The 57,027-nt window shown below is 72.5% G+C and carries 51 protein-coding genes, 2 tRNA genes and 1 riboswitch (1 of these 54 only partly in view); of the genes, 37 read left to right on the forward strand and 16 right to left on the reverse strand.

Going from position 1 to position 57,027, the window contains the following annotated elements:
• Both ACFVVO_RS12110 and ACFVVO_RS12115 read right to left on the reverse strand, forming a co-directional pair.
• The coding region (locus ACFVVO_RS12110) for a hypothetical protein (RefSeq protein WP_390054019.1) at positions 1–328 on the reverse strand (328 nt) is incomplete at its 3' end.
• Positions 329–544: 216 nt separating this feature from the next.
• Positions 545–2,461, reverse strand: coding sequence for a helix-turn-helix domain-containing protein (locus tag ACFVVO_RS12115; RefSeq protein WP_390054021.1), 1,917 nt, complete (start codon positions 2,459–2,461; stop codon positions 545–547).
• A 312-nt stretch (positions 2,462–2,773) separates the two neighbouring features.
• On the opposite strand from ACFVVO_RS12115, the gene ACFVVO_RS12120 reads away from it, so the two are divergent.
• Both ACFVVO_RS12120 and ACFVVO_RS12125 read left to right on the forward strand, forming a co-directional pair.
• Positions 2,774–3,502, forward strand: a complete 729-nt coding sequence (locus tag ACFVVO_RS12120) for a methyltransferase (RefSeq protein ID WP_390054023.1) — start codon at positions 2,774–2,776, stop codon at positions 3,500–3,502.
• A 146-nt stretch (positions 3,503–3,648) separates the two neighbouring features.
• Positions 3,649–4,476: a hypothetical protein gene (locus tag ACFVVO_RS12125; RefSeq protein ID WP_390054025.1), complete on the forward strand. Its 828-nt coding sequence runs from the start codon at positions 3,649–3,651 to the stop codon at positions 4,474–4,476.
• A 219-nt stretch (positions 4,477–4,695) separates the two neighbouring features.
• Here the strand turns inward: ACFVVO_RS12125 and ACFVVO_RS12130 are convergent, their stop codons facing one another.
• Positions 4,696–5,541 (reverse strand): LuxR C-terminal-related transcriptional regulator, encoded by an 846-nt coding sequence (locus tag ACFVVO_RS12130; RefSeq protein ID WP_390054027.1) that lies wholly within the window; start codon positions 5,539–5,541, stop codon positions 4,696–4,698.
• A 269-nt stretch (positions 5,542–5,810) separates the two neighbouring features.
• Here ACFVVO_RS12130 and ACFVVO_RS12135 point away from each other — a divergent pair, with 269 nt between their 5' ends.
• The 17 genes from ACFVVO_RS12135 to ACFVVO_RS12215 all read left to right on the forward strand — a co-directional run bounded on the left by ACFVVO_RS12135 (position 5,811) and on the right by ACFVVO_RS12215 (position 24,711).
• Complete coding sequence (locus tag ACFVVO_RS12135; protein WP_390054029.1) at positions 5,811–5,966, forward strand: hypothetical protein; 156 nt, start codon at positions 5,811–5,813, stop codon at positions 5,964–5,966.
• A gap of 45 nt (positions 5,967–6,011) precedes the next feature.
• Positions 6,012–7,358 (forward strand): sugar phosphate nucleotidyltransferase, encoded by a 1,347-nt coding sequence (locus ACFVVO_RS12140; RefSeq protein ID WP_390054031.1) that lies wholly within the window; start codon positions 6,012–6,014, stop codon positions 7,356–7,358.
• Between the two features lie 46 nt (positions 7,359–7,404).
• Entirely contained in the window at positions 7,405–8,100 is a 696-nt protein-coding gene (locus tag ACFVVO_RS12145) for an SDR family oxidoreductase (RefSeq protein ID WP_390054032.1), read from the forward strand.
• A 215-nt stretch (positions 8,101–8,315) separates the two neighbouring features.
• The gene (locus ACFVVO_RS12150) at positions 8,316–9,626 is read left to right on the forward strand and encodes an IS701 family transposase (RefSeq protein ID WP_390054034.1); all 1,311 of its coding nucleotides are present in this window, start codon (positions 8,316–8,318) and stop codon (positions 9,624–9,626) included.
• 328 nt (positions 9,627–9,954) lie between these two features.
• Positions 9,955–11,403 (forward strand): maltokinase, encoded by a 1,449-nt coding sequence (locus ACFVVO_RS12155; RefSeq protein ID WP_390054036.1) that lies wholly within the window; start codon positions 9,955–9,957, stop codon positions 11,401–11,403.
• A 145-nt stretch (positions 11,404–11,548) separates the two neighbouring features.
• A complete protein-coding gene (locus tag ACFVVO_RS12160; RefSeq protein ID WP_390054037.1) occupies positions 11,549–13,387 on the forward strand; it encodes an AGE family epimerase/isomerase in 1,839 nt (612 codons plus the stop codon).
• Positions 13,384–13,725 carry an STAS domain-containing protein gene (locus tag ACFVVO_RS12165; protein ID WP_390054039.1) on the forward strand — a complete coding sequence of 114 codons (342 nt, stop codon included), beginning with the start codon at positions 13,384–13,386 and terminating at the stop codon, positions 13,723–13,725. Before ACFVVO_RS12160 ends, ACFVVO_RS12165 begins: the two co-directional genes overlap by 4 nt.
• A complete protein-coding gene (gene glgX, locus ACFVVO_RS12170; RefSeq protein ID WP_390054041.1) occupies positions 13,722–15,866 on the forward strand; it encodes a glycogen debranching protein GlgX in 2,145 nt (714 codons plus the stop codon). Before ACFVVO_RS12165 ends, glgX begins: the two co-directional genes overlap by 4 nt.
• 26 nt (positions 15,867–15,892) lie before the next feature.
• Complete coding sequence (locus tag ACFVVO_RS12175; RefSeq protein WP_390054043.1) at positions 15,893–16,204, forward strand: STAS domain-containing protein; 312 nt, start codon at positions 15,893–15,895, stop codon at positions 16,202–16,204.
• 14 nt (positions 16,205–16,218) lie between these two features.
• Positions 16,219–16,719: an ATP-binding protein gene (locus ACFVVO_RS12180; RefSeq protein ID WP_390054045.1), complete on the forward strand. Its 501-nt coding sequence runs from the start codon at positions 16,219–16,221 to the stop codon at positions 16,717–16,719.
• Positions 16,720–16,725: 6 nt separating this feature from the next.
• Entirely contained in the window at positions 16,726–17,961 is a 1,236-nt protein-coding gene (locus tag ACFVVO_RS12185) for a PP2C family protein-serine/threonine phosphatase (protein WP_390054047.1), read from the forward strand.
• A gap of 22 nt (positions 17,962–17,983) precedes the next feature.
• Positions 17,984–18,778, forward strand: a complete 795-nt coding sequence (locus ACFVVO_RS12190; RefSeq protein WP_390054049.1) for a MinD/ParA family protein — start codon at positions 17,984–17,986, stop codon at positions 18,776–18,778.
• Between the two features lie 274 nt (positions 18,779–19,052).
• On the forward strand, positions 19,053–21,101 hold the full coding sequence (locus ACFVVO_RS12195; protein ID WP_390054051.1) for a maltotransferase domain-containing protein: 2,049 nt from the start codon (positions 19,053–19,055) through the stop codon (positions 21,099–21,101).
• Complete coding sequence (glgB, locus tag ACFVVO_RS12200; protein ID WP_390054141.1) at positions 21,020–23,341, forward strand: 1,4-alpha-glucan branching protein GlgB; 2,322 nt, start codon at positions 21,020–21,022, stop codon at positions 23,339–23,341. Before ACFVVO_RS12195 ends, glgB begins: the two co-directional genes overlap by 82 nt.
• Positions 23,338–23,778, forward strand: coding sequence for a CoA-binding protein (locus ACFVVO_RS12205; protein WP_390054052.1), 441 nt, complete (start codon positions 23,338–23,340; stop codon positions 23,776–23,778). Before glgB ends, ACFVVO_RS12205 begins: the two co-directional genes overlap by 4 nt.
• Before the next feature lie 16 nt (positions 23,779–23,794).
• Positions 23,795–24,034: an FAD-dependent oxidoreductase gene (locus ACFVVO_RS12210; protein ID WP_390054054.1), complete on the forward strand. Its 240-nt coding sequence runs from the start codon at positions 23,795–23,797 to the stop codon at positions 24,032–24,034.
• Positions 24,034–24,711 (forward strand): NAD(P)/FAD-dependent oxidoreductase, encoded by a 678-nt coding sequence (locus ACFVVO_RS12215; protein ID WP_390054143.1) that lies wholly within the window; start codon positions 24,034–24,036, stop codon positions 24,709–24,711. Before ACFVVO_RS12210 ends, ACFVVO_RS12215 begins: the two co-directional genes overlap by 1 nt.
• Positions 24,712–24,726: 15 nt before the next feature.
• Here the strand turns inward: ACFVVO_RS12215 and ACFVVO_RS12220 are convergent, their stop codons facing one another.
• The 5 genes from ACFVVO_RS12220 to ACFVVO_RS12240 all read right to left on the reverse strand — a co-directional run bounded on the left by ACFVVO_RS12220 (position 24,727) and on the right by ACFVVO_RS12240 (position 30,689).
• A complete protein-coding gene (locus ACFVVO_RS12220) occupies positions 24,727–25,698 on the reverse strand; it encodes an aldo/keto reductase (protein WP_390054056.1) in 972 nt (323 codons plus the stop codon).
• A complete protein-coding gene (locus ACFVVO_RS12225) occupies positions 25,698–27,368 on the reverse strand; it encodes an MFS transporter (protein WP_390054058.1) in 1,671 nt (556 codons plus the stop codon). Before ACFVVO_RS12225 ends, ACFVVO_RS12220 begins: the two co-directional genes overlap by 1 nt.
• Entirely contained in the window at positions 27,365–28,048 is a 684-nt protein-coding gene (locus tag ACFVVO_RS12230; RefSeq protein WP_390054059.1) for a type 1 glutamine amidotransferase domain-containing protein, read from the reverse strand. Before ACFVVO_RS12230 ends, ACFVVO_RS12225 begins: the two co-directional genes overlap by 4 nt.
• A 24-nt stretch (positions 28,049–28,072) precedes the next feature.
• A complete protein-coding gene (locus ACFVVO_RS12235) occupies positions 28,073–29,236 on the reverse strand; it encodes a ferritin-like protein (protein ID WP_390054060.1) in 1,164 nt (387 codons plus the stop codon).
• A 61-nt stretch (positions 29,237–29,297) separates the two neighbouring features.
• Positions 29,298–30,689: an MFS transporter gene (locus tag ACFVVO_RS12240; RefSeq protein ID WP_390054062.1), complete on the reverse strand. Its 1,392-nt coding sequence runs from the start codon at positions 30,687–30,689 to the stop codon at positions 29,298–29,300.
• A 422-nt stretch (positions 30,690–31,111) separates the two neighbouring features.
• Here ACFVVO_RS12240 and ACFVVO_RS12245 point away from each other — a divergent pair, with 422 nt between their 5' ends.
• The 8 genes from ACFVVO_RS12245 (at position 31,112) to ACFVVO_RS12280 (ending at position 36,971) form a co-directional block, all read left to right on the forward strand.
• On the forward strand, positions 31,112–31,819 hold the full coding sequence (locus tag ACFVVO_RS12245; protein ID WP_390054063.1) for a DJ-1/PfpI family protein: 708 nt from the start codon (positions 31,112–31,114) through the stop codon (positions 31,817–31,819).
• Positions 31,820–31,850: 31 nt separating this feature from the next.
• Positions 31,851–32,144: a putative quinol monooxygenase gene (locus tag ACFVVO_RS12250; RefSeq protein ID WP_390054065.1), complete on the forward strand. Its 294-nt coding sequence runs from the start codon at positions 31,851–31,853 to the stop codon at positions 32,142–32,144.
• Between the two features lie 22 nt (positions 32,145–32,166).
• Positions 32,167–32,640, forward strand: a complete 474-nt coding sequence (locus tag ACFVVO_RS12255) for a VOC family protein (RefSeq protein WP_390054067.1) — start codon at positions 32,167–32,169, stop codon at positions 32,638–32,640.
• A 37-nt stretch (positions 32,641–32,677) separates the two neighbouring features.
• The gene (locus ACFVVO_RS12260) at positions 32,678–34,186 is read left to right on the forward strand and encodes a GMC family oxidoreductase (protein ID WP_390054069.1); all 1,509 of its coding nucleotides are present in this window, start codon (positions 32,678–32,680) and stop codon (positions 34,184–34,186) included.
• A gap of 88 nt (positions 34,187–34,274) precedes the next feature.
• Positions 34,275–34,700, forward strand: coding sequence for an ester cyclase (locus tag ACFVVO_RS12265; protein ID WP_351661333.1), 426 nt, complete (start codon positions 34,275–34,277; stop codon positions 34,698–34,700).
• A 4-nt stretch (positions 34,701–34,704) separates the two neighbouring features.
• Positions 34,705–35,310: a DJ-1/PfpI family protein gene (locus ACFVVO_RS12270; protein ID WP_390054071.1), complete on the forward strand. Its 606-nt coding sequence runs from the start codon at positions 34,705–34,707 to the stop codon at positions 35,308–35,310.
• 39 nt (positions 35,311–35,349) lie between these two features.
• Positions 35,350–35,736: a nuclear transport factor 2 family protein gene (locus ACFVVO_RS12275; protein ID WP_390054073.1), complete on the forward strand. Its 387-nt coding sequence runs from the start codon at positions 35,350–35,352 to the stop codon at positions 35,734–35,736.
• 5 nt (positions 35,737–35,741) lie between these two features.
• A complete protein-coding gene (locus tag ACFVVO_RS12280) occupies positions 35,742–36,971 on the forward strand; it encodes a low temperature requirement protein A (RefSeq protein ID WP_390054075.1) in 1,230 nt (409 codons plus the stop codon).
• A 274-nt stretch (positions 36,972–37,245) separates the two neighbouring features.
• Here ACFVVO_RS12280 and glgA read toward each other — a convergent pair whose 3' ends face one another.
• A complete protein-coding gene (glgA, locus tag ACFVVO_RS12285) occupies positions 37,246–38,436 on the reverse strand; it encodes a glycogen synthase (protein WP_390054076.1) in 1,191 nt (396 codons plus the stop codon).
• Positions 38,437–38,672: 236 nt separating this feature from the next.
• Between glgA and ACFVVO_RS12290 the strand changes: the two genes are divergently transcribed.
• The 4 genes from ACFVVO_RS12290 (at position 38,673) to ACFVVO_RS12305 (ending at position 41,764) form a co-directional block, all read left to right on the forward strand.
• On the forward strand, positions 38,673–40,199 hold the full coding sequence (locus tag ACFVVO_RS12290; RefSeq protein WP_390054078.1) for an amino acid permease: 1,527 nt from the start codon (positions 38,673–38,675) through the stop codon (positions 40,197–40,199).
• Positions 40,200–40,288: 89 nt separating this feature from the next.
• Positions 40,289–40,361: transfer RNA gene (locus tag ACFVVO_RS12295), tRNA-Lys, on the forward strand.
• A gap of 108 nt (positions 40,362–40,469) precedes the next feature.
• Positions 40,470–40,988 carry an NUDIX domain-containing protein gene (locus ACFVVO_RS12300; protein WP_390054080.1) on the forward strand — a complete coding sequence of 173 codons (519 nt, stop codon included), beginning with the start codon at positions 40,470–40,472 and terminating at the stop codon, positions 40,986–40,988.
• The gene (locus ACFVVO_RS12305) at positions 40,985–41,764 is read left to right on the forward strand and encodes an SDR family NAD(P)-dependent oxidoreductase (protein WP_390054081.1); all 780 of its coding nucleotides are present in this window, start codon (positions 40,985–40,987) and stop codon (positions 41,762–41,764) included. The genes ACFVVO_RS12300 and ACFVVO_RS12305 overlap by 4 nt, the downstream gene beginning before the upstream one ends.
• Positions 41,765–41,806: 42 nt before the next feature.
• Here ACFVVO_RS12305 and ribA read toward each other — a convergent pair whose 3' ends face one another.
• Positions 41,807–42,451, reverse strand: a complete 645-nt coding sequence (ribA, locus tag ACFVVO_RS12310; RefSeq protein WP_390054082.1) for a GTP cyclohydrolase II — start codon at positions 42,449–42,451, stop codon at positions 41,807–41,809.
• A 138-nt stretch (positions 42,452–42,589) separates the two neighbouring features.
• Positions 42,590–43,129, reverse strand: coding sequence for a MarR family winged helix-turn-helix transcriptional regulator (locus ACFVVO_RS12315; RefSeq protein WP_390054084.1), 540 nt, complete (start codon positions 43,127–43,129; stop codon positions 42,590–42,592).
• Positions 43,130–43,198: 69 nt separating this feature from the next.
• Between ACFVVO_RS12315 and ACFVVO_RS12320 the strand changes: the two genes are divergently transcribed.
• The 5 genes from ACFVVO_RS12320 (at position 43,199) to ACFVVO_RS12340 (ending at position 48,455) form a co-directional block, all read left to right on the forward strand.
• Positions 43,199–44,332: a dihydrofolate reductase family protein gene (locus ACFVVO_RS12320; RefSeq protein WP_390054086.1), complete on the forward strand. Its 1,134-nt coding sequence runs from the start codon at positions 43,199–43,201 to the stop codon at positions 44,330–44,332.
• 65 nt (positions 44,333–44,397) lie between these two features.
• A tRNA-Met gene (locus ACFVVO_RS12325) sits at positions 44,398–44,471 on the forward strand.
• Between the two features lie 200 nt (positions 44,472–44,671).
• Entirely contained in the window at positions 44,672–45,910 is a 1,239-nt protein-coding gene (locus ACFVVO_RS12330) for a PP2C family protein-serine/threonine phosphatase (RefSeq protein WP_390054088.1), read from the forward strand.
• Positions 45,911–46,134: 224 nt separating this feature from the next.
• Positions 46,135–46,303, forward strand: a riboswitch (cyclic di-AMP (ydaO/yuaA leader).
• 7 nt (positions 46,304–46,310) lie between these two features.
• The gene (locus ACFVVO_RS12335) at positions 46,311–47,357 is read left to right on the forward strand and encodes a M23 family metallopeptidase (protein ID WP_390054089.1); all 1,047 of its coding nucleotides are present in this window, start codon (positions 46,311–46,313) and stop codon (positions 47,355–47,357) included.
• 150 nt (positions 47,358–47,507) lie between these two features.
• Complete coding sequence (locus ACFVVO_RS12340; protein WP_390054090.1) at positions 47,508–48,455, forward strand: aldo/keto reductase; 948 nt, start codon at positions 47,508–47,510, stop codon at positions 48,453–48,455.
• 25 nt (positions 48,456–48,480) lie between these two features.
• Here the strand turns inward: ACFVVO_RS12340 and ACFVVO_RS12345 are convergent, their stop codons facing one another.
• From ACFVVO_RS12345 to ACFVVO_RS12360, 4 genes are all read right to left on the reverse strand, one after another.
• Positions 48,481–49,905, reverse strand: a complete 1,425-nt coding sequence (locus ACFVVO_RS12345; protein WP_390054092.1) for a PrsW family intramembrane metalloprotease — start codon at positions 49,903–49,905, stop codon at positions 48,481–48,483.
• Positions 49,906–49,963: 58 nt separating this feature from the next.
• Positions 49,964–50,809: a tRNA (guanosine(46)-N7)-methyltransferase TrmB gene (gene trmB, locus ACFVVO_RS12350; RefSeq protein ID WP_390054094.1), complete on the reverse strand. Its 846-nt coding sequence runs from the start codon at positions 50,807–50,809 to the stop codon at positions 49,964–49,966.
• Positions 50,810–50,889: 80 nt separating this feature from the next.
• Positions 50,890–52,107, reverse strand: coding sequence for an L-2-hydroxyglutarate oxidase (lhgO, locus tag ACFVVO_RS12355; protein WP_390054145.1), 1,218 nt, complete (start codon positions 52,105–52,107; stop codon positions 50,890–50,892).
• A 60-nt stretch (positions 52,108–52,167) separates the two neighbouring features.
• Positions 52,168–53,592 (reverse strand): MFS transporter, encoded by a 1,425-nt coding sequence (locus ACFVVO_RS12360; RefSeq protein ID WP_390054095.1) that lies wholly within the window; start codon positions 53,590–53,592, stop codon positions 52,168–52,170.
• Positions 53,593–54,337: 745 nt separating this feature from the next.
• On the opposite strand from ACFVVO_RS12360, the gene ACFVVO_RS12365 reads away from it, so the two are divergent.
• The gene (locus ACFVVO_RS12365) at positions 54,338–56,416 is read left to right on the forward strand and encodes an asparagine synthase-related protein (protein WP_390054097.1); all 2,079 of its coding nucleotides are present in this window, start codon (positions 54,338–54,340) and stop codon (positions 56,414–56,416) included.
• A gap of 201 nt (positions 56,417–56,617) precedes the next feature.
• Here the strand turns inward: ACFVVO_RS12365 and ACFVVO_RS12370 are convergent, their stop codons facing one another.
• Positions 56,618–57,027, reverse strand: the 3' portion of a protein-coding gene (locus ACFVVO_RS12370) for a sigma-70 family RNA polymerase sigma factor (protein WP_390054099.1). 1,477 nt of this gene lie beyond the right edge of the window; only the last 410 of its 1,887 coding nucleotides appear in the window; its start codon lies off the right edge, out of view; its stop codon occupies positions 56,618–56,620.

Here is a 57,027-nt window from a genome sequence, read left to right on the forward strand (position 1 = left end):
GCGTCGTGACGACCGCCGTCCGTTCGACCGGGACCGTGACCGCGACCGTGGCTTCGAGCGTCGTGACGACCGCGGCGACCGTGGCGGTCGTGGGTTCGAGCGTCGTGACGACCGCGGCGACCGTGGTGGCCGTGGGTTCGAGCGTCGTGACGACCGCCGTCCCTCCGAGGGCGACCGTCGTCCCTCCGACGGCGACCGTGGTGGCCGTTCCTTCGAGCGCCGTGACGAGCGGGGCGGCTTCCGCCGCGACGACCGCGGTGGTCACCGGGGCAGCGACCGCCCGTTCAACCGCGACCGCCGTGACGACCGTCCGGGCTTCCTCCCCCACTCTCGACGTCCCTCGAGCGGGGGGACCCCCACGGCCGGTCACGACCGCCCCTACGGCCGTCGTGACGACCACCGTGGCACCGGCTCCTTCGGCCGCCGCGACGACAAGCCGCGCTGGAAGCGCAACGGCTGACATCGGATGACCGGCTGACCGCCGGTCTCCACCGCCAACGGCCGCGGGCCCCGGGATCTCCGGGGCCCGCGGCTGTTTTCGGCTTCAGCAGGTGGACAGCGGGGAGCGGATCGCGTGCCGGGTGCGCTGCAGCCGAAGGGCGAGCTGGACTTCCAGGGCGCGCATGGGCTCCTGCCAGGCGGGCTCGAGTAGTTCGGTGATCCGTTCCAGGCGCCGGGAGACGGTGTTGGGGTGGACGTGCAGTATCTCGGCGGCCCGGCGGGGGCTGCCGCCGGAGGCGTAGTACGCCTCCAGGGTGTGGACCAGATCGGTGCAGTGCTGGTCGTCGTAGGCGATGACCGGGCCGATGGTGGTCTGCACGAAGGCCGGGATGTCGGGGCTGTCGGCGAGCAGCAGTCCGAGGAAGCCCAGTTCCTGCGCCGAGGCGCTGCCCCCGTCGGTGCCGAGCGCGGTGAGCGCCTCCAGGCACCGCCTGGCCTCCTGGTAGGTGCCGTGCAGCGGGCCGGGGTGTGCGACGGGGCCGGCGGAGCCGACGGTCACCCGGCGGCCGGTGACCGAGGCCAGTTCGGCGGTGACGGCCCGGCCGGCCGCCGAGGGGTCGGTGCCCGGGACGAGCAGGACCAGGCAGTCGTCCACGGTGGTCTGCAGGCCGGCCATGCGGTGCGCGTACGAGGAGGCCCACACCAGGGCGCGTCCGCCGGCCCCGCCGTCCGGCCGGGCGATCAGCACCACGTGCGGGTCGTCGAGGGCGACGCCGAGGCGCCGGGCGTGCACGGCGAGTTGTTCGGGCGCGCGCGGGGAGTCGCCGATCAGGTCCTGCAGGAGCTGGCCGCGGCCGCCGTCGGCGGAGGTGTCGGCGCCGGTCTGGATGCGCAGCAGGACCGCGGTGGACTGCGCGGTGGCCTGCAGCAGCCGGAGTTGGTAGTCGATGGCCGGGCCGTCGGGGGCCAGGATCACGGTGCCGAGCACCTCGCGGCCGGCGGTGGCCGGGCACAGCCACAGCCCGTCGGCGGAGCGGATGGGGGCGAGTTCGGTGTGGGCGTCCAGGGTCCGCTGGAACAGCTCCGCCTCGTCGACGTCCGGGAAGCCGGTCGTGACCGCCAGGGTCCGGCCGGTGGCGTCGCGGACCATCAGGGCGCCGCCCAGTTCGACGGCGGCGCGCGCGGCGACCTCGCCGAGGCCTCGGCCGCTCAGCACCATGTCGATGAGCCGGGTGTGGACGCCGCCGACCAGGCGCTCGGCGGTGGAGGAGTCCAGCGCCCGGGAGACGTCCAGTTCCAGTTCGCTGAGCTCGGAGCGGGTCCGGGCGAGCAGCCGGGCCTTCTTGATGGCGAGGGAGGCGAGGTCGCCCAGCGAGGAGACGAGGGTGATCTCGTCAGGCGTGAGGTGGCGCACCGAGCGGTTGGCGCCGTAGAGCGCGCCGAAGGTGCTGCTGCCTTCCTTGAGGGGCACCGCCATGAGGCCGTGCAGGCCCTCGGCGGTGACCACCTCGTCGGTGGCCGCCGAGTGCGGGAACCGGTCGTCGGTGAGGTAGTCGGAGGTCCAGTAGGGCGCGGAGCGCTCGGCGGCCGCGTTGCCTACGCCGCCCTGCGCGGGGATGACGAAGCCCGGGGTGATCGTGGAGGCGTGTCCGTCGGAGACGCGCACGTAGGAGCGGCCGTCGGCGGCGTCCCTCAGGGCGATCCAGGCCATGTCGAAGTTGAGCAGCAGCCGGGTCCTGCGGGCGATCACCTGGAGCAGCGCGTCCACGTCGTACGGGAGGGTCAGTTCCCGCGCGGTGTCCACGAGCGCCGCGAGGGCGGCCTCGCGCTGCTGGTGCCGGGTGAGCAGGCCGTGTACGTCGAGGGCCATGGTCCGGGCCCGGTTCAGCAGGGCCACGGACTCGGCCGGCACCGGTTCGGCGGCGGCGGCGGCCGGGGGTGGCTCGAATCGGTGGGGCGGGGCCTCGGTGGCGAGCAGTTCGAGCAGTCTGAGCAGTTCGTCCTGTACGAAGTCGTCCATGGGCCGCACCGACCTCACCCCCTGTTTGATCCGCGGCGCCTGCAGTGTCCGGCTCTGCCGGACTTTCGTGAACCTAGATTGCGTGCGCGACGGGCGTCAACGATGGCCAGAACCAATACGGTTGGCCCGATTAATGGCCGAATTCCCTTCCCCGTGGGGGCTCCGCGGTGGCCCGGGCACCGTCGGGCCGGTGCGCGGCGGTTACCGCTGCACATTCCGCCATGGTGTCCGGCTGTCCGACAATAAGCCCTGACACCGCGCCAGGTGAGCAGTCTGACGCCGCCGCGAAGCGTCCAACGGGGGGACGAGAGTATGTCGGGAACACAGAGTTATGCGCGCTCGCTGGAGCGCAGCCGGTTGTCGTTGACGCGGGCCGACCGGCCTTCCGAATTCGAACTCATGGGCTTGCGATGGGATCTTCTTGACGAAGTGTTTGCTCCCGTCTTCTCGCCCTCGACCGCGGTCGCGCTCGAGATGCTCGGCCTCGATCGGGCGGCCCCGGGTGAATGGAGTGGTTCATTCCTGGAAATGGGCTGCGGAACGGGGGTCATCGCGGTGCGCGCGGCGCTGGCCGGGTGCGAACGGGTGGTGGCCGCCGACGTCAATCCGCGGGCGGTGGAGAACGCCGAACGCAATGCCGTGCGGCACCGGGTGGCGGACCGGGTGCGGGCGGTGCGGAGCGATCTGTTCGCGGAACTCCGGCAGGAACGTTTCGACACCATCTTCTGGAGTTCCAACTATGTGCGGGCGCCGGAGGACTACACGTACCGGTCCATGCACGAGCGGGCCTACGTCGACCCCGGCTACCGCGCGCACCGGCGCTATCTGGCCGAGGCCCCGCTGATGCTCGGCCCGGGCGGCCGCGCGCTGCTGCACTTCAGCAGCCGGGGCGTGCTCGGGGAGCTGCACCGGATCGCCCGGGAGTGCGGACTGGTGCTGCGGGTGGCGCGGTCCGTGGAACTGGTCGAGGAGGCGTACGGCGACGATGTCGTCGAGCACCTGCTGCTGGAGATCGGTGTCGACGAGGGCGCGCGCGGCTGACCACCCGCGCGCCGGAGCCGGGCGGCCGGCCGGGCCGTCGGTACGGGGCGGGAACGCCGCGGCCGGGGCCGTTCAGGGAGCAGTTGGACTCGGACACGGCGCGCCGGTGAGCGGCCGCCGGTCCGCCGACGGGGGAAGTGGTGGGTGTGAGCCTCTCCGCGCGGGACGCCTTCCGGGCCGAGCTCACGGCGGTCGCCGGGCGCGACGGCCGGGTCGTCTGCCTGGAGACGCTGCCCCGGGACAAGGACCATCCGTTCGCCGCGGCCCACCCGGACCGCTTCTTCTCGCTGCCCAACGTGGGCTCGGTACTGACCCAGATGGTGACGGGCCTGGGCGCGGCCGGGTTCCGGCCGTTCGTGGTCGTCACCTCGGGCGCGGAGGTTCGTACGACGGCACCGCGGTCGCTGTGGCGGGACTGCCTGGAGGCCGGCGCCACCGTGGTGGTGCCGCCCGAGAACTTCCCGGACGGGTACGACGAGGTGCGGCGGATGCCCGGCATCCCGCTCGCCATGCCCTGCGGTGAGCAGGAGACCCGGGCGGTGGTGCGGCAGGCCGCGCGCTCCGCACGGCCGCACTGCCTGGTGCTGGGGGAACGGGCGGGGGCGGGCCGGGGGGACGGGGTGGAGATCGGGGCTCCGCTGTCCTCGCTGGCGCTGGGCGATCCGGAGGCCGCCTGCGCCCGGCTGATCTCCGTCGGCGAGGCGGGGACCCGGCTCGCGGTGGCCGCCCGCGCCGCCTCGCCCGGGCTCGGGCACGCCCACCTCGTCTACCTGGACGACGCCGGGCTCTCCGCCGCGGCCGTCGAACTCGCCCGGTGGCCGGGGACGTCGGTGGTCACGGCGGCTCCGCGCATGCTGGATCCGGTACTGCGGGAGCTGCGCTCGCGGATGCCGGGGCGGGCGGTGCTGGGGGTGCCGGCGGGGGCGGGGCGGGGGGATGTGGCCCAGGTGCTGGCGGCTGCCGCGGGGGTTTAGGGGGTCCCTCCCGCCTCGGCTCCCCTTCGCCGGCCTTCCCTTCGCCGGCCCGACTCGGCTTCGCCTTCGGCGGGATCGGGTGCGCACCCGCACCGCCCGTGCGGCCATCGTGGTCGGGTGCGGGTGGCCCCTGTGGGGTGGGGCGCCGTCGGCGGCTGTCGGGTCCGTGGGTGGGGGCCCTGGGGGGCGTCCTCGGTGGCTTTCAGGGGCGGGGGTGGGTCAGGTGGAGTCGTCTTCCAGGAGTTTCGACTCGGCCAGGGCGTAGGCGAGTTGGGCCCGGCTCTTGCTGTTGAGGGCCTCCGCCGCGCGGCCGATGTGGGTGGAGACGGTGCGGGCGCTGATGCCGAGGCGCTTGGCGATCGCCGCGTCGGTGTGGCCCTCGATCATCAGTCGCAGGACGGTGCGCCGGGTCTCGTCGGTCATCAGCGGGGGACGCGCCCGCTCCTGGGTGATGCTGAGCGGCTCCGCGCGCCGCCAGGCGTGGTCGAAGACCGTGGCCAGGTAGTGGACGATCGCCGGGTGCTCGATGGCCAGGGCGGTGGTCCTCAGGTCGTGCCGGGGGTCGGGGATGAAGGCGATCTTGCGGTCGAAGATGATGAGCCGGTCGAACAGCTCGTTCAGGGTGCGCACTTCCACACCGACCGCGGTCACCTGCTCGATGTAGGAGAGCGTGGGGCCGTGCGTGCGCACGGAGTGCTGGTAGAGCGTGCGCTGGCGGATGTCGCGCTCGGCCAGCTCCAGGGTCCGGCGCAGCGCCTTGCTGAGCAGCGCGGTGGCCCGTCCCCCGCCGGGCTGTGCGGTCAGCAGTTCCGCCCGGCAGGCGTCGGCGGACTTCTGGAGCGCGGCGCTGATCACGTCCTCGCCGTGCAGCAGACGGATGTCGGCGGAGGCGGTGCCCTGCTCCTCGCGGTAGACGTCCTCGGCGGCGCTCAGCGCCTCCCGTACGGCCGCGACGGCCTGCTGCTGGACGAGGATGGCGCGCTCGATCGGCCGGCAGAACTCGCTCACCGCGATGTCCGGCGGCACCACGCCCATGATCCGCGGGTTTTCGGCCAACGGCCGCATCAGACCCAACTCTACGAGGCAGTCGGGGACTTCCCCATCAATCGGACCTTTCGTAAGCGCTTCCCGGTAGCGGGCCAGTCCGTCGTCGCACAGCCTGACAACATGAGAATGGGAGGGATTGTCCGACTTCCTGCACATTCGTTCCCCCTTCAGAAATGCGCAATGCGCGATCACGAGGCTACCAAGCGAAGAAAATCGGCCCCTGGCTGCGGCATGCTTCTCGCGGCGGAGGCGACAGCGCCTAATCAGCCACCTGGGAGGGAATCCACATGAATTCCAAGGGAACGAACGCCAATCGATTCAGCGCGATATTCGCCCTCATGCTCCTCCTCGGACTCGGCGTCCAGTCGGCAGACCGGGCCGCGCACGTCCAGTCGGCCACTCAGACGGCCAACACTCCCGAACACGACCCGGAATGGGGCTGACCGAAGGTCCGGGCGGACGTCCGACGCATTCATAGGGGGGAAGAGATGGTCCCTCGTCGGAATCCGGAGACCGTCGGAATCATACTCGCGGGCGGCCGGGGGGAACGAGCGAAACCCATCACCCTGGAATCGGCCGACTACATTCGCAGCAAGGCGCTTATTCCGTTCGTCGGCAGGCGGCTCATCGAATGGGTCGTCGAAGCCTGCCGGGACCAGGGCATCCGCCGATTCCACGTGGTCGCCCACGGCCTGGAGAACCGCAACCAGATCAAACTGCTCCTCGGGCACGGCGAGCGGCACGGCGTGGACATCCGGTACTCGCGGTCGCGCCTGGACCGCTACAACGTCGGCTCGGCCGGTGCCACGCTGCACAACCTCGAACAGTGGGACCTGCAGGGTCAGGCCCTGGTGCTGCCGGTCGACTCGCTCTTCGACTTCGATCTGCCCGCCCTGCGGGCGGCGCACGACCGGCGCGGCGCCGTGGTGACGGTGGCCGCGGTGGAACGCACGGCCCGGGAGATCGCCGGCAAGTACGGGGTGATGCGCACCGATGCGGCGGGACTGGTGACGGGCTTCGTCGAGAAGCCGGCCGCCGGACGGCTGCGCGAGCTCTTCCCGGACACGGTCGCCGACGAGCGGGCAACCCTGCCCACCAACGCCGGGATGTACCTGGTCGACTGCGCGCGGCTGCGGCTGCTGGCCCGGGAGCCGGAACTGTTCCGGCGCTCCCACCAGCGGCTGGACTGGGGCGGTGACCTGCTGCCCTGGCTGGCCGGCAACGGGCACCCGGTGGCCGTGCACGCCATCGGCGGACTCGGCGACCTGGGCAACGTACCGGACTATCTGGACACGCTGCGGCTCGTACTCGACGGGGGGTACGAGCAGATGAACCGGCTCATGGAGCGGACCGGGCAGGCCGGGCCGCACGGCTGGATCCACGACAGCAGCCTGCAGACGAAGGACGACCTGACCGGCACCACCCTCGCCCAGAAGATCGAGGAGGGCTCGGTGCTGATCGGTCCCGGTGTGCGCATCGGCCGCGAGGTCGAGATCGGACCGGGGGTACGGCTGGAGCACGCGGACATCGGCGACGGGGCCGAGATCCGTGAAGGCAGCACGCTCGCGCACTCGGCCGTCGGCGAGTCGGCGGTGATCGGCGCCCACGCGGACGTCTCGGACAGCTACGTCGGTCCGATGGCCGTCATTCACTCGGAACGCGGCCGTCCGACACGGCTGGAGGGCTACACCGCGATCGGCGACGGTGCCGTGCTGCGGCCCGGGTCCAGGTTCCGCGGGGTCACGGTCTATCCGCGGCTCAGGGTGCCCACGCTGACCGGGGTGCCGGCCGCGACCGAGCTGACGAACGCCGACGACGTCCTGCGCTGGGTGTGAACCGCCGGGGACGGCGGACGGCAGACACATAGGGGGAATCATGCACATGCACGGTCCCATAGCGGTGATCGGCGGGGCGGGCCGGCTCGGCGCCCTCGTGACCAGGAGACTGGCCGAGGCGGGCGAGCGGGTCCGCGTGGTGAGCCGGCACCCGGAGCGGGGAACGCCCCCGCCGCCCGGCACCGAGCTGTGGCAGGCGGACGTACGGTACGCGGACACGCTGGCACCCGCGCTGCGCGGCTGCGCCGCCGTGGTGTTCAGCGTGGAGCCGGGCACCGCCGACTCCGGTCCCCACAGCCCGGAGACCACCGTGTACAGCGGTGTGCGCAATGTGCTGGCGGCGGCCGCCGAGTACGCGGAGCGGCCCCGGTTCGTGCTGGTCAGCCAGATATTCGTGACCCGGCGCGAGCACCCGATGAACGCCTACGGGCGGCTGCTCGACTGGCGGCTGCGCGGCGAGGACGCGGTGCGCGACTCCGGGTTCGCCTACACGGTCGTGCGGCCCGGCTGGCTGGCCGACGACGGCAGCGCGGGCGCGGGTGTCCGGCTGGAGCAGGACGACCGCGGTGACGGCTGGGTCTCCCGCGCCTCGGTGGCGGAGGCCTGCGTGCGGGCGCTCGGCTCACCGGCGGCCACGCGCCGCACCTTCGAGGTCTACAACGAGCCGGGCCCGGCGCCCGCGGACTGGGAGCCGCTGTTCCGCGGGCTGGCCCCGGACCCGCTGCTCGCCCTGCGGCCGTAGGGCCCGCCCGGCCACGGCGCCACGGCCCCGTCCCGGGGCCGTACGGAGGACGAGGGCGGGTCCCCCCCCGACCGCCCGTCCCCGTCCCGCACCCGTCCGCCCAATCCCCCCGGGCCGACGGGCTCCTGCCGGGGCCGGCGCGCAGGCGGACGCCCCAACGCGTCCGCCGCGCCGGCCCCGGGTGAATCCTCACGCATTCCAGAGAGGGCCGAGTCATGCCCGGCGAACGTCAGACAGTGGGGCCCGCCGACATTGCCGCCGCGGTTTCCGCACAGATTTCCACGGTCTCCGAGAATTCGATTTCCGAGATCCTTTCCCGCACCTTCCGTTCCATTCCGCGCAGCGACCAGCGACGCTGGGGCGAGCTGTACGTGAGAGGCCTGCTGTCGGTGCCCGGCCGCAAGACGATGCGGGCGATCGCCGACGGCGCGGGCGGCGGGGTGGAGCAGAGCCTCTACCAGTTCATCACCAAGTCCCCGTGGGCCGCCGAGCCGGTCCGCCGGGAGCTGGCGGAGCTGCTGCTGCGGATCGAGCCGCGCGCCTGGGTGGTGCAACCCCTGGTGATCGCGAAGGTGGGGCAGCACTCGGTGGGCGTGGAGCGGCGCTGGGTGTCGCAGTACGGGCGGGTCGTCAACTGCCAGCAGGCGGTAGGCGTGTGGCTGGCCTCGGACCGGGCGTCGTGCCCCGTCGACTGGCGCCTGGCCCTGCCGGAGAGCTGGGCCGGCGAGGCGGCGCTGCGCCGCCGCGCCTGCATCCCGGAGGACGTCGGCTCCTGCCCGCCCGAGCAGTGCGCGGTCCAGGCCGTGTCCGCGATGGCCGGGGACTGGGGCCTGCCGCACCGGCCGGTGGTGATGGACCTGCGGGAGAGCGACGCGTACGGCGTCTGCGCGCTGCTGCTGGAGCGCCGGGTGCCGTTCGTCGTCCGCGTCGACCCGGCGGCCCGCTCGCTGGCGCTCCGGCCGGTGCGGCCCGCGGTCCGGCCCGGGGCCCCGGAGACCGTCTCGGAGGACACGGGCGCCCCGTGCCCGCCCGGTTCCCCGCTGGCCCTGGTCCCGGAGCTGAGCAGGCAGTGCCTGCCGGTGGAGTGGTACGACCACGAGACGGACGCCCTGCGGGCCACCTCGGTCGGCGCCACCCGGGTCCTGCTGCGCCGCACCGGCCCCGAGTCGTCCCGGCCGGTCCCCGCCGACCCGCAGGAACTGATCCTGGTCGGCGCCTGGCAGGACCCGGGGCGGCGCACCCCGAGCGCGTACTGGCTGTCGAACCTGCCGCAGTCCCAGCTCGGCACGGTCTACCGCACCGCCATGCTCGCGCGCCGTGTCGCCCGCGACCTGACCGAGGTCAGCGAGAGCCTCGGCATCCGGGACTTCGAGGGCCGCTCCTACCGGGGCTGGCACCACCACATGACGATGGTCTCCCTGGCCCACGCGGCCACGGTCCTCTCGGCGACACCGCACACCGAGTCCCGCCCCCCGGCCCTACGGGTGCCCGCGGCGCGGATGCGGGTGGGGGTGCGGGCCGCGTGACTGCTTCGGCGGAGGTGGATTCGGGGCGGGTGCGCAGCGGGCGCCGACCGCATGACGACTTCGGTGGAGGCGGAGCCGGTGCCGGTGCGTGCGGGGCTCGGCGGGTTGTCCGCCTGCCGGTCGCCCAAGCAGTGCGGGACGGCGCGCGCAGGGGGCCGGGTGCCCGCGAGGGCGCGGGCCCGGTGACGGCTGCGGTGGACGCGGGGCGAGGGCGTACCGGGCTGGGCGGGTTGCCCGCCCCCCGACGACCGGAACCCGGATGTTCTGCGGGCGTGCGCGTCGGCGGTCGGGTGCCTGCGGGCCCCGAGTGGATGGGGGTGCAGGACGTATGACGACCTTGGTGGACGCGGAGCTGGAGCGGGTGCGTGCCGGGCTCGGGGGGCTGCTCGGGGCCTGGTTGCCCGGACAGCGCTGGTTCGCGGGCAAGGACGGCGGGGTGCCGCGGGTCGGTGTCCGGCTGCTGGAGCGGGTGCTGCCGGGCGAACCGGGGCTGCTGCTCGCGGTGTTCGACGCCGGACCGGACGGGCCCTACCAGGCGCTGATCGGCATGCGGCACGGGCCCGGCGTCGAGCCGCCCGGATCGGTGATCGGCCGGCTCGACGCACCGGACGGCACCGCCCTGACGCTGTACGAGGCCACGCAGGAACCGGAGTTGATGACACGGCTGCTGGAGCGCTTCGGCACCGAGCAGGGCGGCCCGGTGCGCTTCGAGCGGCTGCCCGGGAGCGAACTTCCGTACGGCGTACCCGGCGTGGCGAGCACGGCGGAGCAGTCCAACACCTCGGTGGCCTTCGGGGACCGGGCGATGCTCAAGGTGCTGCGCCGGCCGGTGCCCGGAACCAGCCCCGAACTGGAGTTGCTGGGCGCGCTGCAGCGGGCCGGCGGTGTGCCGGGCGCGGCGCCGCTGGGGCAGGTGCGCGCCACCGGCGACTCCCCGCTCGGCGCCTGCACCCTGGGCATCCTGCAGGAGTTCGTGCGCTCCGCCGGGGACGGCTGGGCGGCGGCCACCGACCGGGCCCGCGCCTGTCTGGAGGGGGAGGGCGGCGTCCCCGCGCCGCTCGGCGCCTTCGCCGAGGAGTCGTACGGGCTGGGGCTCGCCACCGCCCGGGTGCACACCGCGCTCGCCGGGCAGCTCGGCAGCAGACCGCTGAGCGGCCGGGAGGCCGTGGACCTGCTGGACCTGCTGGGCGACCGGCTGACGGCGGGACTGCGGGCGGTGCCGCACCTGGCGCCGTACGCCCGGGAGCTGTGGGGGCTCCACGACGACCTGCGGATCCGGGTGCTGCGCGGCCGGGCTCCGCTCGTCCAGCGGATCCACGGCGACCTGCACCTGGGGCAGGTGCTGCGCACCGGACAGGGCTGGGTGCTCATCGACTTCGAGGGCGAGCCCGGGCACTCCCCGGAGGAGCGCCGCCGGCCGCAGCCCGCGCTGCGCGACGTCGCGGCGATGCTGCGTTCCTTCGACTACGCGGCCCACCACGCGCTGACCGAGCTGCTGGGCCTGCCGCCGGGCGAGATCACGGCCGACGACCCGCGCGCCGCCCGGCTGGGCCGCCGGGCCACGGCCTGGTCGGTGCACAACCGGCAGGCCTACTGCGCCGGTTACGCCGCCGGAGGCGGCCAGGACCCGCGCCGGGCGCCCCTGCTGGTGCGCGCCTTCGAGGCGGACAAGGCGGTGTACGAGGCGGTCTACGAGGCCCACAACCGGCCCGCGTGGCTGCCGATCCCGCTGGCCGCCGTCCGCCGGCTCACGGAAGAACGCCGACGGCAGAGTTGAAAGTTCAGGAAGTCCGCCACCGCTCTTTGTCCACGGCAAACGAGTGCGCTGAAGATATGACAAGTTCGCGAAATGTCAAGAACGGGAGATTCGATGGTTCATCAGTCCCGGACGAATTCGAAAACATAAAGCGAAGGGTGTGACCATGTCCGACACCGTCAACTTCACGTTCTCCGACACCGTCGCGGGCCGGGTGGCCGGATTCGATCGCGAGGCACGCGTCTTCACCCTCGTCACCGCCGACGGCCGTCCCTTCGAGGTCTCCCTGGACGGCGGGCCGTCCGCGGAGCTGCTGCACAACCTCGGAGAGCCGTACCAGGACGCGACCGGGCACATCGACTCGCTGCTCGAGGAGGGCCGGTACGTCCTGGCGTACGGGATCTTCTACCCGGAGGCCGACGGGTTGCGGTTCGAGGCGAAGCGGCTGATCTTCACCGGCCGGCAGCCGGACGACCACCGCTTCGAGGAGGCCGGCTGGTGGATCCGGCAGATACGCGAGATCGCCGCCTTCTACCGCAAGGCCCAGTTCGGCGACGGGCCGGTGGACTTCACCCGGTACCGCACCGAGATCCGGCTCAGCGGCGACAAGACCGCGAGCCACGTCCAGGAGACCGACACCATCTCCCGGCTGGTGTACGGCATGGCCTCCGCGTTCCTGCTCACCGGCGACGACGAGTACCTGGAGGTCGCCGAGCGGGGCACGGAGTACCTGCGCGAGCACATGCGGTTCGTGGACGCCGACGAGAACGTCGTGTACTGGTACCACGGCCTGAAGGTCGACGGCGACGTCGAGACCAAGCTCTTCACCTCGGAGTTCTCCGACGACTACGACGCGCTGCCCGCCTACGAGCAGATCTACGCGCTGGCCGGGCCCATCCAGACCTACCGGATCACCGGCGACCCCCGCATCAGGGCGGACGCGGACGCCACCATCCGGCTCTTCGACCGGTTCTACCTGGACCCGGAGCACGGCGGGTACTTCTCCCACATCGACCCGATCCTGCTCAGCGCCGAGCACGAGTCGCTCGGCCCCAACCGGGCCCGCAAGAACTGGAACTCCGTCGGCGACCACGCGCCGGCCTATCTGATCAACCTGTACCTGGCCACCGGTGAGAAGACCTACGCCGACATGCTGGAGTACACCTTCGACACCGTCGTCAGCCGCTTCCCCGACCCGGAGCACAGCCCCTTCGTCCAGGAGCGGTTCCACAAGGACTGGTCGCACGACACCACGCACGGCTGGCAGCAGAACCGGGCGGTCGTCGGCCACAACCTCAAGATCGCCTGGAACCTGCTGCGGATGCACTCGCTGCGTCCCAAGGACGCCTACCTGGAGCTGGCCACCTCCCTCGGCGAGACCATGCCCGAGTGGGGCGCGGACCGGCAGCGCGGCGGCTGGTACGACGTCGTGGAGCGCGTGCGGCAGGACGGCGCGGACCGGCACCGGTTCACCTGGCACGACCGCAAGGCGTGGTGGCAGCAGGAGCAGGCGATCCTCGCCTACCTCATCCTGCGCGGTGTCACCGGCCGCGCCGACTTCCAGGGCGAGGCCCGCGACGCGCAGGCCTTCTACAACGCCTTCTTCCTCGACCACGACGAGGGCGCCGTCTACTTCAACACGCTGGCCAGCGGGCTGCCGTACCTGCTCGGGGTCGAGCGGCTGAAGGGCAGCCACTCGATGTCGATGTACCACTCGGCGGAGCTGTGCTACCTGGCGGCCGTCTACAACAACCTGCTGCTGGGCGGCAGCGCGATGGACTTCTGGTTCAAGCCCGACCCGGCGCTGATCGAGGGCCGGGTGCTGCGGGTGGCTCCCGACCTGCTGCCGCGGGGCTCGGTGCGCATCGAGTCCGTGGAGATCGACGGTGAGCCGCACACCGGCTTCGACGCCGAGGGTCTGCTGGTGCAGCTCCCCGAGACGTCCGGCCGGGTCAAGGTGAAGGTTCGGCTGGCCCCCGTGGCCCGGACGGAGGTGGCGGGATGACCGTCAAGCTCAGCTCCCGCACCGAGGGCGACACCGCGGTCGTCGTCCTCGAAGGAGAGATCAACTCGACCACGTCCGGCGGGCTCCAGGCCCAGCTCCTGCCGTTCGTCGGACAGGGCAGCCGGCTGCTGATCGACCTCAGCGGGGTCTCCTACGTCTCCAGCGCCGGTCTGCGCACCCTGCTGATCGTGCACCGCAGGGCGCAGCAACTGGAGACCCGGGTGACGCTGGTCGGCCTGTCGGAGGAGGTCCGGTTCGTGATGTCCGCCACCGGGTTCCTGGACTTCTTCGACATCGAGGAAGACCTGGACGCCGCACGGGAACACACGGGCCGATGACCACCCAGGACGTACGTGAGCGCGTCGACGCGTTCCCCACCCGCCGGATCGGCGGCCACCGGGTGCGGGCCGGGCGGCCCTTCCCGTACGGCGCCCATCCGGTGCCGGGGGGGATCAACTTCTCGGTCTACTCCGACCGGGCGACCGCGATGCGGCTGGTCCTCTTCGAACGGGGTGCCCGGCACCCCATGGCCGAACTGGAGTTCCCACCGGAGTTCCGGATCGGCAGCGTGTACGCGATGACGGTCTTCGACCTGGACGCGGAGAACCTGGAGTACGGCTTCCGCGCCGACGGCCCCTTCGACCCGGGGGCCGGTGACCGGTTCGACGCGGGCAAGGTGCTCAGCGACCCCTACGCCCGGCTGATCTCGGGCCGGGACGTGTGGGGCCGGGAACCGGACTGGGACGACGTCTACCCCTACCGGGCGAAGGTGCTCGACGACGACTTCGACTGGGGTGACGACGTCCCGCTGGGCATCCCCACCGAGGACCTGGTCATCTACGAGACCCACGTCCGGGGCTTCACCCGGCACCCCTCGTCCGGGGTGAGCGCCCCGGGCACCTACGCGGGCCTGCGGGAGAAGATCCCGCACCTGAAGGACCTCGGCGTCAACTGCGTAGAGCTGCTCCCGGTGTTCGAGTTCGACGAGCTGGACAATCCGCGCACCGACCCGGCGACCGGCGGGCGGCTGCACAACTACTGGGGCTACAACACCGTCTCGTTCTTCGCCCCCAAGGCCGGCTACGCGGCCACGGGCCGGTTCGGGATGCAGGCCGACGAGTTCAAGACCCTCGTCCGGGATCTGCACCGGGCCGGCATCGAGGTCATGCTCGACGTGGTCTTCAACCACACCGCCGAGGGCAACGAGCAGGGCCCGACCATCTCGTTCCGTGGCCTGGACAACGCCACGTACTACATGCTCACGCCCCAGGGCGAGTACTACAACTTCAGCGGCACCGGCAACACCGTCAACTGCAACCACCCCGTGGTCCGTGACTTCGTGCTGTCCTGCCTGCGCTACTGGGTGTCCGAGTACCACATCGACGGCTTCCGCTTCGACCTCGCCGCCATCCTCGACCGGGCGCCCGACGGCACCCCGCTGCCCAACCCGCCGCTGCTGGAGCAACTGGCCCACGACCCGATCCTCCGGCACACCAAGCTGATCGCCGAGGCCTGGGACGCGGCCGGGCTCTACCAGGTGGGCGCCTTCCCCAACTACGGGCGCTGGTCGGAGTGGAACGGCAAGTACCGGGACACCGTGCGCCGGTTCGTCAAGGGCGAGCCCGGACTGGTCGGCGAGCTGGCCACCCGCATGGCCGGCTCCCCCGACCTGTACCGGGGCCGCACCGCCTCGGCGTCGGTCAACTTCGTCACCGCGCACGACGGGTTCACCCTCCACGACCTGGTCTCGTACAACGACAAGCACAACGAGGCCAACGGCGAGGACAACCGCGACGGGGCGAACGACAACAACAGCTGGAACTGCGGGGAGGAGGGCCCCAGCGGCTCGGCGCACGTCCGCGACCTCAGGACGCGCCAGATGAAGAACATGCTGGGCATCCTGCTCACCAGCCAGGGCGTCCCGATGCTCCTGGCCGGGGACGAGGTCGGGCGCACCCAGCTCGGCAACAACAACGGCTACTGCCAGGACAACGCGCTGTCCTGGTTCGACTGGGGGCTCGTCGAGGCCAACGCGGAGCTGCTGGCGTTCACCCGGGCCCTGATCGCCTTCCGGCACGCCCATCCGGTGCTGCGCTCCGCGGACCACCCGACCGGCTCCGACCGGGTCGGCAGCGGCTACCCGGACATCGGCTGGCACGGCGTACGGGCCTGGGACCCGGACTGGTCCGCGCACAGCAGGGTCCTGGCCTGGATGCGCTGCGGCCGGCACGCCAAGGGCGGCACGGTGCGCGACGACCACGTCTACGTGGCCGTCAACGCCCACTGGGAGTCGCACGACCTGGAACTGCCCGGGCTGCCCGAGGGACAGGCCTGGCACCTGTTCGCCGACACCGGGCTCGGCGCCCCGCACGGCCCCGGCCCGCTGGGCGCCGAGCCCGAGCTGCACCACCCGGGCCGCTACCACCTCGGCCCGCACGCGCTGGTGATCCTCGTCGGCCGGGACCGGCGCACCGGCTGAACCCCCTCATAGAAGGAGAGCTGTTCATGTCGTTCGACGGAATCCTGAGCGTGTCCGAGGGCATCGCGACGATCGAGATCAAGGGAGAGCTGGACGCGTCCACCGCGCCCCGCTTCCACGATCTGATCGACCAGGCTGCCGAGCAGGGCGCGGTGCGTCTGGAGATAGACGCCCGGCACCTCGACTTCCTGGCCAGTGCGGGCCTGCGCTCCCTGGTCTTCGCCCGCCAGAAGATGGGCGACGAGGTGCGCATCGCCGTGATCGGGGCGACGGAGCCGGTGAGCCGCACCATCCGGCTGGCCGGCTTCGACCACAGCATCGAGCTGATCGACGCCTGAGAGGGGCCACGGAGATGGCGATCGACTCGGGGGCCACGTCGGCCAAGCACACCGCCGAGCAGGAGTGGTGCGACATGCCGCTCGCCGCCCGGACCGCGGCGCGGCTGCGGATCCCGGCCGACCTCGAATCCCTGGACCTGGTCGCCGGGTTCGTCCTGGAGCTCGGGCGGTCGGGACGGCTGAGCAGCAGCGAGACCTACCGGCTGCGGCTGGCGGCCGACGAGCTGGCGACCAACATCGTGATGCACGGCTACCGCGGGGCGAGCGGCGACATCTGCGTGGACGGCGGAGTCGCCCCCGACCGGGTGTGGGTGCGCTTCGTCGACGACGCCCCGGCCTTCGACCCGCGCGGCGGGATGAAGTCGCCCGACCTGGAGATGCCACTGGCCCGGCGCGCCGTCGGCGGACTCGGTGTCTTCCTGGCGCTGACGGCGGTGGACCGCTTCGACTACGAGCTGGTGGCGGGACGGAACGTCAGCACGCTGACGATCCGCCGCGGCCACCACGACGGATGAGACGAGATGTCACACACGAAGGTGCTGCTCCTTGACGAACACCGCCGCGCCCCGGACGAGCTGCTGGCGACGCTGCGGGAGCTGCGGTTCGAGGTCCGCCGCCGCACGCCGGGCGAGACCCTCGCGCAGGCACCGGGCGAGCTGGGGGAGCCCGACGTGCTGCTCGTCTCCGCCCGGCTCGCCCCGGCCACGGTGAAGGCGGTCGTACGGCGGCTGGACGACGAGGGACGGCAGCCCACCGTGGTGGCGTTCGCCGACCACGATCTGCATCTGCTCGGCGGGCACGTGCAGGCGGGCGCCGACTACCTGGTGCCGCCGTTCCACCCCGAACTGGTGCGCGCCCGGCTGCGCGACTGCCATGAGCGCACCGAGTTCAGCCGCACCCTGCAGGACGTGGCCGCGCACGCCGAACTGCTCAGCTACGAAAGGGAGCTGGAGATCGGCCGGGAGATACAGCTCGGCTTCCTGCCGGACACCCTGCCCAGCCCCGACGACTGGGAGATCGACGTCCGCTTCCGGCCGGCCCGGACCGTCGCCGGGGACTTCTACGACGTGTTCGAGCTGGTCAACCGGCGCCGGCTGGCGCTGGTGGTGGCGGACGTCTGCGACAAGGGCGTGGGCGCCGCCCTGTTCATGGCGCTGATCCGCAGCCTGCTGCGGCACACCGCCGAGCAGAGCGGGCTGCAGAACCTGATCGCGGCCGACGTGCTGAACGAGTCCACCGTCTGGGAGGAGCAGACCCGCGCGATCCCCGTCGTGGGGGCGACCCCGCTGCTCAACGCGGTGGTGGGCACCAACAACTACCTGACCCGCAACCACATCCGGCAGGGCTACTTCGCGACCTTGTTCTTCGGCGTGCTCGACCCGCTGACCGGCAACCTCGTCTACATCAACGGCGGCCACAACCCGCCGGTGCTGGTGAGCGCCGACGGCGCCGAACCGGTGCTGCTGGAACCCACGGGACCCGCGGTCGGCGTCATCCCCGACGTCACCTTCTCGCTGGGCTACACGCAGATCAGCCCCGGCGACACCCTCTTCATCTACACCGACGGCGTCACCGAGGCCCGGTCCGGTTCGGGCCGGTTCTTCGGCAACGAACTGATGCTCAAGCAGCTCACCGAGGCGGCGGTGCGCGGCGAGGAACTCCTCGACCACATGGACGGGGTGCTGAACGAGTTCGTCGGGCCCGCCGAGCAGTCGGACGACATCACCATGATGGCCGTGCACCGGCGCGCCTCCTGATGGAAGACCCCGGGTGGAGACCATGTCGCAGATCATCACCGTGCACTCGTACCGGGGCGGTACGGGAAAGTCGAGTACGGCCGCCAACCTGGCGGTGCTCCTGGCCTCCTCCGGCCACCGGGTCGCACTGGTGGACACCGACATCCAGACCCCGGCGCTGGACGTCATGTTCGGGGACGCGCTCGGCACGGTCCGGCGCTCCCTGAGCGACTACCTGATCGGGCGCTGCGAGATCGAGGAGGCCGCCTACCCCGCCGAGGCGGACGCCGGGCACGACGGGTTCTTCGTGGTGCCGGCCCGCAGCCGGGCCGGGGTCCTCAACGAGATCATGGGCCGCGGCTACGACGTGGGGCTGCTCCGGGAGGGCTTCGACCGGCTGATCGACTCGCTCGCCCTGGACGTGCTGCTCCTCGACACCCACGCCGGGTTCAACAACGAGACGGTGACCTCGATGGCCAGCTCGGACGCCCTGGTGGTGGTCACCCGGGCGGACCGGCTGGACATGGCGGGCGCCGCCGAGACCATGTCGCTCGCCGACCGCCTCGGCTGCGGGCGGCTGAGCGTCGCGGTGAACCTGGTGCCGTCCGGGACGCCCCACGAGCCGCTGCGCGCGAAGGTGGAGGACGCCTTCGGCGCGCCGGTCACCGTGGCCCTGCCCTACGCCCCGGAGATGGCGGCGCTGGCCGGGGAACGGCTGTTCAGCACGGCCTATCCGCACCATCCGCTGGTGGCGGGCTACCGCCGCATCATCGCCGACGTGAGCAACGGGACCACGGCGCTGCGCCGGCCCGCGCCGCATCCCCCTTCCCTGCCCTGACCCCGGTGCCCGCCACCGCCGGGGCCCTGATCCCGGTGCCGCCACGGCCGGGTCCACGACCCACCCGGGGACCTGTCCGGCGGATCCCGCGGGAATCGCGGGGCCCGGCACGCCCTGCCCCCGCACGGCTTCGTTCGAGCTGGGGGACCCCATCGCGTCGACGCCCTCCTGCGCCTTGCGGCTGGGCGCACCAGGCCCCGCTCACCCGCACCGACAAGGAACCGTTGGCCGGAGCCGGCCCGATCCGCCGGACAGGCCCCTAGCGCCAGGAGGCATGACCATGCAAGGCAAGCCCGACGTCCGCCGGCCGGCACCCACCGTCGGCCGGATACCCGTGCGGGACGTCCGCCCCCAGGTGGACGCGGGCCGCCGCCCCGCCCGCGCCGTGCCGGGAGAGCTGTTCGAGGTGTCCGCCACGGTCTTCCGGGAGGGACACGACGCGGTCGCCGCGAACGTCGTCCTGACCGGCCCGGACGGTGTGCCGGGCCCCTGGACGCCGATGCGGCTGGTCGCGCCGGGGACCGACCGGTACGCCGCGCAGGTCGCGGCCGGCCGGGAGGGCGAGTGGACCTACCGGGTGGAGGCGTGGAGCGATCCCGTGGCCACCTGGCGGCACACCGCCCGGATCAAGATCCCGGCCCGGATCGACGTGGAACTGGTCCTCGCGGAGGGCGCGCGGCTCCTCGAACGGTCCCTGGACGCCCTGCCGGCCGGTGACGCCGGGCGGGCCCGCGAGGTGCTCAGGGCGGCCCGCGGCCGGCTCCTGGACGGCACCCTCGGCCCCGACGAGCGGCTCGCCGCCGCACTCGGCGCCGAGGTGACCGCGGTCCTGGCCGACCGGCCGCTGCGCGAGCTCGTGACCCGCTCCGAGGAACTGCCGCTGCGCGTCGACCGGGAGCGGGCGCTGTACGGGTCCTGGTACGAGTTCTTCCCGCGCTCCGAGGGCGCCGTCGCGGAGACGGTGAACGCCGAGGGCGTGCTGGAGCCGCCGCGTTCGGGCACCCTGCGCACCGCGGCGGAGCGGCTCGAGGCCGTCGCCGCGATGGGCTTCGACGTGGTGTACCTGCCGCCGGTCCACCCGATCGGCACCACCCACCGCAAGGGCCGCGGCAACACCCTGGCCGCCGGCCCGCACGACCCCGGCTCACCGTGGGCGATCGGCTCCCCGGCCGGTGGCCACGACGCCGTCCACCCCGACCTCGGCACCCTGGACGACTTCGACCACTTCGTCGCCCGGGCCGGTGAACTGGGCCTGGAGGTGGCGCTGGACTTCGCGCTTCAGTGCTCGCCCGACCACCCCTGGGTCACCGAGCACCCGGAGTGGTTCCGGCACCGGCTCGACGGGTCGATCGCCTACGCCGAGAACCCGCCGAAGAAGTACCAGGACATCTATCCGCTGGACTTCGACACCGAGCCCGAGGGGCTGTACGCGGAGTGCCTGCGCGTGCTGCGCCACTGGATGGCACACGGGGTGCGGATCTTCCGCGTCGACAACCCGCACACCAAGCCGGTCTGGTTCTGGGAGCGGCTCATCGAGGAGGTGCACGCCACCGACCCCGACGTGCTGTTCCTCGCCGAGGCGTTCACCCGGCCCGCGATGATGCACAGCCTGGCCCGGATCGGCTTCCACCAGTCGTACACGTACTTCACCTGGCGCAACTCCAAGGAGGAGGTCGAGTCCTACCTCTCCGAACTGGCCGGGCTCGGCGGCGAGGAGAGCGCGGCCTACCTGCGGCCGAACCTCTTCGTGAACACCCCCGACATCCTCAACGCCTTCCTGCAGTACGGGGGCCGCGCGGCCTTCGCGGTGCGGGCCGTGCTCGCCGCGACGGCGGCCCCGGCCTGGGGGATGTACGCGGGCTACGAGCTGTACGAGAACGTGCCCGCCGGGCCCGGCAGCGAGGACTACCTGGACTCGGAGAAGTACCAGTACCGGCCCCGGGACTGGAAGGCCGCGGACGCCTCCGGCGACACCCTGGCCCCGCTGATCACCACCCTCAACCGGCTGCGCCGGGAGCATCCGGCGCTGCGCCGGCTGCGCAACCTGCGCTTCCACCGCGCCGACAACGACGCCGTCGTCTGCTTCTCCAAGCGGGCCGGCGACGACTGGGTGCTGGTGGTCCTCAACCTCGACCCGCACAGCGTGCGGGAGGCCACCGTCCACCTCGACCTGCCCGCCCTCGGCCTGGACCGCGCCGACACCTTCGAGGCGCACGACGCGCTGACCGGCGAGACGTACCGCTGGGGCCGCGACAACTACGTACGCCTCGACCCGCGGAACCAGGTCGCCCACATCATCACGGACAGGACGCACCTCTCGTGAACCCGCCGGTTTCCCCGCACCCCGTCCGCCCGGCCCCGGCCCGGCCGACGGCCACCGACCTCAAGCGCCTGACCACCGGAGAGACGGCCGACCCGCACGCGCTGCTCGGCCCGCACCCGGGACCCGGGGGCGTGACCCTGCGTGTCCTCAAGCCGCTCGCCGAGGCGGTGTGGGCCGTCGGCCCGGCGGGGAACGTGCTGGCCGAGCTGCGCCACGAGGGCGGCGGGGTCTTCTCCGGCACGCTGTCCGGCACCGGCGGCCCGGACGGCGTGCCCGACTACCGGCTGCGGGTGCGGTACGCCGACTGCGAGTGCGAGACCGACGATCCGTACCGTTTCCCGCCGGTGCCGGGGGAGCTGGACCTGTACCTGATCGCCGAGGGCCGGCACGAGCGGCTGTGGACCGTGCTGGGCGCCCGGGTGTGCGAGCACCGGTCCGTCACCGGCACCGCGTTCGCGGTGTGGGCGCCGAACGCCCGCGCCGTACGGGTGGTCGGGGACTTCAACCACTGGGCCGGCGCCGGGCACCCGATGCGCTCCCTGGGCGCCTCGGGGGTGTGGGAGCTGTTCGTGCCGGGCGTCGGCGACGGCTGCCGGTACAAGTTCGAGATCCTCGGGCCCGACGGCACCTGGCGGCAGAAGGCCGATCCGCTGGCCCGCTCGGCCGAGGCCGCGCCCGGCACCGCCTCCGTCGTCTTCGCCTCCCGCCACCGGTGGACCGACGGCGAATGGATGGCGGAACGGGGCCGGCGGCGCGCCGAGCGGGCGCCGATGAGCGTGTACGAACTGCACCTGGGCTCCTGGCGGCCGGGCCGCGGCTACCGCGAGCTGGCCACCGAACTGCCCGGCTACGTCAGGGCGATGGGCTTCACCCATGTGGAGTTCCTGCCCGTCGCCGAGCATCCGTTCGGCGGCTCCTGGGGATACCAGGTCACCTCGTACTACGCGCCCATGGCCGCGCTCGGCACCCCGGACGACTTCCGGTACCTGGTGGACGCCCTGCACCGGGCGGGCATCGGCGTCATCCTGGACTGGGTGCCGGCGCACTTCCCCAAGGACGACTGGGCGCTGGCCCGCTTCGACGGCACCGCCCTGTACGAGCACCCCGATCCGCGGCGCGGCGAGCACCCCGACTGGGGCACGCTCGTCTTCGACTACGGCCGCGATCAGGTGCGCAACTTCCTGGTCGCCAACGCGCTGTACTGGTGCGCCGAGTTCCACGTCGACGGCCTGAGGGTGGACGCCGTCGCCTCGATGCTCTACCTCGACTACTCCCGTCCCGAGGGCGGCTGGCTGCCCAACGCCTACGGCGGCCGGGAGCATCTGGAGGCGGTTGAGTTCCTGCAGGAGATGAACGCCGCCGTCTACCGAAGCTGCCCCGGCGTGGTCACCATCGCCGAGGAGTCCACGGCCTGGGACGGCGTGACCCGGCGCACCGACCACGGCGGGCTCGGCTTCGGGTTCAAGTGGAACATGGGCTGGATGCACGACTCCCTCGGCTACATGGGCCGGGACCCGGTGCACCGGCAGTACCACCACCACGCGCTGACCTTCCCCATGGTCTACGCGTACGCCGAGAACCATCTGCTGCCGATCAGCCACGACGAAGTGGTGCACGGCAAGGGCTCGCTGCTCGGCCGGATGCCCGGCGACCGCTGGCGGAGGTTCGCGAACGCGCGGGCCTACCTCGCCTTCATGTGGGGCTTCCCGGGCAAGCAACTGCTCTTCATGGGCCAGGAGTTCGCCCAGGAGAGCGAGTGGTCGCACGACACCGGGACCGACTGGGCGGCCACGGCCGACGGCGCGCACGCGGGCGTTCGGGACCTGGTGCGCGACCTCAACGCCCACTACCTGCGGCTGCCCGCCCTGTGGGACCTGGACGCCGACCCCGGGGGCTTCGCCTGGCTGGACGCGGACGCGGCCGAGGACAACGTGTACTCCTTCGTCCGGTACGACGGCGACGGCACCCCGCTGGTGTGCGTGCACCACTTCGGGCCGAGCGTGCGCCACGGCTACCGGATCGGGGTGCCGGGCGGCGGCGAGTGGACCGAGATCCTCAACACCGACGCGGCCCGCTACGGCGGCTCGGACGTGCTCAACTCCGCGCCGCTGCCCGCCCGTCCGGTGCCCTGGCAGGACCAGGAGTGGAGCGTCGAGGTCACCCTGCCGCCACTCGGCGTCATCTGGCTGCGCCCACGGCACCGGGCCGCGGGCGGCGAACGACACGACGAGGGGACATGACCATGGACGAGTACCTGTGGGACGAGTACCGGAAGATCCTCGGCGGGGCGCGCACCATCGCGGTGGTGGGCGCCTCGGCGGAGGAGGGCAAGTCCGCGCACGAGATCCCGGCCTACCTCCAGCGCAAGGGCTTCCGGGTGATACCGGTCAACCCGTACCACCGTGAGGTGCTGGGCCGGCCCGCCTTCGCCTCGCTGCTCGAGATCGGGGAGCCGGTCGACGTGGTCGACGTCTTCCGCCCCGCGCCCCAGACACCCGACGTGGCCCGGGAGGCCGTCGCCCTCGGGGCGCGGACGCTGTGGCTGCAGCTCGGCATCGTGTCCGACGAGGCACGGGACATCGCCGTGGCGGGGGGACTGCGTGTGGTCATGAACCGCTGCCTCGGCGCGGTCCACGCGGAGCTGGAGCTGGCCGGGGAACCGATCCGCACCACCTGAGAAGGGGGACACGACCATGCAGGCTGCCGACGCCGTCGTAGTCGGGGGCGGCCCCGCCGGGCTGTCCGCGGCGCTCTACCTGGCCCGCTACAACCGCGAGGTCCTGGTCTTCGACACGGGCCACGGGCGTTCCACGCACCATCAGACCAACCACAACTACCTGGGGTTCCCGGGCGGCATCCCGACCGTCGATCTGCGCAAGCCGGCCGGGAGCAGCTCGGCCGGTACCCGGGCGCCAGGATCGCGCACCACCTGATCACCCACGCCGAGGGCGACGCGGAGCGCGGCTTCACGGTCCGCTCCCAGGGCCACTCCTGGCGGGCCCGGACGCTGGTGCTGGCCACCGGCGTCCTCGACCACTTCCCGCACTTCGCGGGCTGGGAGTCGTACGTGGGCCGGTCGATGTTCTGGTGCATCACCTGCGACGGGTACGAGAACCGGGGGCGCAGCATCCTGGTCGTCGGGCACACCGACGCGGCCGCGGGCGAGGCGATGCAGCTGCACAGCCTCACCGACCGGGTGCGGCTGCTGACGAACAGCGCGAGCGACGAGATCAGCCCGAAGTTCCGCCGCCGTCTGAAGGGCGCCGGCATCCCCGTGGTGCACGACCGGATCGGGGAGGTGGAGGGCGCCGGCGGGCTGCTCACCGCGGTGGTGACCCGCGAGGGCCGCCGGCTGGAACTGGACGCGCTGTTCTCCATCCAGGGCGCCACCCCCGAGACCACGCTCGCCCGGCAGCTCGGCGTCCGGCTCGCGCCCACCGGTTACGTCGAGGTGGACTCCGAGCAGAAGACCAGCGTGCCGGGCGTCTACGCGGCCGGCGACCTCACCGCGCTGCACTCCCACCAGGTGACGTCGGCCGTTCACGAGGGGGCGCAGGCGGCGTCGGCCGCCAACTACTTCCTGCATCCGCCGGAGCTGAAGGCGGACTGAGCCGGGTGGGACGGGTCAGCGGCGGGCGCCCCGGATACGGGCGGCCGCCTCGGCCAGCCGGGACAGGTCGTCGTCGGTCAGGGTGAGATCGGCGGCGGCCGTGTTCTGCTCCAGGTAGCTCGTCCGCTTGGTGCCCGGGATCGGCACGATGTCCTCGGGACCCTGGGCGTGCACCCAGGCCAGCGCGACCTGTCCGGGCAGCACGTCGTGGCCGGCGGCGATGTCCCGGATCACGTCGACGACCTTCTGGTTGGCGTCGAGGTTGTCCTGGGAGAAGCGCGGCAGGTGGCGGCGCATGTCGTTCGCGGCCATGGTGTCCCGGCTGGTGACCGCGCCGGTCAGGAAGCCCCGGCCGAGCGGGGAGAACGGGACCAGGCCGACGCCCAGCCGGCGGGCCGTGGGCAGCACCTCCGCCTCGATCTCGCGGCTCCACAGCGAGTACTCGCTCTGCAGGGCCGTCACCGGGTGCACGGCGTGGGCGCGCTCGAGTTCGTCCGCGGACACCTCGGAGACCCCGATGTAGCGGACCTTGCCCGCCTTCACCAGGTCGGCGAAGGCGCCGATGGAGTCCTCGACGGGCGTCCTGGGGTCGATCCGGTGCAGGTAGTACAGGTCGATGTGGTCCACGCCGAGCCGCTCGAGCGACTCGTCGCAGCACTGCCGGATGTACTCCGGGTCGGCGCGCAGCTCCATGCCGGCGCCGGGCCGCACGTCGGCGATGCCGCACTTGGTGGCGAGGGTGACCTCGTCCCGGCGCTCCCGGAGGGCGTGACCGACCAGCTTCTCGTTGGCGCCGATGCCGTACAGGCCGGTCGCCCCGTACACGTTGGCCGTGTCGATCAGGGTCACGCCCAGATCGAGGGCCCGGTGAATGGTCCTGATCGACTCCTCGTCGTTGCCGACTCCGTACGACTGGCTCATGCCCATGCAGCCGAGACCCTGCGCGGAGACCCGCAGACCCTGGCTGCCCAGAGCGACCTGACGCATCAGTGTTTCCCTTCGTGGTGGTGGAACCAGTGGCCGAGCCGGCGGCCCACCGCGTGACCGCCGGTCAGCAGGTACAAGGCGTGTGCGAGCCCCGTGCGGCGGCCGTGCCGCACCCACAGGAAGTGGTGGTGGGGCCGGCTGTCGTGCGGGTTCGGAAGCCGGAATACCAGGACGAACGAGACCAGCGTAAGCGCGGCCATCACCAACAGCGCGGATTGAAAGGCGACTTGGTACCGGCTTGACGCACCGGCCACGCCGGGGCGGGCGCCGAGGAGGGAGAAGACCGTACCGATTCCGGCCACGCCGAGGGCCTGGCCGATCTGGAAGGCGGTGGTCAGGGCGCCCGAGGCCGAGCCCTTGTCGTCGGCCCGGATGCCGGTCAGGACGACCCCGATCAGCGGGGACATCGTCAGCCCCTGGGCGGTGCCGACCAGCAGCAGCGGCAGGGCCAGCTCGCCAGCCGACAGTCCGGTGCCGGCGCCGTGCACGACGGCCCAGGCGGCGATCAGGCCGCCGAGCAGCAGGACGTGCCCGATGACCAGCACGGACCGGCCGAGCCGCGGGACCAGCCGGGGCACCAGCAGGGACGAGGCGAAGAACGCGAGGCCGACCGGCGCGAAGGCCAGGCCCGCCTGGAGCGGGTTCAGGCCGAGGCCGACCTGGAACGTCAGCGAGGTGTAGACGGCCAGGCCGACGATGGTGATGAAGAACAGCACCCCGATCGCCATGCCCATGCCGAAGGCGCGCTGCCGGAACAGCGACGGGCGCAGCAGCGGGGTGCGGCCGGTGCGGTCCAGGTGCCGCTCGTAGCGGACGAAGACGGTGAACGCCGGGACGGCGGCGGCGAACATCAGCCAGGTCCACCAGGCCCAGCCCGTGCCCGGCCCGACCAGCAGCGGCAGCACGAGCAGCAGCAGGGCGCCGCCGAGCAGACCGGTGCCGGTCAGGTCGATGTGCGGGCGGCCCGCCGGCCGGTCCGGTGCCATGACCCGGCGGCCGGTGAGCAGCGCGGCGGTGCCGAGCGGGACCAGCACCAGGAACGCCGGCCGCCAGGCAAGACCGCCGATGTCGAGCTGGATCAGGGCTCCGCCGACGAGCTGGCCGACGACGATGGCGACGCCGATGGTGGCGCCGAACAGACCGAGGGCGAAGTTGCGTTCGGCGCCCTCGAAGGTGTCCTGGATGATCGACAGGATCTGCGGGTAGATCAGCGCGGCGCCGAAACCCTGCACCAGACGGGCGCCGATCAGCACGGCCGCGTCGGGAGCGAGGCCGCTGACCAGCACGGCGGCGGTGAACAGGACCAGGCCGGCGAGCAGCACACGGCGGCGGCCCAGGACGTCGCCCAGCCGGCCGCCGGTGATCAGGAAGACGGCGTACACCAGTCCGTACCCGGCGACGACGAACTGCACGGCGCCGAAACCCACGTGCAGGGTCTGCTGCAGGGAGGGCATGGCGAGGTTGGCGATGGACACCCCGCCGACCACGAGGAAGGTGCAGGTGAGCCCGACGGCGAGGACGAGCCAGCGGGCGCGGCCCGTCGCGTACGGGTCCGGCGCCGGTGACCGCTGCGGGGCGGGCGCCGTCACGGCCGCGGTGCGGCCGCCCGCGGCGGGGGCGGCCGGGCCACCCGCCGCGGCGCGGCCGCCCGCGGCCGGATGCGTCGTCATGTGGCCGCCAGGGCCAGCACCGTCGCCATGGCGGTGGCCGTGGCGGAGGCCGGGTTCTGGCCGGTCACCAGACGGCCGTCGGTCACCGCGTGGGCGGTGAACTCGGCGGCCGCCTCGTGCTTGGCGCCCAGCTCCTCCAGGGCGGTCTGCAGGGCGAACGGGACGACGCCGGTGAGGCCGACCGCGGCCTCCTCGGCGTTGCTGAACGCGGTCAGCCGCTTGCCGTCGACCAGCGGGCGGCCGTCGGAGAGCCGGACCCCGACCAGGGCCGCCGGCCCGTGGCAGAGCGCCGCGACCACGCCGCCCGCCTCGTAGACGTCACGGGCCAGCGCGGACAGCGCCGGGTTGCCGGGGAAGTCCCACATGGTGCCGTGGCCGCCGGCGAAGAAGACGGCGTCGTACGCGGAGGGGTCCACGTCCTCGGGCCGGAGGGTGCCGGCGAGTTTCCCGGCCATCTCCGGGTCCGCGAGGAACGCCTTCTGCACGGGGTCGGTGAGGTCGGTCCCGGAGGCCGGGGGACGGCCGCCGCGCACGGACGCGAGGTCCACCCGGTGGCCTGCCTCGGTGAACACCCGCCACGGGTGGGCGACCTCGGGCATGTAGTAGCCGGTCTCGCGGCCGGTGTCGCCCAGCTCCGCGTGGCTGGTGAGGACGATGAGGACCCTCTTCGTACGGGACATGGTGACTCTCTCCTGCGGGGGAGCTCAGGCCTGGGCGGCGTTGAGGTTGCGGAAGCGGGGGCCGTAAAACACCGGCTTGTCGAGGTCGGTGTAGGTGTGCAGGAAGCCGAACTCGGCCGGGTACAGCCGCGGCAGGTCGTCGATGAGCTCCGGCGGGATCCGGCGCTGCATGAAGGTGAAGGAGGAGAACACCCGCAGCTTCATCATGTTGTGGACCGCCTCGCCGAAGGTCGGCCACTGCTGGTCGGGGTCGCCGTTCCACATCGCGTCGAGGTGGGCCATCATGCCGCTGTAGTCCTGGTCGAAGACGAGCAGCGCCTCCGAGATCTCCTTGCCGTCCGGGTCCTCGGCCAGCAGCTTGTCGTAGCCGTCGGCGGGTACCGCGAGCGTGTTGACGACCGACGGCCAGTCGATCCGGGCGCCCTGGAAGTGCACGGCCTCGGTCTCCGGGGTCAGCTCGACCGCCGGCTCCGGCTCGCGGTAGGTGCGCCCGTACCAGAGCTCGGCGAACTTCCCGTAGTGGGACTCCTCGTGCTGGTAGGCGGCGCCGGTCCGGATCGTGCCGCTGGCCGCGCCCTCGCCCTGCTGCAGGATCTCGTCGATGCCCTCGAGCAACTGGTCCACCGGGTCCACGCCGGGCGTCGGCACGATGGTCTTGAAGCCGATGTTGTCGCCGACCTGGTTGGCCACCCCGCCGCCCTGCACCGCCGCGCGCAGTTCGGCGGCGTTGGCGACGATGGCGTCCCTGATCCGGGCGTAGAGCTTGCCGATCGTCGGGAAGTCCTCGTGGCCGTACTCCTCGGGGAGCAGGAAGAGCGGGGACTCCAGCCGCATGAAGTTGCGAAGCTGCGGCTTGGAGAGCTTGGCAAGACCGAAGTGCAGGTCGGGCTCCACACCGCCGGGCAGGCCGTGCGAGGGGAACTTCGGGTCGAGGTCCTTGATCCGGGGCCGGCCGCCGATCGCGGCGAGCATGTTGGCGGCGATGGACATGTGCACCATCTCCTCCATCAGCACGCTGCGGATCGTGTTGTAGCTGGTGAAGTTCTGCACCTCGAGCGAGAGCATCGCCGCGGTGTAGACGGGCAGGGTGGAGTGCTCGAGCTCGATCGCCGTCTGGAGGGCGGAGCGGATCCAGGCGACGTTGCGCCGGACCGGGGCCGAGACGGTCTCGTCCTGGGCGGTGGTCATGGCTCGCTTCCTTTCAACGTGTCAGCAAGGTGAGGGAAAACGGGGAGTGCGGTCGGGCCGGTCAGGCGTCCCGCGCGGGCTTCGCCCGGCCGAGCAGGCCGACCACGAGCAGTGAGCCGACGCCGAGCGCCACGACGCCGAGGCCGATCCGGTGCATCGAGCCGAGCGTGCCGAGCACGGCGACGCCGAGTGCCGAGCCGGCCTGGCGGGAGGCGTTCAGCGCGCCCTGGGCGGTGGCGGCGAAGCGCTGCGGCGCGGCCGTCGCCATGTCGGCGGTCGAGGCCGGGATCGCGGTGGTGGCGCACAGCGCGAGGGCGAGCTGGGCGGCGACGAGGAGCGCCAGAGGGGTCTCGGTGCCGGAGAAGGAGAGGATCAGCCCGGAGACGGCACCGGCGGTGAGGCCGAACAGGATGAGCGGCCGGGTGCCGATCTTCGCGACCAGACGGCCGGTGAAGAACGGCAGGACGGCGAGCGGCAGCGTCATGGGCAGGAACGCGAGCCCGGTCCGCAGCGCCGACATGTCCCGGTCCTCGACCATCCACTGGGTCATGGCGAACAGCAGCCCGTAGAAGGCGAAGGAGGCGGCGGAGCCGGCCACCAGGTCGGCCCGTACCCGGGAGAGCGAGAGCAGCGCCGGGGGCAGCGCCGGGTCCTCGGCGCGGCGTTCCACGACGGCGAGCAGGACGAAGGCCAGCAGCGCGACCACGAGGGCGGTCACCGGCACGGCACGCCCCCAGCCGTCGGTGCCGCCGTCGACGAGTCCGAAGGTGAGCGCGCCCAGGCCGGCGATGGACAGCAGCAGGCCGGGGTAGTCGATCGGGCGGTGGGCGGTGGACCGGTCGGCCGACAGCGACCTCGCCAGCACCACGGTGATCAGCGCGATCGGCGGGTTGACGAGGAAGACCAGCTGCCAGCCGCCGAGAGCGACCAGGGCCCCGCCGAGCACGGGCCCCGAGACCAGACCGAGCGCACTGATCGCCGCCCAGGCGCCGACGGCGCGGGAACGCTTGGCCGGGTCCGGGTAGAGCCCGGCGAGCAGGGCGAGCGAAGCCGGCACCAGGCCCGCCGCGGCGACGCCCAGCAGGGCCCGCCCGGTGATGAGCAGCCCGGCGGAGTTCGCCGCCGCGCAGAGCGCCGAGACGACGCCGAACGAGATCAGGGCCGCGCGGTAGATCCGGCGCGGTCCGAAGCGGTCCGCGATCGAGCCCGCGGCCAGCATCAGGCCGGCGAACACCACGGTGTACGCGTCCACCGTCCACGGCAGCGCACTGGCCGAGGCGTGCAGATCGCCCCGCAGGTCCGGCACCGCCACGTTGAGGATGGAGGCGTCGAGCAGGACCAGGAAGTTGCCCACGACAATGCCGAAGAAGCGACCCGCCGTCCCCGCGCTCCGCCGTCCCTGCCGGCTCCCACCGGCAGACCGGGTCAGCAGCTCAGAGCTCTCAGATGTCATGCCGTCAGGCTTCTGGACACCCGCGCGTGCGGCCAGAAACCCACGTCGACTTCGTGAACTCGGCCTGATGCGGGCGTGATTCCCCCGACAGTCCTATCGTCGCCTCGCTGGGCCGTGTGTCCGGTCGCCACCGCCCGGAGCACCGTCCCGCCCCGCCGGGCCGGGCGAACCGTGCCGCCCCTTCGGGGCGTTCGGGTGCCGCGGCCCGATATGCGGTGGCGAGTTCAGAAAGTATTCGCGAGTTGTGGAAAAGCGCCTTCCGTCCGCCCCGGCCGGGAGGTCAGAAAGTATCCGTGGAAGGCTCCGATGGCATTCCACGGCACGCTAGCTTCGCCACCAGAGACCGGTAATTCCGCGTAGGCCGCCGAGTGTTCGGCGAATGCCGCGGTCCGGTAATCCCGGAGTGGACTGGAGAACAATCCATGGCTGAGATCAAGAGCATCGCGGTGCTCGCGTACGACCGGTGCAGCGAGTCGGACACCATCATCCCCTGGGAGATCATGATCGGTGTCGCGGTCTATCTGAAGGAGACGGCCGGCGAGGACATCGAGGTCAAGCTGGTGGCCCTGGAGGAGGGCCCGGTCACCATGCAGATGGGCGCCCGGGTCGAGCCGCACGCGGTGCTCCAGGACGACGACCTGTACGACGTGCTGTACGTCCCCGGCGGCCGCGGCTCCGGCGCCGCCACCAAGAACGAGCGGATCCTCGACACCATCCGCCACCACCACGTCAACGGCAGGTTCATCGGCGCCAACTGCGTCGGCGTCGGCATCCTGCAGCGCGCCGGCATCCTCGGCAAGACCCCGGTGACCTGCAGCCCGCCCATCTCCCGGCGCCTGAAGGAAGAGGGTGCCAACGTGGTGGAGCCCCGCCGGATGTGGCTCGGCGCGCCCGAGGACCGCATCTGGACCACCGCCGGTGCCGCCTCGATCAACGCCGGCACCCTCGCGATGGTCAACCACCTGTTCGGCGACGAGGTCGGCCACGAGATGTCGATGTGGTTCGACACCCGCGCCGCCGAGGGCTACTCCCTGTTCGGCGAGCTGGGCACCGAGCTGTTCGCGTACCCCGGGGCCGAGGCCAAGATCCAGGACGAGACGGCGGACATCCTGCTGCCGCCCCTGCACTGAGCCCCGCCCGCCGAGCGGAACTGGAGGACCAGTGATCACGTGCACCACTGTCCTGGACGTCGCCGAAGGCAGCGAGGAGCCCTTCGAGAAGGTGCTGAAGCTCCTGGTGCGGCAGGTCCGGGCGAACGAGCCGGGCACCCCGGTGTTCGAGTTCGTACGGCACCGGACCACCCCCCGCAGGTACCTGGTCGTCGAGCAGTACGTGGACGAGGCGGCGCTCGCCGAACACAGCGCCAAGGAATACCTCAAGGAAATCGTCCCGGAGATGCTGACGTACCTCGCGCAGCCGCCGCAGCTCGACGCGTACGACCCGGTCGACGAGTGAACGGGAATTACAGGGAGCGGACATGAGCGAGCAGCCCTACTTCCACATCGGCGTGGTCGTGCCCGATCTGGAGAAGGCGATCGAGTACTACGAGCGGACGCACGGTCTTGAATTCACCAAGCCCGCGCACGTGACGAATCCGCGACTCGAGGATCCGCACCCGCACGAGCAGGTGGTGCACGTGGCCTTCTCGAAACAGGGCCCGCCCTACTACGAGCTGATCGAGGCCGACGGGGACGAGGGGATCTTCTCCACCGCCAACGAGGGCCAGATCCTCTACCTCGGCCTCTGGGAGCCGGACATGGAGGGCCGGCTCAGTGCGCTCGAGGCCGAGGGCATCGGCGTCGCGGCGGCGTCCCGGAGCGCGGCGGGCGCCACCCCGGGCTGGATCATCACGGAGCCCGACGCCCTGGGAGTCCGGTACGAGTACGTCGATCTCGCGGAGAAGCAGGCCATCGAGACCTGGATCGAGACCGATGAGTTCCCGGGTCTGTGAACCCGGGCCCCGGTGACGGTCCCAAGAGGGAGAACCCATGAAGTATGACCACATAGTCGTCGGCGCGGGCTCCTCGGGTGCCGTGCTCGCGAGCCGACTCACCGAGAACTCCGGCGTCAGTGTCCTGCTCCTGGAGGCCGGACCCGACTGGGCGGACGTCTCAGAGATCCCCGGTGACATCACCAACGCGCGGACCGTCTCCGTGGAGGACCACGACTGGGGCTACAGCGCCGAGGCGGTGCCGGGCCGGTCCCTCACCTACGCCCGCGGCAAGGTGGCGGGCGGCTGCTCCGCGGTCAACGGCGCCATCGCGCTGCGCGGCATCCCGGCGGACTACGACGAGTGGGCCGACCTGGGCAACGACGAGTGGTCGTGGCGCTCGATGCTGCCGTACTTCACCAAGATCGAGGACGACCAGGACTTCGAGGGCCCGTTCCACGGCAAGAACGGCCCCACCCCGATCGTCCGGCACACCCGCGACCAGCTCGTGCCGTTCCAGGCCGCCTACCTGGAGGCCTGCATCGACCAGGGCTTCGGCTATGTCGCCGACCACAACGACCCGGAGTCCACCGGCGTCGGCCCGATCCCCATGAACCGCCGCGGCGACCTGCGTGTCTCCACCGCGATCGCCTACCTCACCGAGGCCCGCGGCCGGAAGAACCTCACCATCCGCTCCGGCGCCACCGTGCACCGGGTGCTGTTCGAGGGCACCCGGGCGGTCGGTGTCGAGGTGGAGACCGGCGGGCGCCTCGAGAAGGTGTACGCCGACCACGTCACGCTCTCCGCCGGCGCCCTCAACTCCCCGGCGATCCTGCTGCGTTCCGGTGTAGGGCCCGAGCAGCGGCTGCGCGCCCTCGGCATCGAGGTGGTCCTCGACCAGCCGAACGTCGGCGAGAACCTGATCGAGCACCAGCAGATCACCGTCGGCCTGCTGCCCCGCGAGGGCGTCACCGACCCCGACGACCCGGACGTGCAGGTCCTGGTCCGCTACACCAACCCGGGCTCGCAGCACTTCAACGACATGCAGATGTACTTCGTCAGCCGCTACGTCCCGGTCACCCACCGGCCGATCAGCGTGATGAGCGTGCTGCAGAAGCCGGAGTGCCGCGGCCGGGTCTCGCTCAGCAGCGCCGACCCCACCGTCCAGCCGGACATCCTCCTCAACTCCTACGGCACCGACGCCGACCGCGCCATCGCCCTGGACGGCGTCCGCCTGGCCTGGGACATCGCCAACTCCAAGCAGATCAGGGACCTCTCCAGCGGCCTGTCGGACAAGCTCACGCAGCGCCAGGTGGACGACGACACCGAGCTGCTGCGGTACATCCGGGAGAACTCCGCCACCCTGTGGCACCCGGTCGGCACCACGAAGATGGGCCCGAGCGGCGACGAGAGCGCGGTCGTGGACCAGCGGCTGCGGGTGCACGGCATCGAGAACCTGAGCGTGGTGGACGCCTCCGTGATGCCCACACACGTCAGCGCCAACCCCAACCTGACCTGCTACGTCATCGGCGAGCGCGCCGCCGGGTGGTTCCTCGCGGACGCCTGAGCCACCGGACGGGACCGGACCGCCGCGCGACCTTCCGGCGGCGGCGGTCCGGGCCCGTGATCCCCGCCAAGACTGAGGAGTTGACCCCATGGCCGAAGTTTCCGACGAGGGCTCCAAGCTCGTCCGCACGTACTACGAGCAGTTCCTGACCGCTCCCGGCGACCTCCGGATCGCCGACGAGATCCTCGCCCCCGACGTGGTATTCGACAACCCGATCTCCCCGGACGGCATCCACGGCCTGCCGGCGTACAAGGAGTTCGCGCTGCGCTGGTACGGCGGCTTCCCGGACCGTGTCTTCACCATCGACGAGCTGCTGGAGCAGGGGGACAAGGTCGCCGCGTCCTTCACCATCACCGGCACCCACCTCGGTGTGTTCATGGGCGCTGCCCCCACCGGCGAGCCGATCACGGTCCGCGGCGCGAACATCTTCCGGATCGAGGACGGGCGCATCAAGGAGGTCCACGCCTTCTTCGACCCGCGCCAGCTGCTCGGCCCGCTCGGCCTGGGCGGGTGAGCCGGTGGCGGCGGCCAAGGGCCGGATCGCGGTCCTGATCGAGGAGCACTTCGACCCGTCGGAGTTCCGTGACTTCAACGCGTACTTCCCCGAGCGGGGGTACGCCGTCGACTACGTCTCCCACCTGTGGGGCCTGCCCTCGCTGACGTTCGGCAGCAACCCCGACAACGGCTACGTCGAGGAGCACGTCACCGTCACCCGCGAGGTGTCCGCGCTGGACCCGGCCGACTACGTGGGCGTGGTCCTGATCGGCGCGTACGCCATGGACCGGCTGCGCTACCAGGTCGAGGTGCCGGGCCCGGGCAGCCGCAACAAGGCGCCGGCCGTGGAGTTCCTGCGGGCCGCGATGGCCGCGCCGGGCTTCAAGGTCGGCACCATCTGCCACTCGCTGTGGCTGCTGTGCGCCGACCGCGCCCTGCTCGCGGGGCGCAGGGTCACCTGTGCGCACAACATCGTCTGCGACGTGGAGAACGCCGGCGCCGAGATCGTCTACGAGGGCAACGGCACCGCCGACCTGGTGGTCGACGGCGACCTGATCACCGCCAAGCACCCGCAGATGACCGGGGACTTCATGGCCGCCTTCGTCCGCGAGGTGGAAGCGCAGGCCTGACCCCGCACGCACCACCCCACACCTACGTACGGAGAAGTCATGCCAGACCAGCAGCAGATCCGCGCCGCCGTCGAGGGGTACGCGGAGAGTTTCGCCAAGCGGGACCGGGAGCGGTTCACCGCCCTGCTCGCCGCGGACGTGGTCCAGTACGAGCCGGTCGGCGCGCCCGCCAACCGGGGCCGGGCCGCGGTGACCGCCTTCTTCGACGGCGTCTTCGAGATCATCGACCGGGTGGAGTTCCGCGTCACCGACGTGGTGATCAGCGGTGACGAGGCCGCGTTCACCTTCCACATCACCGCCCACAAGAAGGACGGCGGGGTCGTGGAGGACCGCGGCATCGACACCTTCCGGGTCGGCGACGACGGCCTGATCACCGAGATCAAGGGCTACCACGACGACGCCCACACCCAGGTCGCCGGGGGCTGACCGGCATGCGGGGGGTGGGCGCGCCGGAGGCAGGCGTCGCGCGCGGCACCTACACCGGCAAGGTGCGACTGCACCGGGGGCGGGTGCGGCTCAGGGTGCCCGAGGAGGGGCACCACCGGGCCGCCTCACCCCTGGAGCTCTTCTTCGACCTGGTCTTCGTGGTGGCCGTGGCCGAGCTCACCGAGGTCCTGCTGCACGCCCCGACCTGGGCGGGCGTGCTGCGTTTCGGGGCGCTGTACGTCCCGATCTGGTGGGCCTGGGTCGGCTACTCCTTCTACGCCGACCGCTTCGACAACGACGACCGGATCTACCGGCTCATCATGATCATCGCGATGATGGCGGTCCTGTCGGTGTCGGTGGCCGTGCCCCGGGCCTTCACGGGCACCGCCGGAGCGAAACGCTTCGCCCTCGGCTACTTCCTCGTCCGGCTGATCCTGCTGGGCCTCTATCTGCGGGCCCACTACCACGTGCCCCGGGCCCGGACCCTGACCACGCGCTTCCTCCAGGGGTACGGGCTCGGCGCGGCGATATGGGGAGCGTCGGCGCTGCTGCCCACGCCCTACTGCTACGTGCTGTGGGGCGCCGGCCTGCTGGCCGAACTGCTGACACCGATCCTGTCCGCCTCGGCGGTGGCGCGGGTGCCGTTCAACGCCTCGCACATCCCGGAGCGGTTCGGCCTGTTCACCATCATCGTGCTGGGCGAGGTGGTCGCCCTCAACGCCATCGGCATCGCCGCCAGCGGGCTGCGGGCCGAGACCATGGCCGTGGTGGCGGGTTCCTTCCTGATCGCCGCCTGCCAGTGGTGGCTGGTCTTCGACCACGTCGACCCCTCACCGCTGCGCCAGTGGCGGCTGACCGGCCAGGCCTACGTCTACGGCCATCTGTTCGTGCACGGCGGTATCACGGTGACCGGCGTCGGCGGGCTGCTCGCGGCGCAGGCCGCCAACGCCCGCGGCCACGGGCACCCGGCCCTGGACGGCGGTTCGGTGCTGTGCTTCGGCATGGCCGTGTTCCTGCTCGGCGTCGGCGGCATCCACCTGCTCAACGTCGGCCTCGGCGGCGACCTGCGCGCCTGGTCCCGCCTGGGCCTCGCCGCGGCGTTCACCCTCATCGGCCTGGCCGGCGGCGGCCTGCCGCCCCTGCTGCTGGAGGCCGTCCTGGTCTGCGGCCTCTCGTGCCAGATCCTCGTGGAAACCAAGGCCCCCGCGGTACCCCACACCCTGCACACCCCCTGACCCCTCCACACGAGAAGGGCGGCCCCGGACAACCCCGGGCCGCCCTTCCGCCGTCCCCAGAGCCCCCTGGTGGTCGCCAACGGCCGCGGGCCCACCCGCCCCACCGACGCGCACCCGACCCCACCGACGCGCACCCGCCCCCACCGACGGCGCTTGCGCCCCACGGGGGCCACCCGCACCCGGCAACGAGTCCCGCACAGGTGGTGCGGGTGGGAACCCGAACCCGGCCGAAGGCCGGGAGCCCCCGGCCGCAAGCCGCCCGAACCACCGCTCCCTAATCCAGCACCCCGCGATAGACCGACACCACCCGAGAAGCCGCCCCCCGCCAGGAGAACAACTCCCGTGCCCGCACCCGCCCCGCCTCACCCATGACACGAGCCCGCCCGGGCTCGGCAAGCAACCGATTGACAGCGGCGGCGAACTCCGACGCGAACCGCTTCGCGTCCAGCGGAGCCCCCGTACCGTCCTGCTCCTGCTCGACCGGCACCAGCACCCCCGTCGCCCCGTCGGCCACCACCTCCGGTATCCCCCCGGTCGCCGTGGCCACCACAGCCGTACCGCAGGCCATCGCCTCCAGATTGACGATGCCCATCGGCTCGTACAGCGAAGGGCACACGAAAACCGAGGCATGCGTCAGAAGCTGGCGCAGCGACACCGGATCCAGCATGCCGTCGATGCGGACGACCCCGTCCCTGCTCAGCCGCAGTTCGTCGACGAGAGCCGCCGTCTCCGCCGCGATCTCCGGCGTGTCCGGCTGCCCGCAGCACAGCACCAACTGTGCCGTCGGATCCAACTCGAAGGCCGCCCGCAGCAGATGGGGCAGCCCCTTCTGTCGGGTCACCCGCCCCACGAAGAGCACCGTCGGACGGTCCGGATCGACGCCGTGGCGCTCCAGCGCGGCCGTACCGGTATCGGGCCGGTGCACCTCGGTGTCGATGCCGTTGTGCACGACGTGCACCCGCTCCGGATCGATGTCCGGATACACCCGCAGGACGTCCTCCCGCATCGCGTGCGACACGGCGACCACCGCGTCCGCCGACGTCACGGCCGTTCGTTCCACCAGCGACGACAACCGGTAGCCGCCGCCGAGCTGCTCCGCCTTCCACGGCCGCAGCGGCTCCAGGCTGTGCGTGGTCACCACGTGCGGGATCCCGTACAGCGTCCGGGCCAGATGGCCGGCCGCGTTCGCGTACCAGGTGTGGCTGTGCACCAGGTCGGCCCCGGCGCACCCGGCGCCCATCTCGACGTTGGTGGCGAGGGTGCGCAGCACGGGGTGCGCGCCGTCCGTCAGACGCGGCTCGCGGTAGGTGGACACCCCCGGCTCGGGGCGCGGCTCGCCGAAGCAGTGCACCCGCAGGTCCACCAGGGTGCGCAGCTCCCGGGCGAGTTCCGTGACGTGCACTCCGGCACCGCCGTAGACGGCGGGCGGCCATTCCTTGGTGAGCAGATCCACACGTGTGTTCATCCGTACTTCCTGACGTCTGCGGCCACGAGCGGCGGTCTCCGGGCGGGCCGGGGCCCGCCCGCGGTGGGGGAGCGGGGGCGGTGCGCGGGACGCCGCGGCCCCTGCCCCGCTGGGAACAGGGATCCGCGGCCCCGCCGCGACGGGGTGGAACGGCGGCGACCGCGGATCCCGGATCCACGCTAGAGCGACACCCGTGTGACGCATGTCACGGCATGTGGGAGGGAATCGCTGGGGGCATGACAGAAGACGCGATAGCGACGAGTGGCACGGACGGGCCGTCGGACGAGGAACGGCTTGCCCAGCTCGGCTACACCCAGGTCCTCTCCCGCCGTATGTCGGCGTTCTCGAACTACGCCGTGTCCTTCACGATCATCTCGGTCCTGTCCGGCTGCCTGACCCTGTACCTGTTCGGCATGGTCACCGGCGGTCCCGCGGTGATCATCTGGGGGTGGGTGGCGGTCGGTCTGATGACCCTGTTCGTGGGTCTGTCGATGGCCGAGATCTGTTCGGCGTACCCGACGTCGGCGGGCCTGTACTTCTGGGCCCACCGCCTGGCACCGCCCCGTTCGGCGGCTGCCTGGGCGTGGTTCACCGGCTGGTTCAACGTGCTGGGCCAGGTGGCGGTGACGGCCGGCATCGACTTCGGCGCGGCGTCGTTCCTCGGCGCCTGGCTGAACCTCCAGTTCGGCTTCGAGGTGACCCCGGGCCGTACCGTCCTGCTCTTCGCGGCGATCCTGCTCCTGCACGGCCTGCTGAACACCTTCGGCGTCCGGATCGTCGCCTTCCTGAACAGCGTCAGCGTGTGGTGGCACGTCCTGGGCGTGGCGGTGATCGTCGGCGCGCTGGCCCTCGTCCCGGACCACCACCAGTCGGCGTCCTTCGTGTTCACGAAGTTCGTCAACGAGACGGGCTGGGGCAGCGGCTTCTACGTCGTCCTGCTCGGCCTGCTCATGGCCCAGTACACGTTCACGGGCTACGACGCCTCCGCCCACATGACGGAGGAGACGCACGACGCCTCGACGGCGGGCCCGAAGGGCATCGTCCGCTCCATCTGGACCTCCTGGATCGCCGGCTTCGTCCTGCTCCTCGGCTTCACCTTCGCCATCCAGTCGTACGACAAGGAGCTGGCGTCCCCGACCGGCGCACCCCCCGCCCAGATCCTCCTGGACGCCCTGGGCGCCACGGCCGGCAAGCTCCTGCTCCTGGTGGTGATCGGGGCCCAGCTCTTCTGCGGGATGGCCTCGGTGACCGCCAACAGCCGCATGATCTACGCCTTCTCCCGCGACGGCGCGCTGTCCTTCTCACGGGTCTGGCACACGGTCAGCCCCCGCACCCGCACCCCCGTGGCGGCGGTCTGGCTGGCCGCGCTCGGCGCCCTGGTCCTCGGCCTGCCCTACCTCATCAACTCCACGGCCTACGCGGCGGTGACCTCGATCGCGGTGATCGGCCTCTACATCGCCTACGTCGTCCCGACCTTCCTGCGCGTCCGCAAGGGCGACGCCTTCGAGCGGGGCCCGTGGCACCTGGGCCGCTGGTCGATCCCGATCGGACTGGTCTCCGTCACCTGGGTGGCCGTCATCACGGTCCTGTTCATGCTCCCCCAGGTCTCCCCGGTCACCTGGAAGACCTTCAACTACGCGCCGGTCGCCGTCCTCGTCGTCCTGGGCTTCGCCGCGACCTGGTGGCTGGCCTCGGCCCGCCACTGGTTCCTGCGCCCGGCCCGCACCCACGCCCCCGAGCCGGCCGAACCGGTCGAGAACTAGTCACGTCCCCCACCCGACGCGGCCGGGTCACCAATACCCGATCGGAGACCCGGCCGCGTCCGGCTATGCTCGGACAGGCAACATCGCCTGGGCCCTTAGCTCAATTGGCAGAGCAGTGGACTTTTAATCCATTGGTTGTGGGTTCGAGTCCCACAGGGCCTACGCAATAACGCCCCCGGCTCAACGACACACCGAGCCGGGGGCGAGCCGTTTCCCGGGGTTCTCCGCGACCGCGGGCCGGTGCCCGGCGGCCCGCCGAAGGGACATGCCGTGACCCAGCCGCGGACCGACGGCCGGCCCGGGGCCCTGCCCCCCGCTCTCGCCTCGATGACCCTGCTGGCCGCCGCCGTCATCGTCCACGACCGGGCCGCCGGCCGGGTCGTCCTTCTCCGGCGCGGTGCGAACGCCAGGTTCGGCCGGGGCCTGTGGGACCTCCCGGTGGGCAAGAGCGAACCGGGCGAGCCGGTCACCGCCACCGCCGTGCGCGAGCTGTACGAGGAGACCGGCCTGACCGTGCGGCCCGAGGCGCTGAAGGTCGCGCACCTCATCCACGGAGCCCGCGGCGTCGAAGCGCCGGGCGGCTACCTCACCGTCGTCTTCGCCGCCCACGAGTGGACCGGAGAGCCCGAGAACCGGGAACCGGCCAAGCACGCCCAGGTCCGCTGGACCGGCGTCGACGAGCTGCCCGAGAACTGCGTGCCCGGCACCCGAGACGCGCTCTGCGGGTATCTCGGCGGCGCCACCCGGGTATCGCTGGACGGGTGGGACGGTCCTAGGGTGCGGGGATGAGTTCGCGGGCGTATCTGTCGGAGTTGTTCTCGCTGGACGGTCTGGCCGCCGTGGTGACCGGGGGCAGTTCCGGCATCGGGCGGGCCGTCGCCGGTGCCCTGGCGCGGGCCGGGGCGAGCGTGGTGGTCGTGGCCCGCGGGGAGGCGGAACTCGCCGCCACGGTCGGGGAGCTGGCGGCCCACGGCTGCCGGGCGGCCCGGGTGAGCGCCGACCTGAGCACCCGCGACGGGGTGCGCGCGGCGGCCGAGGAGGTGGCCGGGGTGTTCGGGGAGCCCGACATCCTCGTCAACTGTGCCGGGATCAATCTTCGGCCCCCGATGGGTGAGCTGGGCGAGGACGTCTGGGACGCCACCATGGCGGTGAACCTGGAGGCGCCCTATCTGCTGGGGCAGCGCTTCGGACCCGGCATGGCCGAACGCGGCTTCGGGCGGATCATCCACGTCACCTCCCAGCAGGCGCACCGGGCGTTCGTGCAGAGCGGTGCCTACGGCGTCTCCAAGGGCGCGCTGGAGTCGCTGGCCCGGTCACAGGCCGAGGCGTGGTCGCCGTACGGCGTCACCTGCAACACGCTGGTGCCGGGGTTCGTCATGACGTCGCTCAACGCGCGTCTGTCGTCCGACCCGGAGCGGGTGGCGGCGCTCGCCGCCCGCACGATGGTGGGGCGCAACGGCCTGGCCGAGGACTTCGCGGGCGCGGCGGTGTTCCTGGCGAGCCGCGCCTCCGCCTATGTCACCGGCCAGTCGGTCTTCGTCGACGGCGGCCTCTCCGTGCACTAGTCCGGCGCCCCCCGGCACCACCCGGCCCCATGCGGCCCCCGCTCAGCCCGCGCTCAGTTCCGGCAGGACGTCCAACTCGCCCAGCGGCAGCGTGTGCTGGGTCTGCAGGACCTTCGCGCGCAGGTAACGGACGTTGTGGGCGGTGGTGAAGACACCGGTCGGCACCCGGTCCCGGACCAGGACGCCCAGCGAGCGCAACTGCTCGGCCTTGTCGGGGTTGTTGGAGAGCAGGTCCAGCTCCCCGATGCCGAGCGCGCGCAGCATCTGGGCGGCGGCCGTGTAGTCGCGGGCGTCCTCCGGGAGGCCGAGCGCGGCGTTGGCCTCGTAGGTGTCGAGGCCCTGATCCTGGAGGGCGTAGGCGTCGAGCTTGTTGTACAGGCCGATGCCGCGCCCTTCCTGGCGGAGGTAGAGCAGCACGCCCCCGCGCTCGGCGATGCGTTCGACCGCCTCGCGGAGCTGGGGCCCGCAGTCGCAGCGGGCCGAGCCGAAGACGTCCCCGGTCAGGCACTCGGAGTGGAGCCGCACCAGCGGAACCGCCCCGGGCTCGCCGAGGACGACGGCGACGTGCTCCTGGCCGTCGCTCAGGCCGTGGAAGGTGACGAGTTCGGCGTCGGCGCGGTAGCCGTCGTGGAAGTGCAGCGGTACCCGGACGCGGGCGCGCGGGGTGGCGGCGGGGGTGTCGGACATGCGGGCCTCCGGGTTCCGTCCCTTGGCGTCTGCTTCAGATTTGAAGCAGTAGCTCGGTCCGGGACCCTACCGCATGCTTAAAAGTTAAAGCAACGCATTTCGCGGGGGTGTCGCGCGGCGCCCGCGTTCGCGCCGCGCTCAGGAGCGGGGCGGCTCGGGCGGCTGCCCCGAACAGGGCGACGACCGCCGTCGCCATGGCACGCCCTCCGCCGCGGCCCCCGTCTCCTCCCCCTCCAGCACCCGGGCCACCCCGGCGCAGATCTCCTCCAGTTGCCCCACCTGCTCGGGCGTGAGCCGGTCGAACAGGGTCGTGCGGACCGTCTCGACATGCCCGGGTGCCGTACGCTCCAGCACGGCCATCCCCTCCTGTGTCAGCACCGCGAGACTGCTGCGCCGGTCCCAGCTGCAGTCCTCCCGGCGCACCAGCCCGTCCCGCTCCAGCCTGGTCACCGCGTAGGTCAGCCTGCTGCGGGTGATCTTCAGCGTCTCGGCCAGGTCGGTCATGCGCAGTCGCCGGTCGGGCGCCTCGGAGAGGTTGGCCAGCACGGAGTAGAACAGGTGGGGCATGCCGGCCTCCTGCTGGAGCTGCCGGTCGATGGCGTCCTCCAGCAGCCGGGAGGCGGCGATGTAGGCGCGCCAGGCGCGCTGCTCCTCGGGGGTGAGCCAGCGGGTCGTCATGCTTCCAGTGTAAGTTTGTTTCAAATTTGAACCAAGACTCCGCCGGGGTCCTCGTGAGGGAGCGCGCCGATGCCGTACCCGTACGTCCTGCTGTCCGCCGCCGTCTCCCTCGACGGCTACCTCGACGACACCGGCCCCGACCGGCTGCTGCTCTCCAGCCCGGCCGACTTCGACCGCGTCGACGAGGTACGGGCCTCGGCCGACGCCATCCTGATCGGCGCCGGCACCATCCGCGCCGACAACCCCCGGCTCCTTGTCAACTCGCCCGAGCGCCGCGCCGCCCGGGTGGCCGAGGGCCGGCCCGCTTACCCCCTGAAGATCGCCGTCACCGCCGCAGGCGACCTCGACCCGGCCGCGAACTTCTGGCACACCGGCGGTGAGAAGCTCGTGTACACCACGGACCGGGGCGCCGAACGGGCCGCCAACGTCCTCGGCCGGACCGCCGACGTGATCCCCCTCGGCCCCGAGCTCGACTGGCGCGCCCTGCTGGAACACCTGCACGACGTACGCGGAGTACGGCGCCTGATGGTCGAGGGCGGCGGAACCGTCCACACCCAGCTCCTCCAGCAGGGCCTCGCCGACGAACTGCAGCTCGTCCTCGCCCCGCTGTTCGTCGGCGACCCGGCCGCCCCGCGCCTGTTCGGCCCGGGGGCGTACCAGGGCGGTCGGCTCCGGCTCACCGAGTCCCGCCGGATCGAGGACGTCGTCCTGATGCGCTACGAACCCACCGCCCCCGGTGCCGGCCCCGCACCGGCCGCCGCCGACCGGCGCTGGCTGGCCACCGCCTGCGAACTGGCCGCCCTGTGCCCGCCCTCCCGCACGGCGTTCAGCGTCGGCGCGGTGGTGGTGGCCGCCGACGGCACCGAGCTGGCCCGCGGCCACTCGCGCGAGGGCGGCGACCCCGTGGTGCACGCCGAGGAGGCGGCCCTGGCGAAGCTGGACCCGGCCGACCCGCGGCTGCCCGGCGCCACCGTCTACAGCAGCCTTGAGCCCTGCTCCCGCCGGGCCTCCCGCCCGGCACCCTGTGCCGAGCTGATCCTGCGCGCGGGCGTGCGCCGGGTGGTCACGGCCTGGCGGGAGCCGGACACCTTCGTCCCCGGCGCCGACGGCACCGGGGTGCTGGCGGCCGCCGGCGTGGACGTCGTCCTGCTCCCCGAGTACGAGGGCTCGGCCAAGGCGCCGAACGCCCATCTGCTGCCCTGAGCGGCGCCGCGCGGAAACGTGTGTGCCGAGCACCCCGCGCATGGCGTATGCTGGAGACACAACGACGCGGGGTGGAGCAGCTCGGTAGCTCGCTGGGCTCATAACCCAGAGGTCGCAGGTTCAAATCCTGTCCCCGCTACTGAAGACTCAGGGCCGGAATCCAGTACATGGATTCCGGCCCTGAGTGTTTTCCGCCGCGCTCCCGTCGGATACCAGGAAAGCCGCGACACAAGGCGAGTGGCGTACGTCACAGCAGGTCATCCGCTCGGTCCACAGCAGTCGCCCGCCTCCCGCGCCCCCGCCACGCTGGTCGTACGTCGAGGACACGGGAGACCAGCAGTGCGCCCTGGTGAGGTGGAGGAGAGCCCGTACGCCAGAGCGGGCGGCCGGCTCCCCGGCGGACCCGTCCCGGACCCGGACCCGGACCTGGACCCGGACCCGGACCTGGACCCGGATCCGGGCCCCGGCGCCGGCCCCGCGCCCCTCCCGCCGGAGCGGTGCCGTCGCCCCGTCGCACGCACCCTGCCCCGCGCCCTCTCCCTCCTGCTCATCGCCGGCGGGCTCCTGTACGACCTGCTCACCCCACGCGACTTCACCGCCGTGCCGTTCTTCACCGCCGCCCCGCTGGTCGCCGCGCCCCTGACCTCGCTGCGCACCACGCTCCTCACCGGGCTGGCCGCCCTGGCCGCCACCTATGTGGTGCACGCCCACTTCGGCACGGGCCTGGACGTCAACACCGTCACCCAGATCGTCACCGTGGCCACGGTCGCCCTGCTGGCCGTCGCCATCAACCGGGTGGTACGCCTCGGCGACCGGCGGCTGGCCTCCGTCCGGGAGATCGCCGAGGCTGCCCAGCGGGCCGTGCTGCCCGAGCCCGCTCCCCGCATCGCCGGCCTCGACATCGCGGCCCGGTACGAGGCGGCGCAGGAGGGCGCGTTCATCGGCGGCGACCTGTACGCGGTGCAGGATGGCCCGCACGGCGTACGCCTGGTCGTCGGGGACGTGCGCGGCAAGGGCATGGGCGCGGTCGCCGCCGTCGCCGTGGTGATCGGGGCGTTCCGGGAGGCCGCCGAGCAGGAGGCCACGCTGGAGGCGGTGGCGGGGCGGCTGGAGCGGGCGCTGGCCCGCGAGGGCACCCGGCGCGACGGGGTCGACGCGCTGGAGGGCTTCACCACCGTCGTCCTCGCCGAACTGCCGCACGGCGAGGGGGTGGTGCGGATCGTCAACCGCGGTCATCCGCCGCCCCTGCTGCTGCACGCCGACGGCACCCTGCGCGCCCTGACCGCGGACGAGCCCGCGCTGCCGCTCGGCATGGGCGACCTCGGCCGGTGGCCCGACCGCGCGGCCGAGACCCGCTTCCCGGACGGCACCACCCTGCTGCTCTACACCGACGGCCTCACCGAGGCCCGGGACGCCCACGGCCGGTTCTACGACCCGGTGCGCCGGCTCGCCGGGCGCCGCTTCCCCGACCCGCGCACCCTGCTCACCCGGCTCGCCGCGGAGGTCAGGCGGCACTCCGGGGGCGGCATGGCGGACGACATGGCGCTGCTGGCCGTACGCCGACTCCGACAGATGTAACCAACAGTGATCGGACGGAAGCCCTCCGCTTGGCTGCTGAGGCACCGTCAAAAACTCCGTGACTCCTGAAGGCCGGTCAACTCGCCCGTTTTTCACAGCCGTGCGGCGTACGTCCACCCTCAGGAACGTTAATGATCAAGCCGAACGGCTTGGAATCTCACAGGTGAGTCTATTAACGTTCGATAACGCAGCGCGGTCGTCCCAGCCGTCACAAGAGGCGGCTCCGTGCGCACGCGCCGAATCCCGCAAGGGAACCGGGGAACCACTACTTTGGGGTGAATCACGCGGATGCCACCGTGAACCGATCAGGTTCTCGGTACGTATACGCGCGTAGGAGACCTTCCTGCTCCGAACCCGTCAGCTAACCCGGTAGGCGGAGGAAGGAAAGGAGTACGCCCGCGTGGCGTCCAACCGGCCTGCCCCCGAAGCCCCATACGTGCCCAGCCAGCGTGACACCGAAACATTCGGCTACGGCGGCTACCGCGCCGAAGAGGGCCCCTGGGAGGAGTGGAATCCCACCGAGGAGTCCATCCGCCCCGTACGCGGCCGGCACCGCGTCGCCAAGCAGCGCGGCGGGCTCGCCCGCAGCTCCACCGTCCTCGGCGTCGGCGTCATAGCGGCCGTCGGCGCGGGCGGCATGGCCAGCGCCCACACCGGCAAGCCGCCGGTGTCCATCTCCATGCCCGATCTGCCCTCCGTCGGCTCCCTGTTCGACGACGGCCACTCCGAGGAGTCCAAGGCCACCACGGCCTCGCTCAGCTCGGTCGGCACCACCGCCGCCGACAGCGAGCAGGACGGCTCCGACGCGGGCGAGACCCTGCGCAACCGGATCATGGCCCAGGCGGAGCAGCAGCAGAGCAAGGCCGACTCCACGGCCGGCGCGGCAGCGGCCGCCGCCGCCGAGCAGAAGGCCGCCGACGCGGCCGTCAAGGCGCAGAAGGAGGCCGCGGCCGCGGCCGAGGCCAAGGCCGCCGAGGCCAAGAAGGAGGCCGAGGCCGCCGCCGAGAAGAAGGCCGAGGAGGAGCGGCTGGCCGCGCTGGCCAAGCAGTACACGCTGCCGACGTCCTCGTACACGATCACCTCGACCTTCGGCGAGGCCGGCTCGATGTGGTCCTCCGGGTACCACACCGGCCTCGACTTCGCCGCGCCCACCGGCACGCTGATCAAGGCCATCCACAGCGGCACCGTCACCGAGGCGGGCTGGGCCGGCTCCTACGGCTACCGCACCGTCCTCACCCTCGACGACGGCACCGAGCTCTGGTTCTGCCACCAGTCCTCGATCAGCGTCTCCGCCGGCCAGAAGGTCAGCACCGGCGACGTCATCGGCCGCGTCGGCGCCACCGGCAACGTCACCGGCCCGCACCTGCACCTGGAGGTCCACCCCGGCGGCGCGGCCACCGGCATCGACCCGATGGCGTGGCTGCACGGCAAGGGCCTCAACCCCTGAGCCGGCCCCGGGCCTCCTGACCCGGCCCGGCACCTCGATCCGATCCCGGCAGCCCTGACGCCACCCCCGGCGTCAGGGCTGCCGTCGTGTTCACACACCGTTCGCGCGATCCCGGAATGGGCGGTACCGGGGTGATCGTTGTAACAGGGCATGACTGCTTCTCTGCGCAAAATCGGCTCCTCCGACCTCGAGGTCTTCCCGCTCGCCCTCGGTGGCAACGTCTTCGGCTGGACCGCCGACGAGAAGACCTCCTTCGCCGTCCTCGACGCCTACACGGCCGCCGGCGGCAACTTCGTCGACACCGCCGACTCCTACTCGGCGTGGATCGAGGGCAACAAGGGCGGTGAGTCGGAGACCATCATCGGCAAGTGGCTCAAGACCCGCGGCAACCGCTCCGAGGTCGTCATCGCGACCAAGGTGAGCCAGCACCCGGAGTACCAGGGGCTCACCGCGGCCAACATCAAGGCCGCCGCCGACGCCTCCCTGCGCCGCCTGGACACCGACTACATCGACCTCTACTACACGCACTTCGACAAGCCCGAGGTGCCGGTGGAGGAGATCGTCGGCGCCCTGGACGAACTGGTGAAGGCGGGCAAGGTCCGGCAGATCGCCGCCTCCAACATCAGCCCCGAGCGGCTGCGGGCCTCCCTCGACTTCTCCGACCGCGAGGGACTGGCCCGGTACGTCGCCCTCCAGCCCCACTACAACCTGGTATCCCGCGACACGTACGAGGGTCCGCTGCAGGATCTCGCCGCCCGTGAGGGCCTCGCCGCGGTTCCGTACTTCGCCCTCGCCTCCGGCTTCCTCACCGGCAAGTACCGCCCCGGCACGACGGTCGACAGCGCCCGCGCCGGCTCGGCCGCCAAGCACCTGGACTCCGAGCGCGGTCAGCGGGTGCTCACGGCCCTGGACGAGATCGCCGGCGCCCACGACGCCCCCGTCGCCACGGTCGCCCTCGCCTGGCTGGCCGCCCAGCCGACGGTCACGGCGCCCATCGCCTCGGCCCGCACGGTGGAACAGCTCCCGGCGCTGCTGGGCGTGGCGGAACTGCGGCTCGCCCAGGAGGAAGTGGACCGCCTGAACCAGGCCTCCGCCTGACCCCCGGCCGGGGGCGGGTGCCCCACTAGGGCCGGTACGGGTTGTACCCGGGGTAGCGGGCCGGCGGCACGGGCGGGTTCCCGTACGGCACCGTCTGGTTGCCGTACGGGACCGCCGGATATCCGTACGGCACCGCCGGGTGCCCGTACGCCGTCGGCTGCCCGTAGGCCGCCGGATGGCCGGCGGACACCGCCGGATATCCGTACCGCGCCCAGTACGCCGTGGCCGCCGGCATCGGGGCCACGGTCCTGGCCGCGTGCTCCAGCGCCGGCCGGGCCACCTCCCGGCGCCGCCACAGCTCGGCGAGCAACTCCTGCTCCCGTGCGGCGGAGTCGGCGCCGGCGCGTCCCCGCCGCCCACGGTGCCGCAGGAAGGCCAGCGAGGTGGCGTACGCCTCGTACTGTGCGACCGCCCGCGCGGCGGGCCGCCCGCCGAAGTGGCGGCGGGCGTGGTCCCGGGCGGCGCGGCGCGCCCGCATCGACCCGAGGACGAACGGCTCGGCCGGCCCGAGCCACCCGGCGTACACATACGCGGGCAGCTCCTCCCGCACGGTCCGCAGCTCCCGCTGCCGGGTCCAGACCGCCAGCCAGGTCAGCAGCCCGAACGCGGGCACCATGAAGGCGGCGTAGACGGCGAGGAACCCGAACTGGCCGAAGGTGGCGGAGCCGTTCCACAGGGCGTGCATGCTCATCGCCAGCAGCAGTCCGCCGAGCGGGACCAGGACACGCCGGGCGTGCTGCCGATCGGTGGAGAGCGCGGCGACGCCGAAGCCGATGCCGGTGAGCACGGTGAACAGGGGGTGCGCGAACGGGGACATCACGACGCGCACGAAGAAGGTGGCGGCGGTGACGGAGGCGATGCCGTGGCCGCCGCTGAGCCGGTCGGTCCCGAAGGCCGTGCCCAGGTAGAGGATGTTCTCGGTGAACGCGAAGCCGGTGGCGGTGACCCCGGCTATCACCACGCCGTCGACGATCCCGGTGAAGTCCCGTCTGCGGAAGAGGAAGACCAGCAGCACGGCCGCGGCCTTCGCGGACTCCTCCACGACGGGCGCTATCAGGGTGGCGCCCAGGGTGTCGGCACCGGCGGGATCGGCGGTCGAGGTGGCTATCCACTTCGTCGCGAAACTGTTGGCGACGATGGCTATCAGCGCCGCCGCGCAGGCACCCCAGGCGAACGCGAAGACCAGGTTCCGCCAGGGGCCGGGCTCGACCCGGTCCAGCCAGCGGAAGGCGGCGAGGAGCCAGGGCACGGGCAGCACGGCGAGCCCGAGACCGACCAGGAAGCCCGCGGTGCCGGTCTGCCGGCGCACCAGCGCCAGGATGACCAGGCCCGACAGCGCCAGCAGCGTGATCAGCGCCCCGTAGCGCACCCATCGGCGCTGCCACCAGTGCGGGTGCGTTCCGCTTCCGGGACCGGGGGAGTAGCTCGGGTACGGGGGACTGATGGCCACGGCATCGACCCTAACGGTGACCGGGGAAACGGGCTGGTGCGGGTCGGACGGACAGGACCTAGCGATCCCGGTGCGGTACGCGGCGGAAGAGCAGATCGTTCACCACGTGTCCCTTCTCCAGCCCCTGCCCCTCGAAACGGGTCAGCGGCCGGAACCGCGGACGCGGCGCGAAACCGCCGTCGGCCCGGGTGTTCTCGAAGTCCGGGTGCGCGGTGAGCACCTCGAGCATCTGCTCGGCGTACGGCTCCCAGTCGGTCGCGCAGTGCACGATCGCCCCGGGCCTCAGCCGGCTCGCGGCCAGCGTCAGGAACTCGGGCTGGATCAGCCGCCGCTTGTGGTGCCGCTTCTTGGGCCAGGGGTCGGGGAAGTACACGCGCAGCCCGTCGAGCGAGTCGGGCGCGAGCATCTCCCGGAGCAGGATGATGGCGTCGCCGTTGGCCACCCGGACGTTGGACAGCCCGCTCTGGTCGGCGAGATTGAGCAGGTTGCCCTGCCCCGGGGTGTGCACGTCGACCGCGAGGATGTTGGTGCCGGGGTCCCCGGCCGCCATCCGCGCGGTGGCCTCACCCATTCCGAACCCGATCTCCAGCACGACGGGACCGTCGTCGCCGAACAGCTCGCCGAGGTCGATGACGCGCTGCCCGTCGATGTCCAGACCCCACTTCGGCCACAGCCGCTGCAGCGCGTCGGCCTGCCCCGCCGTGACCCGGCTCCGCCGCGGCTGGAAGCTCCGGATCCGCCGCTCGAAGTGCGATCCGGCCGGGTCGGCCCTGGGCCCGTCGGGGAACCGCGGCTCCCCCTTGGCCCGGCTGTGCCGCACGGACACACCGGGGACGTGCGCGGGCCGCGGCGCGGCGGCGGTCGCGGGCCGGGGGGCTTCGGGGAGGTTCAGCGAGTCAGACACAGTGACACCGATTTTACGGCGGTGGCGCGATTTCCCGGGACGGTGCCCGAAGCGGAGGGCGACGTCACAGCGCACGGCCGTCACAGCGCACCGAGCATGTCCAGCGCCCGGCGTCCGATCTCCCGGCCGATCGGCAGCGAAGCGGTCGCCGCGGGGGACGGGGCGTTGAGCACGTGCACCGCCCGGCTCCCCTCCCGGATCAGGAAGTCGTCCACCAGCGTCCCGTCCCGCAGCACCGCCTGCGCCCGCACCCCGGCGGGGGCGCGCACCAGGTCCGCCTCCTCGACGGCCGGCAGCAGCCTGCGCACCGCCGTCAGGAACGCCCTCCTGGACACCGACCGCCGCAGCTCCCCGGCCCCGTACCGCCAGTGCCGCCGGGCCATCACCCACGAGCCGGGCCACGCCACCGTCCCGGCCACCTCCCCGGGCCGTACGACCCCCCACCCGTACCCCTCCCGGGCCAGGGCCGGGACCGCGTTCGGCCCGACGTGCACGCCGCCGTCGATCCCCCGGGTCAGATGCACCCCGAGGAACGGGAACGCCGGATCCGGCACCGGATACACCAGCCCGCGCACCAGCTCCGGCCGCGCCAGCTCGTAGTACTCGCCCCGGAACGGCACGATCCGCACCCCGGGCTCGTCCCCGGTCAGCCGCGCCACCTCGTCGCAGTACAGCCCGGCACAGTTCACCAGCACCCGGCCCCGTACGACGTCGCCGGCCGCGGTCAGCACCGCCACGCCCCGCTCCGGGCGCCGGTCCACCCGGACCACCCGCGCGCCGTACCGGATCTCCGCCCCCGAGGCCCGCGCAAGCTGCCGGGCCACGCCCACGAAGTCGCACACCCCCGTCGTGCCGACGTGGATCGCGGCCAGCCCGCGCACCTCCGGCTCGTACTCGCCGATCTGCGCGGCGCCCAGCTCGCGCACCTGGAGCCCGTTCTCCCGGCCGCGCTGCACGAGCGCGTGCAGCCGGGGGAGCTCGTCCCGCTCGGTGGCGACGATCAGCTTCCCGGTGACGGCGTGCGCGATGCCGTACTCGGCGCAGAACTTCACCATCTCGGCCGCGCCGCGCACGGCGAACCGGGCCTTGAGCGAGCCCGGCCGGTAGTAGACGCCGCTGTGGATGACCCCGCTGTTGCGCCCCGTCTGGTGCCGGGCGGGCCCCGGCTCCTTCTCCAGCACGGTCACCCGCGTACCCGGCGCCGCACGCGTGATCGCGTAGGCCGTCGACAGGCCGACGATGCCGCCTCCGATCACCAGCACGTCGCAGTCGTACGCACCCTCACGCACCCGCACCACCTCCCGGCTCCGATAGTGCACTGCGCCACTGACAATGCCTTCAAACCCGGACCGGGGGTCCTATGCCGGAGCCACCAGCAGAGGCCGGGCCCGCTCCCGCAGCTCCACCACCCGCGGCTCGTCCCCGTACGGCTCCAGCCGGTGCAGCAGGTCCTTCACGTACTCGGTGGTGCGCGCGGAGGAGATCCGCCCAGCCACCTCGACGGCCCGCACCCCCTGCTCGCAGGCGGCGTCCAGATTGCCCGACTCCAGCTCGGCGACGGCGGACACCACGAGGCGCAGCCCGTGCGACCGCACGAACTCCTCCGTCGGCTTCGACAGCGCCTGCTCGGTGAACCGCCGCACCTGGCGCGGCGCCTTCAGATCGCGGTAGCACTCCGCCGCGTCGGCGGCGAACCGGTCATATCCATAAAAACCAAGCCAAGAAGGGTCGTTGTCACCGTCCCTGGATCGCTCGAGCCAGCTCTCCGCCGCCTTCAGTGCCGCGCCGGCGGCCGGCGAGTCCCCCGCCCGCGCGTGTGCCCGCGCCTCCACCAGCCGGAAGAAGCTCATGGTGCGGGCGGTCGCCAGTCCCCGGTTGCGCTCCAGGGCCGCCTGCGCCAGGTCGACGCCCTCGTCACCGAAGCCCCGGTACGTCGCCTGCAGCGACATGGAGGCCAGCACATAGCCCCCGAGCGGGACGTCCGCCGCCGCGCGGGCGAGCCGCAGCGCCTGGATGTAGTACCGCTGCGCCGCCTCCTGCTGCCCGGTGTCGAAGGCCATCCAGCCGGCCAGCCGGGTCAGTTCGGCGGAGGCCCCGAACAGGGCGCGGCCCACTTCGTCCGAGTAGGAGCCGAGCAGCAGCGGTGCCGCCTCCACCCGCAGGCACTCCGGCACCATGGACGAACGCCAGTCGCCGCCTCCGTACTTGGAGTCCCAGCGTCTGGCGTCCTCGGCGGCCTCCCGCAGCTTCTGCACATCGCTGTGGCCGACTTTGATCGGTGCGCCGGAGTCCTCGGCGGCGTTCGCCTCCCGCGCGACCGAGCCGTCGGCGGGGGTTATCAGCCACCGTGACGCGGGCGTCGCGTACGCGCTCACCGCGAACGACCCCGCGAGGGACTGCCAGATGCCGCCGGAGCCGGCCCGCCGCCCGGCCAGGTCGAGCCGGTACAGCTCGGTGGCCGACTTCACCGCCTGCCCCACGTCCCGGGGGAAGGCGAGGCCCACTTCGGGCGCGGGATCCGCGTCCGCCAGGCCTATCTCGTGGAGCGGCACCGGGCGGCCGAGCTTCTGGCCGATGGCGGCCGCGATGAGGTGCGGCGCCGCGCCCTGCGGCACCATCCCCTTCGAGACCCAGCGCGCCACCGAGGTCTTGTCGTAGCGAAGCGTCAACCCGCGTTGGGCGCCGAGGTCGTTGACGCGTCGCGCGAGTCCCGCGTTGCTGATTCCCGCGAGGGCGAGAACGGTGCCGAGTTTGTCGTTCGGCCCGCGTTGCTCCCTGGACATGCGTCACCCCTCGACACAGACGGCTGCCGCGCTGGCATAACCGTGCGGCATTCGTAAACCCAGCGTAGTTCGCCGCATCCCAAGCGTTAAGGGGCATTGTTCCGGATGGCGGGATTGTGGTCCGTACGGGAGTACGGCCCTGTACGCACCGTGCACGGGGCGTCGCGGCGTGCCCCCGCACGTGTGGCCGTGCGCCCGTCCGTGCGCTCTTCTCCGGCCATCCGGGGAGCGGTTCCATGGCTGTCGCGTGGGTCGGCCCGCTGTACTGGATCCAGTGGGCTGGGGGACACCGCCGCCTTCATCCCCGCGGGTGGCGGACCGGTCCGGGAGGCGATGACCGCCTCCCGGACTGTGCGCGTGCCCGTACCGGAGGGTCTTGCGCAGGCCTGTACGGAGCGTGCTCAAACCCGTGCGGCTGTCCCCAATTTGGCTGAAAATAGGCCCTGCCCCGGATGGGCGATTACCGCTCCCACCACGGTACTTGAGGGCGCGAAGGGCGTTTTCGGGGCGCACGCAGGGGGCGCATTCGCGTCGCACCCGTCGCGCCCGCTTCCGCCATCCACCCCCGGCCGCCCTGGTGTTCATCCACCGGCCCGCGTCCGATACTCTGCCGCCCCCTGCCGGCTCCGCCACCGGTTTCCCTCGATCGAAGGCGGCGTCGCCGCGCCTCCGTGGCGCGTTCTTCATGGCAGCATGGTCCCGGTTCGTACGGTGCACTGGTTGTCCACGCTGTGTGGAGGCGTCGATGCGGTGGTTGGTGGGTTGGAGCAGCACCGCCGCTGGCGTCGCCGAAATCGGCTCCGCGGGTGCGACCGGACACGACGGCGAGACGCTGCACCCGGTCGGCTCCCACCTCCTGTGGGGCGATCCCGACCCGTTGTGGGCCGTCGGCGACTGGCGCCCCGACGAGGTGCGCGTGGTGCACGCCGACGCGCAGAACCGCATCGCCGTCCTCGGCACCTGCGGCGCCACCGACGAGGAGCTGCGGCGCGGCCTGTTCACCGCGCGCGGGGGCGCGCTGCGCCATCTGACCGCCTGGCCGGGCAGCTACACGGCCGTCGTCCAGGTGGGCCGCCGCCTCACCGTCTGCGGCGACCTCGCGGGCGCCCGACCCGTTTTCCACACCCCCTGGGCCGGCGGCACGGCCTACGCCACCGCCGCGCTGCCGCTCGCCGACCTCATCGAGGCCAACCTCGACTTCGGCCACCTGGCGGCCCTGCTCGCCGCCCCCGACGTACCGGCCGCGCTGCGCGACACCACCCCGTACGAGGGCGTGCGGCGCGTTCCGCCGGGGCACGCGCTCGTCCTGCGCACCGGAGCACGCGAGATCACCGGCTACGAGCCGGTCGCCTCCCTCGCGGTCGCCGCGCCCCCCGCCGACCCGGACCTCGCGGTGGACGCCGTACGGGACGCCCTCATCGAGGCGGTGCGCGCGCGGCTGTCGGCACCCCGGCACGTGCCCGACCTCGACCCCGGGCCGGTGCCCGGCATGGGACCGGCCGAGCGGCGGGCCGCGCGCGGTATGCCCGTGCCCGGCATCGGCGCCGACCTGTCCGGCGGACCGGCCTCCGGCACCCTTGCCCTGCTGGCCGCCGGGCTGCCCGGCAGGCCCGGCACGCTGCTCGGCCACGGCACGGGCGCCGGGGAGCGGCTGCTCGCCGTCACCTTCAACGACCTGGCCGTCCGCGGCCGCGAGTCCGAGGTCGAGCGCGCCGGCACCCTCGCGGCCAACCCGCGCCTGCACCACGTGGTGGTCACCGGCGGTGAGGAGAGCCTGCCGTACGCCGATCTCGACGGCCCCCTCACCGACGAGCCGGGCCCCTCCCTGGTGACGGCCGCCCGCCACCGCGCCCGCCTCGCCGCGGGCAGCGCCGACCACTTCACCGGGCACGGCGCCCGCCAGGTCCTGGACGCCCACCCCGCCCGCCTCGCGGACCTCCTCATGGACCGCAAGCGGCGCCACCTGGTCCGGCCGGTCGCCGCGCTCGCCCGGGCCGACGGCTCGGTGATGGTCCCCGCGCGCGTGTACGGCGCTGCCCGGCGGCTGGCCCGCACCCCGTACCGGACGGGCCTGGAACTGCTCGCCGAGCGGCTGATGCGCCACCGCTTCGACGAGCCGAAGGGCGCGGTCGGCGCCTCCCTCGCCGGGCTGTCCTGGGCGAGACCCGGGCCGGCGGCCCGCTGGCTGACCGGGGAGGCATTGGCTGAAGTATCGGTTCTGCTGCAAGGGGAGGCGGAGCGGTCCGCCCTCGGCTCCGGCCAGCGCCCCGGCGACTACCGCGCGCGTGCCGCCCTCGCCCGCCACGCCGCCGACCTCCGCGTCCTGGAACAGGCCGCCGAGGTCCGCTCCCAGCGGCTGCACGCGCCCTTCCTCGACAACCAGGTCGTCCGCGCCTGCCGCGCCCTCCCCGAGGCCCTGCGCGTCCAGCCCGGCGCCCGCTCCGCCGTGCTGCGCAGGGTCCTGGAGGGCGCCGGCGTCACGAACCTCCCGCCCGGCTGGGGCGCCCCGTCCCACGCCTCCTCGGCGGCGGCCACCCGCGCGGGCCTGCGCCTCGCCGCCGACGACCTGATGGACCTCTTCGCCACACCCCTGCTGGCGGACGCGGGCCTGGTGGAGGCCCGGGTGATCCGCAAGGCCGTCCGCGCCGCTGCGGCGGACGAACCCCTCCCCCTGGACGGCCTGGCCGACCTGACCGCCCTCGAACTCTGGCTCCGCCGCCTGCTGGCCCGCCGCGGCACCTGCTGGACCGGCACCCCGGCCCGCGCCCGAGCGGTCCCCTCCGGCATCCAACCCCGCAGAAACGCCCTCGCCTCCGGCGCCTGACCCCACCGCCGGGCGCCTATCCGCCAGCGGCTGCCGTGACGCGGGCAATGAGCCCCGCTCTGCTACGGGTATCCGAGCCCGCGCGGCTGCGGGCATGCGTGCCGCCAGGGGCGGCGCCCACTCGTCAGCGGCTGACGTGCTCGCGCAGCCGCGGGCGGTCGTGCCGCTTGGTGGGCGGCCACGCGTCAGCGCCGGGCACGATCAACAGCTGAACCGCGCCTCCGCCCAGTCGGCAAGCGCCACCCGTTCGATCCCCCCGCCCCCCGGCGACACCACCAGCCGTACGGTCTCCCGCCCGGTGAGATCGACATGCACGGGTACGGCCGCGTCCCGCCCCCCGACCACCCCGGACCGCCACAGCTGAACCCCGTCGGCGTACACGGAGAAGACGACCTTGCCGAGCCCGAGGGTCATGTCGTCGACGCCGACGAGCGCGTCATAGGCGGTGCACCGGCGATTGAGGTCGACGATCACGGACGACTCTCCGTGGACGCTGACACCGCGCGCGTACCGCTTCCCGCCGACAGGCATCCCGTACCGCTGCCACACCCAACTGCTCCCCCACAGCCGCATCTCCGGCACGGCCCCGTCACCGTTGACGTCGTAACGCA

The sequence above is a fragment of the Streptomyces sp. NPDC058145 genome (assembly GCF_042884245.1).
In the GTDB taxonomy this organism is placed as follows: domain Bacteria; phylum Actinomycetota; class Actinomycetes; order Streptomycetales; family Streptomycetaceae; genus Streptomyces.

Coding starts and splice junctions, on each gene's coding strand:
- ACFVVO_RS12140 (WP_390054031.1), top strand. CDS start 6,012: ATGGTCCCTCGTCGGAATCCGGAGACCGTCGGAATCATACTCGCGGGC.
- ACFVVO_RS12275 (WP_390054073.1), top strand. CDS start 35,350: ATGCCAGACCAGCAGCAGATCCGCGCCGCCGTCGAGGGGTACGCGGAG.
- ACFVVO_RS12155 (WP_390054036.1), top strand. CDS start 9,955: ATGACGACCTTGGTGGACGCGGAGCTGGAGCGGGTGCGTGCCGGGCTC.
- ACFVVO_RS12245 (WP_390054063.1), top strand. CDS start 31,112: ATGGCTGAGATCAAGAGCATCGCGGTGCTCGCGTACGACCGGTGCAGC.
- glgA (WP_390054076.1), bottom strand. CDS start 38,436: ATGAACACACGTGTGGATCTGCTCACCAAGGAATGGCCGCCCGCCGTC.
- ACFVVO_RS12195 (WP_390054051.1), top strand. CDS start 19,053: ATGACCATGCAAGGCAAGCCCGACGTCCGCCGGCCGGCACCCACCGTC.
- ACFVVO_RS12145 (WP_390054032.1), top strand. CDS start 7,405: ATGCACGGTCCCATAGCGGTGATCGGCGGGGCGGGCCGGCTCGGCGCC.
- ACFVVO_RS12225 (WP_390054058.1), bottom strand. CDS start 27,368: ATGACGACGCATCCGGCCGCGGGCGGCCGCGCCGCGGCGGGTGGCCCG.
- ACFVVO_RS12315 (WP_390054084.1), bottom strand. CDS start 43,129: ATGACGACCCGCTGGCTCACCCCCGAGGAGCAGCGCGCCTGGCGCGCC.
- ACFVVO_RS12120 (WP_390054023.1), top strand. CDS start 2,774: ATGTCGGGAACACAGAGTTATGCGCGCTCGCTGGAGCGCAGCCGGTTG.
- ACFVVO_RS12280 (WP_390054075.1), top strand. CDS start 35,742: ATGCGGGGGGTGGGCGCGCCGGAGGCAGGCGTCGCGCGCGGCACCTAC.
- ACFVVO_RS12230 (WP_390054059.1), bottom strand. CDS start 28,048: ATGTCCCGTACGAAGAGGGTCCTCATCGTCCTCACCAGCCACGCGGAG.
- ACFVVO_RS12260 (WP_390054069.1), top strand. CDS start 32,678: ATGAAGTATGACCACATAGTCGTCGGCGCGGGCTCCTCGGGTGCCGTG.
- ACFVVO_RS12220 (WP_390054056.1), bottom strand. CDS start 25,698: ATGCGTCAGGTCGCTCTGGGCAGCCAGGGTCTGCGGGTCTCCGCGCAG.
- ACFVVO_RS12235 (WP_390054060.1), bottom strand. CDS start 29,236: ATGACCACCGCCCAGGACGAGACCGTCTCGGCCCCGGTCCGGCGCAAC.
- ACFVVO_RS12130 (WP_390054027.1), bottom strand. CDS start 5,541: ATGCGGCCGTTGGCCGAAAACCCGCGGATCATGGGCGTGGTGCCGCCG.
- ACFVVO_RS12320 (WP_390054086.1), top strand. CDS start 43,199: ATGCCGTACCCGTACGTCCTGCTGTCCGCCGCCGTCTCCCTCGACGGC.
- ACFVVO_RS12180 (WP_390054045.1), top strand. CDS start 16,219: ATGGCGATCGACTCGGGGGCCACGTCGGCCAAGCACACCGCCGAGCAG.
- ACFVVO_RS12210 (WP_390054054.1), top strand. CDS start 23,795: ATGCAGGCTGCCGACGCCGTCGTAGTCGGGGGCGGCCCCGCCGGGCTG.
- ACFVVO_RS12165 (WP_390054039.1), top strand. CDS start 13,384: ATGACCGTCAAGCTCAGCTCCCGCACCGAGGGCGACACCGCGGTCGTC.
- glgX (WP_390054041.1), top strand. CDS start 13,722: ATGACCACCCAGGACGTACGTGAGCGCGTCGACGCGTTCCCCACCCGC.
- ACFVVO_RS12185 (WP_390054047.1), top strand. CDS start 16,726: ATGTCACACACGAAGGTGCTGCTCCTTGACGAACACCGCCGCGCCCCG.
- ACFVVO_RS12365 (WP_390054097.1), top strand. CDS start 54,338: ATGCGGTGGTTGGTGGGTTGGAGCAGCACCGCCGCTGGCGTCGCCGAA.
- ACFVVO_RS12305 (WP_390054081.1), top strand. CDS start 40,985: ATGAGTTCGCGGGCGTATCTGTCGGAGTTGTTCTCGCTGGACGGTCTG.
- ACFVVO_RS12160 (WP_390054037.1), top strand. CDS start 11,549: ATGTCCGACACCGTCAACTTCACGTTCTCCGACACCGTCGCGGGCCGG.
- ACFVVO_RS12190 (WP_390054049.1), top strand. CDS start 17,984: ATGTCGCAGATCATCACCGTGCACTCGTACCGGGGCGGTACGGGAAAG.
- ACFVVO_RS12240 (WP_390054062.1), bottom strand. CDS start 30,689: ATGACATCTGAGAGCTCTGAGCTGCTGACCCGGTCTGCCGGTGGGAGC.
- ACFVVO_RS12290 (WP_390054078.1), top strand. CDS start 38,673: ATGACAGAAGACGCGATAGCGACGAGTGGCACGGACGGGCCGTCGGAC.
- ACFVVO_RS12150 (WP_390054034.1), top strand. CDS start 8,316: ATGCCCGGCGAACGTCAGACAGTGGGGCCCGCCGACATTGCCGCCGCG.
- ACFVVO_RS12115 (WP_390054021.1), bottom strand. CDS start 2,461: ATGGACGACTTCGTACAGGACGAACTGCTCAGACTGCTCGAACTGCTC.
- ACFVVO_RS12135 (WP_390054029.1), top strand. CDS start 5,811: ATGAATTCCAAGGGAACGAACGCCAATCGATTCAGCGCGATATTCGCC.
- ACFVVO_RS12205 (WP_390054052.1), top strand. CDS start 23,338: ATGACCATGGACGAGTACCTGTGGGACGAGTACCGGAAGATCCTCGGC.
- ACFVVO_RS12360 (WP_390054095.1), bottom strand. CDS start 53,592: ATGTCCAGGGAGCAACGCGGGCCGAACGACAAACTCGGCACCGTTCTC.
- ACFVVO_RS12340 (WP_390054090.1), top strand. CDS start 47,508: ATGACTGCTTCTCTGCGCAAAATCGGCTCCTCCGACCTCGAGGTCTTC.
- ACFVVO_RS12265 (WP_351661333.1), top strand. CDS start 34,275: ATGGCCGAAGTTTCCGACGAGGGCTCCAAGCTCGTCCGCACGTACTAC.
- ACFVVO_RS12255 (WP_390054067.1), top strand. CDS start 32,167: ATGAGCGAGCAGCCCTACTTCCACATCGGCGTGGTCGTGCCCGATCTG.
- ACFVVO_RS12175 (WP_390054043.1), top strand. CDS start 15,893: ATGTCGTTCGACGGAATCCTGAGCGTGTCCGAGGGCATCGCGACGATC.
- ribA (WP_390054082.1), bottom strand. CDS start 42,451: ATGTCCGACACCCCCGCCGCCACCCCGCGCGCCCGCGTCCGGGTACCG.